A 56,834-nucleotide genomic window follows, 5' to 3' on the forward strand; every position below is an offset into this window, starting at 1 on the left:
CTCTCTCACACGATCATGGGACCTAGACACTCACATGATCAACAAGAGCCGTGCCCGCCCTGCAACCAACCCCAAAAGACTTTGCCGGAACCCTGCCAAGGGAGGGAGGGGGATGTCCGGGGAGCAGTGTGGCCACGGCAAACCCGGGATGAGTCTACTGTGGAGGGTGGTGGTCGGCGGGGACGGTCAGGGGCACCCGGGGTGTGAGACCCGCCTTGGCGTGCCGGGGTACGGGGGTCGGCGCCCACGCGCGCATCAACTCGGCGTAGCGCGGGGAGCGGGTCAGCAGTTCCTCGTGCGAGCCCAGCGCGGTTTCGCGGCCGTCCATCACCAGGACGCGTTCCGCCCGCATGGCCGAGGAAAGCCGGTGCGCGATCACGACCAGGATCCCGCCCCGCGCGGCGAAGGCGCGTTCCGCCCGCGCCTCCGCGACCGGGTCGAGATGGGAAGTCGCCTCGTCCAGCACGACGATCCTCGCCGGGCTCGCGTAGACGCGCGCCAGCGCGATCAGCTGTGCCTGGCCCGCGGAGATCTCGCCGTGCCCGAGTTCGCCGTCCAGCCCGCCGAGCCGTCGCACCAGTTCCCCTGCCCCGACGGCGTCCGCCGAGGCGAGCAGCTGCGCGTCCGTGGCCGACGCGCTGAACAGGCCGAGGTTGTCCCGCACCGTCCCGGCGAAGACGTATGCCTCCTGCGGGATCAGCGCCACCAGCTGGTGCCGCAGCTCCGCGGGGACCTCGCGCACCGGGACGCCGCCCAGCAGCACCTGACCCGCCTGCGGTTCGAGCAACCCCGTCAGCAGCCCGGACAATGTCGACTTGCCGATACCGCTCGGGCCGACCACCGCCAGATGCGCGCCGAGCCCGAGATCGAGGTCCAGGTCCCGCACGACCGGTTCCGCCGCCGCGCCCCATCCGAACGTCAGGTCCCGCACGTGCACGTCGAGCCCCCGCGGCCGCGCGTGCCCGTCGACCGGTTCGGGCACCTCCGCGGTCTCCGCGAGGCGGCGCAACGCGACCATCAGCCGCAGCACGACCGTGGTCGCCGTCGACGCCAGGCCACGCAGCGCCGGCTCCATCGTGGTCGCCAGGTACACCAGCGCGCCCAGCGCCGCGCCCGCGGTCAACGTTCCGCGCTGGACCAGGCCCGGCGCCAGCAGCAACGCCAGCACCAGCGGCAGGAACGCGCCCAGCCCGATCACCGCGGCCCGGAGCGCCCCGGCCTGCGCGACTCGCGTTGCCGCGCGGGCCTGCGCGTCGACCGCTTCGTCGATCGTCAGCGCGGCAAGGGGTTCCGCACCACACGCGACGACGTCCCGCATGCCCGAAAGCACCGCGCCGACCGTCGCGGCCGCGTGCTCGTCCGCCAGCGCCAGCGCCCGCTGCCGCCGCGCCAGCGACGGCAGCAGACAGGCGAACACCGTCACCGCCACCAGCACCGGCGCCGCGACCGGGAGCATCAGCGCCCCCGCCACGGTGACCAGGCCGGCGAGCGCGGCGACCGTGGTCACCACCATCCCGCGCGCCTGCACCAGCAACCCGCCGGTCGCGTCGCGCACGACCTCGACGTGCTGGGTGATCCGCGCGACGCCACTCGCGTCGGCGCTGTTGCGCGGCGGCGACGGATCGTGCAGAACGCCCCGGACGACAGCCCGCACCAGCGCGTCCCGCAACGGCTCGACGACCTTACCCAGCTGCCGCCACACCAGCCGCGAGCCGAACGCGCCGAGCAGCGCCACCACCCCGAACAGCCCGAGCCACAGCAGCCCTATCCCGGCCCTGCCCACTCCGAACCCGCGGTCCACCGCAAGCTCGACCAGCCTGCCGGAGAAGAACGCCGGCACCCCTTCCAGCACCGAACAGCCCAGCAGCACGACACCGCCGCGCCATTGCTCCCGCAGCACGGACCGGTACAGCCGCCGGATACTCACGAGCCGACCCGCGCTTCGCCGGGCACCTGGTGGGCAACGCGAACGAAGCCTCGCAATGGTGCGTTCACGGTGCCGCCTCCACAACCCGCGGGACACCCGCACCCGATCGGATGGTCACGTTGCCTCTTCCATCTCCTCGGTGAAAACCCCTCGATAGCCCGGCTCCCGCCACAACGCGGTATGCGGTGCCACCGCGCGGATCCGGCCGTCCTCCAGCCACAGCACCAGATCCGCCCGCGAGGCCGTGCTCGCGCGGTGCGTCACGACGATCCGGGTCCGGCCCGGCAGCGCCGAGGCCATCGCGTCCTCGACCGCCAGCTCCGTCACGGTGTCCAGGCTCGCGGTCGCGTCGTCCAGGATCAGCACCCTCGGGTTGTGCACGATCGCCCTGGCCAGGCCGAGCCGCTGCCGCTCCCCACCGGACAACGGCGTCTCGTCGAGCGGTGTCCGATACCCCTGCGGCAGCCGGACCACGACGTCGTCGACCTGCGCGGTCCGGCACGCGGCACGGATCGCGCCCTCCCCCGCCCACGAGCCGTAGCCCACCGCGTCCGCCACCGTTTCGCCCAGCAGGGCCGGCCGTTCGAAGGCGTACCCGACGACCGCGCGCAGTTCCTCGGGCCGCAGCAGTGCCAGCGGGCGTCCGTCGAGCAGCACGGCGCCCTCGTCCGGTCGCACCAGCCCGCCGAGCACGCCGGTCAGCGCCGACTTGCCCGCGCCGGACCGGCCGACCACTGCCAGGAACGTCCCCGCCGCGACGGCAAGGTCGACCTCCTCCAGCGCGCCCCGCACGGTCACGTGCCGCAGCTCGATCCGGCCCTGCCCTGGCAGCAGCCCGAGCTTCCCGGATTCGGGCACCGGCTCGTCGAGCACCTCGGTCAGCCGCTCCGCGCTCGACCGGGCCCGGGAAAGCGTGGTGAGCATCGGGATCTGCGCGAGAATGCCCAGCCCGAGTGCGACATAGCCCAGCACGGCCAGCATGTCGCCCACGCTCAGCCGCTTCTCCATGACCCCGAACCCGGCCGCGGCGAGCACGACGATCTCCACCGCCGGCAGCAGCAACGCGGCCCGCCAGACCATCTTGGCCTGGGTCCGCCAGATACCGCGCCCGGCCAGGTTCAGCCGCGGCAACGGCCGCAGGACCCGTTCGGCCTCGCGATCGGCGATCCCGGCGGCGGCGATCGTCCGCAGCCCGGCGACCGCGTCGAGCATGCGCGCGCCGAGTTCACCGGACACCCGCTGGTAGGCGAGGACGTTCTCGGCGCTGTGTCGCAGGTGGACACGCGCGAGCAGCACCGCGAACGGGATACTGCCGAGGAAGACGAGGGCGAGCCGCCAGTCGAGCAGCGCGAGCAGTACCACCGCACCCGCGGAAAGCAGCGTCCCCGAACCGAACTGCACCACGACCGGCACGAGAGCGCCCGCGCTGGTGCAGTCCCCGGCGAGCCTGCTGACGGCGTCCCCGTCGGCGAACGGCGAGCGCGTGCCCAGTTCCAGGAGCCGATCGGCGAGGCGGCGGCGCAGCCACGCCGTCGCGGACGCCGTGATCCGGCCGACGAGCATCCCGCTCAGGACATCGGTGGTGAGCTGGGCGGCGCCGAGCAGGAGCAGCCAGGTGACCTCCGGCCAGCTGCGGTCGCCCGCGACGACGGCGTCGACAGCGGCCGCCAGCGCGCCCGGAAGGGCGAGCCCCGCGGCGGTACCGATCAGGGCCCCGCACACGACCAGGGCGAGCCTGGCGCGGTCACGATGAGCCAACGCGGCCAGCAACCGATCAGCCGATCGCGTCATCCCACCCCCTAAGACAGTGGCCGGAGTCCCCAAGAACGGGCGCAAACTGCAGAATGAAGGTGCGGGAGCGGCGCACTTGGCCTGTGCCGCTCCCGCACCTCACATCATTCGTGCTGCCATCGCGCCTTACTCCGAGGCGTCGACCTCGCAGGTCAGCAGGCTGAGCGCGCTGTGGCTGCAGTGGGTCAGCAGGCTCAGGTTGCTGCCGCCCCCACCGTGGCCTTCCATCGCCTCGGGAGCCTCGAGCGACTGCAGCTGAAGAACGAATTCCATGGTGTCCCTCTTCCTTTCGTTTTTTCCTGCTCCACCGGTCAGGCACGACCGGAGGTCTGAGGGGACGGCGTCCTGCCGAGGAACGGCAGGACGGGAGTGCCGTCCAGTACGGCCGACAGCGCGAGCAGAATCCCCGCACCGCCGGTGTTGACGTCCATCGAGAGCCGCAGCAGCTGGTTTCCGGGGAACGCCAGCCCGCCCTTGAACGGGATCGCGTGCCAGGCCAGCCGCGCCAGATGCCGGTCGACGGCGTCGCGGGTCCGCTGATCGGGTTCCGGGTCGCAGGCCAGTGCGGCGATCAGGCCACTCCGGCCGTAGCAAAGCCCCGGGTAGATGACGAACTCGCCGCGGCACGCCTCACGGAGACCGGGCAGGTTCTCGCAGGCGGCCGCGTCCGGCTCGTGCCGCGCGAGCTGCTCGGCGACCATCAGGATGCCGGCGCTGCCGATGCCGACGTAGGGCAGTGTCCTGGCCGTGCCGTCCCGGACCTGCAACGACCCGTCGAGGGTCGGTTCGCACTCTTCGAGGTCGCGGCGCAGTGCCTGGTCGGCGAACGACAGCCAGGCCCGCTCGCCGGTGCGCTCGAACAACCGGATGAACAGCAACGCCGGCCCCGACCAGCCGGACAGCAGGCCGGCCCTGGCGAACTTGCCCGGCGGATCGGCGGTCTCGAGCGCGTCGGCCAGCCGGACGGCGGTCTGCAGCGCCTGCCGTCCGAACTCGTTGTCCTTGCGTTCGAGCGCGAAGTGCAGCTGGGTGAGGCCGATCCCGGCGAGACCGCGCTCGATCCCGTGGTCGGCGGTCTGCTCGACCAGCGCGGCGGAGGCACGGAGCAGCTCGTCGGCCACCTCACGGTGTCCGAGGTTCTCCAGCACGTAGGCCACGCCGTACGAACCGTCGAAGAAACCGGGACGCGTCGGGCGGTCGCGACGAACCGCGTCGATCAGCCACTGCTCGTGTTCGGGATACCGGCCGGCACCCGCGACGTCGAGCGCGTGCAGCACGCCGGCCGCACCGACGCCGAAACACGCGCCGCCGCCGGGCCGGAACTGGTCGATGTCCCCGGGGAACAACCGGTCGGTACGGTCCGGGGTGGCGCTCGCCAGTATCGCTTCGGAGATCTGCTTGCGGACCAGCACCCAGTCGGGCTCCGGCTCGTCCAGCGCCGTGTGCGCGCTCACCGGCGTGCCCGGTTCCACCTCGCGGCGTCGCACGAGCGTGGCGTAGCACGCGTCGACGTACCCCTCGGGCAGCGGGAAGCGGCGCTGGATGAAGTCGAGGTAGCCCCGCAACTTCGACGGCGAGAGTGCCAGCAGCTGGACCAGCGGAAGGAAGAGCCACAGCTTGATCGCGGCCAGCGCGTACTCGTCGATCTCGGCGCCGACGCGGTCGGCGGGGGCGCGGAAGCCGGGGGCGCCCAGCGCCGTCCGCTTGGCGGTCGTCAGATCCGCGGCCAGCTCGAAGTCGATCAGCGCCGCGGTGTCGTCGTCCGAGACCAGGATGTTCAGCGCGTGCAGATCGCCGAAGAGGACCCCGCGCTCGTGCACGGCCTGCACCGTCCGCTCCACCTGGTCCAGCAGCCCGAGGGCGCGGGTGGTGTAGGCGGCGAAGTCGTCCTCGCCGGGGTCGCAGCGGGTGAGCGGGTAGTTGGCGGCCAGCCACTTGCCCAGCGAAACTCCCGGCATGTACTCCATCGCCAGGTAGTGGTGCTCCCAGACGGTGAACTTTTCGTGGACACGCGGGATGCCGGGAATGCCGGCGAGCCGGTCGAGGACGGCCTTCTCCCGCTCCAGCCGCGCGACCGCGTCGGCGCCCACCTCGTCGAGACCGGCGTGCGGCCTGGCCTCCTTGAGCACCACCTGCTCGCCATCGGCCTTGCGGTTGGCCAGGTAGACCCCGCCGCCATTGGAGAAATGCAAGGAGCTGGTCACCCGGTAGGGGAACTGGTCGGGATCCCCTTTCCCACGGTCAGCGGCGCTCTCGGCCAAACAGGGGGGAATCTTCACCCAATCAGGGACAGAGAAGGTGGGCGTGCGCTCATCCGGTATCAACGTCCCGTCGGGCTTGCGGATCGCGGGCACCCGCTTGCCGCCGTGCTCGACCCACTGTTCGGCGAATCCGCCATAGCGGACGTACAGCGGTCCCGCCCCATAACGGAGATCGCTGAGAATATAGGCACCCGTCTCACCGGCGAGTTCGGCCGACAGCTCATCGAGAACACGTTTCAGTTGGTTATCGCCGTCCGGGTAAATGGTGATCAACTTTCCACTGCCGGACCGCGGCGCGTATTTGGCATTCTGGGCGAGCAGGATCATCCGCGAGCGAAGATGCTTGTAGGAGATCCGGCGGCCGACACAGTACTCGTGCACCCGGGCCAGCACCCGGGTCGCATTGTCCAGACCAGCGGAAACGTGGATTTTCCAGCCCTGTGGGGGAAGTTTCAGACCATCCGGGTGCAGGATACGCCACACACCGTGCCGTCGCTCGCTCCAGCCGCCGGCCGGCAGCGGCAGCAGCCGCGCGAAATCGTCGTCGGATGATCCGGTTTCTCGTTGTTCGTCGAAGAACAGCGGATCGGCGAAGCAGAACGCTTCGTACCGGACATCCATGGAACAGCCCCTCCATACGTTCGCCCGACGCACCCCGCGACGCCGGGACTGGGATATTCCCCCATGCCGGACGCCTCTGGGCCAATCCTCCAACCCGGGGGTTCAACTGGGCTGATCAGGCTAGGCAAAAGTAACGCCTACCGCCGAGTACAGGAACCCAGCGTAATTCCACCGGCGCTTCCAACCACCCGTTTGTGGTGTAACGCGAAGGTTTTTTCAGCGTCCCCGCTGGTCCGATCGGGGACCTCAAGAATGCCACGTCGAATTGGCAGAATGCCATCAACTCCATTTTGTGATTTATTCACCCGATGCCCTCGTGCAGGGCGAACACGGCGCTTCTCACGAAATGCGAACACGTGGCGGGCGACACCCGCGCGCACCGGCGCGGCGGAACCGGCAATGCCGACGGGTACGTTGTAGCCCGATAGGCCGGAAGGAGGAAAGGGTGATCGTCGGATTCTCGGTGACGGTCGCGGTGTGCGCGCTGCTGACCGCGCTGGCCGCCTTCGTCCAGTCCGCGCGCAACCGGCTCCCGGACCGCCCGCTGCTCGGCGCGCTCGCGGTCGTCGAAGTCCTCCTGGTGGCCCAGCTGGTGATCGGCGTCGTGCAGCTGGCGAGTGGCGAACACCCCGGCAGCCTCGCCACCTACCTCGCCTACCTGATCGGCTGCCTGCTGGTGCTGCCGGTCGGCGCCGCGTGGGCGCTGGCCGAGCGCAGCCGGTCGAGCACGGTGGTGCTGGGCATCGCCAGCCTGGCCGTCCCGGTGATGGTGTTGCGACTGATCGAGGTGTGGCATGGCGCGAGTGCGTAGTACGGCCACCGGCCCCGGCCGGGTCCTGGTCGCGGTGTACGCGATCTTCGCGCTCGCCGCCACCTCGCGTGCCGGGGTGCAGATCGGCACCAAGTTCCACGAGGCGCCGCTGGCCTACACGCTGTCGGCGTTCGCGGCGGTGGTCTACGTGGTCGCCACGATCGCGCTGGCGAAGGGCGACCGCTGGCGGTGGGTGGCGACGGCCGCCTGCACCGTCGAACTGCTCGGCGTGCTGGTCATCGGGACGCTGAGCATCTTCGACCGCGCCGCGTTCCCCCAGGCCACCGTGTGGTCGGTGTACGGACAGGGTTACCTGTTCATCCCGTTGGTGCTGCCGGTGATCGGGCTGTACTGGCTGCGTCGTGCCGCGCCCGCCCGCGTCGGCAGTTGACCGTTAGCGCCGCACGCAGTCGAACAGGATTCCGGATCCCGCCGCGTCGGGTCCGATGCGCTGTGCCGGGACCGGGACGCAGGCCTTCGTGAGCCAGCCGATCCGCTGTCCGATCGCCGCCGTGCCGTTGTCCCCGGCACCGCCCGAGGACGGCTGCGCGCCTTTCATCCGCCGCCCGAGGTCGACGTAAGCCTGCGGCAGCAGAACGAATCGCAATTGTGCGCTGTCGACCCATTGCCGCAATTGCATAACCGTCGGCGCCGGATCGAAGCCGAGATATCCGCCGAGTGGCGCCACTCGCGCGTCCGTGTGCAGCAAGAACGGGTCCGCACCATAACTGCCGCCCTCGACGGCCATGGTGATCCGCGCCGCCGGCGCCTGGGCACGCGCGTAGTCCAGGATCTGCGCCTGTCCGGGGCCGAGCCGGGTGGCATCGTCGATGAACCGCAGGAACGCGGTCTCGATGTCCGAAGAATCCTTTGCGGGGACCAAGGTCCGCATACTGCCCAGTACGGCTGTCCCCGCGGGCCCCGCCGTCGGATCTCCCGCTTCCAGCACGGTGATCGGCCGCGCGGCGGTTTCCACGGCGTACGCGGCGGGACCGGCCACGATCGCCGGCAGTCCGGCGATCACCGCTACGACTCGTGCGCGGCGCTCACGGACGAGAGCACTGATCACCGCGAGCGCACCCAACGCGAGGACGGTGTAGCGCAGCCAGGGCAGCCACGTTGGTGTGCGGTCGAGAAGCACGTACGCGGTCAAGGCCGTCCCCGCGACAGCGGCTGGCAGGACGAACCGGGCGCGTCCGCCTTCGCGATGCCACCGCCAGGCCGTCGTCAGCCCGGCGGCCGCCAACGCGGCGATCGCGGGAGCGAGTTCGGCGGTGTAGTAGCCGTGGAAGATGCCGCCGGTGAAGGAGAACACCGCCGCGCCGACAAGGAGCCAGCCGCCCCAGAGAGTCCAGCCCGCGCGCACTCGCCGTGTCGCGCCACGCGCCCGGAACGCGGCGACCACGAGCGCGGCCAGCGCGAGCGGCAGCAGCCAGGCGATCTGCCCACCGAGTTCGGCGTTGACCAGGCGCAGCGGTCCCGGTGCCCCACCGAGGTCTGCACCGATCGCGCTGCCGTAGGCCCCGCTGATCCCGCCCCCGTCGCCGAAAAGCCGGGCGAGGCCGTTGTACCCGAAGACCAATTGCCAGACGGAGCCGTCGGTGGTGCTGCCGACGAACGGCTTCGCACCCGGCCACACGCCGACCAGCACCGGCCACGACAACGACACCGCGAGCGTCACGAGCCCGGCGAGCCCGATCTTGGCGAGACGCCTGCCGCGCGACTCTCCCGCGCCGACGAAGTACGCCACCGCGAACGCGGGCAGCACGATCCACGCCACGAGCATCTTCGTCAGGAAACCGAGCCCGGCGAACACCCCGGCGAGCACGAGCCAGCGCGTACTCGTCTCTTCGATCGCGCGAGTAAGGAAGTACGCGCCGATCACCAGGAGGAGCGTGAGCAGTGTGTCCGGCAGATTGTCCCTGCCCACCGCGGTCACGATCGGTGTCAACGCGTAGAGCGCGGCAGCGAGCAACGCGGTGTACGGACCTGCCCAACGGCGTACGACCCGGTTCAGGGCGAGCACCGCCCCGACCCCTTCCAGCGCTTGGACCCCGGCGATCACCCACGGGTGGAAGCCGAACGCCCAGACCCCGACCGTCTGGGTCCAGAACGCCAGCGGCGGCTTGTCGACCGTGACGACCCCGGCCGGGTCGAACCCGCCGAAGAAGAACGTCGACACGTTCTGGGACATCGAGTGCACGGCGGCGACGTAGTACGGCTGCAGCGTGTGGCCGGCCGGTGCCCATCCCCACAGCACCAGCGCGAGGAGCAGGATCACCCCCAGCACGATCCCTTCCCCGCGGACCACCTGCCGCACGTCCGCCGTCTCCACCACCGCCATGACCCGCCCCGTTTCTCCCCACCGACGAGGAGAAAGCTAAGGCCGGAGCGGGCGCGAGATCGTCAAGCCGGGGATGGATTCCGGCGCGGCGGGGGTCGAGAAGCGGCTCCACCCGAGGGTGGAGTTCAGGGCATGACGGCGAATTCGGTGAACCGCCCGCAGTCCTCGAAACTGAGCTTCCGGTAGACCGCTTCACCGTCCTCCGACGCCTGCAACACCGCGATGTCGAAACCGGCCGCGCGAGCGGTGTGCAGGGCGGCGAGCGTGATCGCGCCGCCGAAGCCCCGCCGCCGGTACGCGGCGAGCGTCGCGATGTTGTAGATCCCGGCGACGTCCGCGTGCAGCACCACCTCGGCGGCGCAGACCGGATTTCCTTGGTGGTACCCGATCAGCAGCCGTCCCGGACTGTCCGGCGCGAGCGCCCGGCCCGCGACGCCACGGTAGAACTCGACGACGCCCGGCGCGGGCGGTTCCCAGTTCGCCGCCAGGATCGCGGCGAACGCGGCGAGTTCGCCCGGCCGCGTCACCGGGCGGATGTCCAGCCCCTCGACGGGTTTTCCGACCGGGACTGCGGCCAGATCCGCCCACATCGCGGTCTCGGACTCCGACTCGGCCAGCCCCGCCGCCCGCAGCCGCTCCGACAGGTCATCCGGCGCCGACGTCGGCCCGACCCACCACGAGAAGGAGCGCCCGGTCGCGCGCAGCGCGGACACCGTCTCGGCGATGCGGGCGTCAGCCGTTTCGGGGGCGAAACGCGCGGCGGCGACGAGGTTGAAGGTGTCGTCGTCGATGCCGCTGTCGGCGATCAGCAGGTCTTCGGCCCGGGTGACACGGGCACCGGGCAGGGCCGGGTGCAGGTAGCAGGCGTGCTCGGCGAGGTTGCGTTCCATCCGGTCGAGCAGGGAAGTCGGGGCCATGTGCCCCAGCCGATCATGGATTGCCCGGCGCGGCCAACCGGTTTATGTCGCGTTGACTGTTTCCAGCCTGCGCCCGGTGGTGCGCGGGCCCAGCAGCGCGACGTTCAGCGCCACCAGCACCATCGCCGCCGCGACGACGGTGAACAACGTGCCCGCACCGGCGTCGTGCAGCAGCGGCAACAGGACGAACGGGAGCGCGCCGCTGGAGATCCGCGACAGCGAGTAGGTGCCGCTGGTGGCCGTGCCCCGCACCGCCGTCGGGAAGATTTCCGCCTGGTAGATGTGGAAAGCGTTCGAGAAGACGTTGCTCAGCACGGTGTAGCCGAAGCCGAAGACCAGGATCATCCAGGTCGCGGTGGCCAGCCCGAAGGCGAGGCCGAACGCCGCCATCGCGATCGCCGTCCCGATCACCAGGTACTTCCGCTCCACGCGCTCGACGATCGGCAGCGAAAGCGCCGCGCCGACCGGGTAGCCGAGGAAGGTCAGCGCGCTGAACAGCAGCGACTGGACGATCGGGAAACCCTTGGCCACCAACACGATCGGGGCCAGCGTGCCGAAGCCGTAGTAGCCGAAACTCTGCAGCAGGTGGAACACGGTCATCATCACCGTGCGGCGCCGGTAGGGCGGGACGAACAACGCGCCGACGCCCGCAGACTCGGCGGGCACCGCGGTTTCGGCGGCCGGTTCCGGAAGTTCCGCGTGCGCCGCGCGGGCGTCCGCCTCGAAGCGCGCGACCACCGCCTCGGCTTCTTCCTTGCGCCCCACCGATTCCAGCCACCTCGGGGACTCCGGCAGGCCGGATCGGAGCAGGAAGACGACGACCGCGCCGAGCGCGCCGAAGACGAACATCCAGCGCCAGCCCGCGATACCGAGCGGCGCGGCGGGGACCAGCCAGCGCGCGAGAAAACCGCAGAGCGGGACGGCGAGGAACGACAGCGTGTACGCCCACGCGGTGTACCGGCCGCGGTGTTTCGGCGGCAGGAGATCACCGAGGTAGGTGTCCGAAACAGGCGGTTCCGCCCCGATTCCGATGCCCGCGAGGAACCGCGTGATCACCAGCATCACCGGCCCGGTGCTGAACGCTCCGAGCAACGAGAACACCGAATAGACGCCGAGGCTGAGCATGAACGCGCGACGGCGCCCGAGCCGGTCGGCGAGCAGGCCCATGCCGATCGCGCCGAGGAACATGCCGAGGAAGGCCGAGGCGAGCAGCAGCGCGAGCGCGTCCTTGCCGAGCTGCATTTCCTTCTGCAGCACCGTTCCCAGCACTCCGGCCAGGAAGATCTCGTACATGTCGAAGAACAATCCGAGTCCGATCGCGACAGTCGCGAGCCGGTGCTGCCGGGTGATCGGCAGGCGATCCATCCGCGCCGCGATCGTCACCGTGCCTGCCCCGTCCGCCATCGCCTGCCCCTCCTGTCCACTTTCTGGGATAATCGTTGCACTATATGGGACGCTGGTTCTACCGTCGAGAGCATGACGACAGCGGATCGCGCTTACGGCCAGGGCCACGCGGAGAGCGTCGTACGGTCCCAGCACTGGCGAACGGTCACGAACTCGGCCGCGTACCTGGCCCCGGAGCTACGTCCCGGCCACACCCTGCTCGACATCGGCTGCGGCCCCGGCACGATCACCGTCGACTTCGCCCGGCTGGTCGCCCCTGGTCACGTCGTCGGCCTTGACATCTCCGAAGCGATCCTCGAACAGGCCCGCGCCAACGCCGATGGGGAGAACGTCGAATTCGTTCTGGGCGACATCAACCACCTCGACGCGGCCGACGACACGTTCGACGTCGTGCACGCGCACCAGGTTCTGTTGCACCTCACCGATCCCGTGGCCGCGTTGCGGGAAATGCTGCGCGTCGCCAAGCCCGGCGGCGTCGTCGCGGCCCGCGACACGGACTATTCGGGCGCGATGTGGTGGCCCGCCGATCCCCGGCTGGAGCGCTGGCGCGAGGTGTACCGCGCCGTCTCGTACGCCAACGGTGCGGAACCGGACGCCGGACGCCGCCTGCTGGCCTGGGCGCACGCCGCGGGCGCCACCGACGTCACGCCCGGCGCGTCCATCTGGTCGCATTCCACCCCGGCCGAGCGGGCGTGGTGGGGCGGCATGTGGGCGGACCGGATCCTCGATTCCCGCATCGCGGAACAAGCGGTCGAAGGCGGCCACGCCACCCGCGGCGAATTGGAGGACATTTCCGCCGCCTGGACGGAATGGGCCGCGCATCCGGACGGCTTCTTCGCCATCCCACACGGCGAGATCCTCTGCCGCGTCTGATTCGGGGCGGGGCGAGTGCCGAGGGACGCCCCGGGTGCGCTGGGTGCGACGAGGGCGTCCCTCGGTGCGTCGAGCGCACCGAGGGCGTCCCTCGGCACCCGTCGGCCAGCAGCTGACCCCGGCTGGGACCGCGGCACAAAAAAACGTGCTGGATCCCGATGTCGGGATCCAGCACGTTCCGGATGCTGCGGGTGGGTGCGGGTCAGCCGTGCAGGGCGCTGCCCGCCTGCCAGGCACTCCAGTCGATGGCCCAGTCGCCGTGCCCGTTGTTGATGTTCAGCTGCGGGCCGCCGGAGTTGGTCACCTCGACGACGTCACCGACGTTGAAGTTGTCGAAGAACCACTTGGCGTTCTCGGTGTTCATGTTCAGGCAGCCGTTGGAGACGTTCTGGCTGCCCTGCACGCTCACCGTCGCCAGGTTCTCGTGCAGGTACTCGCCGTCGCCGGAGATCTGCACGTCCCAGTTCTCGGGCGCCTTGTAGTAACCCGGCTGGCCCTCGCACACGCCGTAGGTGCACGAGTCCATGATCATGTGGGCCTGCTTGCCGAGCACGGTGTGTGTCCCGTTGAACGTCGGCGTCGGCCCACGCGGCGGCGTGTTGTCGGTCTTGCCCATGCTGATCGGCGCGGTCTTGACCAGCTCGCCGTTGTGGAAGGCCTGCATCTGGTGGGTGTTGCCGTCCGCCTTGGCGATCCAGGAGTCATGCACCTTGTACGTCGCCGAGATGTCCGGGCCGCCGTAGACGCCGCCGCTGATGTCCTGGCCGAACGTCGTGGACTCCAGCTTCACCGTGGAGCCGGCCTTCCAGTACGACTGCGGCCGGAAGTGCGCCTCGCGCTTGTTGACCCAGTACCAGCTACCGCCCTGCTCGGGCGAGGAGGTGACCTTGAGGGACTTCTCGACGGCGGCCTTGTCCGGGACGTCGCGGTCGAACTTGACGCCGATGACCAGCCCGACACCGAACGTGCCGTCGGACGCCGGCTGCAGGAGCGTGGGCGTCACGACCCCCTTCGGCGTGAGCGTGTGCACCTCGCTCCGCTGCTCGACAGGCTTGCCCTCCTTGTTCACCGCGGTGGCGACGACCTGGTACGTGGCCCCGTAGCGGAGCTGGTCGTCGCTGGTCCAGGTGATCTTGTCGGCGGAAAAGTCGCCCTTGACCGTATTGCCCGTCTGCGGGTTCGTGACCGTCACCGACTGCAGGGTGCCGTCGCTCGCCTTGATCACGATCGGCGAGCGCGGGCTCAGCTGATCGCTCCCTTGACTGACGACCGCGACCTTCGCCGCCGGCACCACGTTCGGCGCCGACTGCGCCACCCCGACCACCTCGGTCTGCCCGCCGCACGCCGTCAGCAGCAGCGCCAGCGCACCCAGACCCGCGATTCGCATCCTCTTCACGACAGTTCAGACGTCCCTGCCCCCGTTTGCGTTGTGCGATCGCCGGAAGTTTGTCGACCAGTTATCTTCACGGCCGGATTTCCACGCAGAGCGACCATGCCCCGCCGGTGGATCACGCACTGTGTCCACAGTAGACACGAACCCGGCGCGCCGGAGATGTCCAGAGGCGCAAGTGCACACTTCACCCTCCAAAGGGCACAGGCCCACGTGGACCTGCCTCAGGCCCGGGGAACCGCTGGCTCCGCGCCCGTGGAAATCCGTGTCTCCATCTCGGCGGCCACCGGCCGGGAATAGACCCGGAGGAAGGGGACGACGACGGTCAGCGCGAGCAGCGTGAACACGGCGAACGCGACCCTGACCCCCGCCCACTCCGCCAGCAACCCGGCACCGAAGCCGCCGAGCGGCACCGAACCCCACCCGAACAACCGGGCGACGGCGCTGTACCGGCCCATCATCGACTCGTCGACCAGCGTCTGGCTGACGGTCCGGGCGTTGACCACCCACAGCCCGCCGCCCAGCCCGCCGAGGAACGCACCGACCGCCACCACTCCGACGTTCGTGCTGATCGCGGGGAAGGCGACCATGGCACCGGTCAGGAAGATGTTGGCGAACATCACCCGCCGCCGTCCGAAGAACCGGTTGGCGGGGGCCACCAGCACCGCTCCGCAGGTTCCGCCGACACCCAGCGCGCCCACCAGCAGGCCGTACGCGGCAGTGCTCACGCCCATGGACGTGGTGGCGTACAACGGCATCAACGCCAGCCAGGCTCCCCACAACGCGTTGAGCACGGCGACCAGCAGGGTCATCACGCGCAGGACCCGTTGTTCCCACAGATACCGCAGGCCCTCGGCGATCTGCGCGTGGATCGCGGGCCGCGCCGCCTCGACGTCGCCGGGGCCGGTGGCCCTGGCCGCCCGGAACCGGCCGACCAGGAAGATCAGTGTGGCCGCGGTGATCGCGTAGGTGATCGCGGTGGCGCCCAGCACGATTCCGGTTCCCGCCGCCACCAGCAGACCGCCGAGGAACGGCCCGATGAATTCGTTGCAGACCGTTTCCGAACCGGTCAGCCAGGAGTTCGCTCGTTCCCGTTTCGGCCCGGACACCACCGAGGGCAGCAGCGCGGCCGCGGAGGTCAGCGCGATCACTTCGGCGACTCCGAGGATCACGCCGCCGGTGTAGATCATCACCAGGTTCAGCGCGCCCGCCGTCACCGCGACGAGGAAACCGCCCACCACCGCGACCCGGACGGCGTTGGCCAGCCACAACAGTTTCCGCCGGTCCCCGCGGTCGACCAGGACACCGACGTGCAACGCCGTGAACAACCACGGCAGCATCAGGGTGGTCAGCACCCCGGAGATCAACGCCGGTGAAGTGGTCAGCGAGGTGGCGATCAGCGGTAGCGCCACCTTGAGCACGCCGTCGGCGAGGTTGGTGGCCGCGGTGAAGACCACCAGCACGGCGGTGTTCCGCGTGCTGGGATCGGCGGAAGGGACGACCACCTCCGCTTGTGCCGGTTTCGTCATGACCGCTCCCTTCCCTCTTCAGCTGGTCCTTCGAGCGGCCCGGACCGGGACGCCGACGCTGGTGAACGCGGTGTGTGCCCGGCGGGTCAGGTCGTCGAGTGCTTGACGTTGCCGCCGACGGTCCGCGACCGCTTCCTCGAGCGTGCGGAGCCGGAACCGCAGCCGATGCCCCGGCCTCGCCTGGCCCAATGTGGACAGCCCCGCCCGGGTCACGACCGCGATCACCGCATAGCCCGCGGTGATCGGATGGGAGCGGCGCAACACCAGCAGTTCGTCCCCCGGCGGCAGTTCGACCGCGCCCGCGGGCACCCCTTTGGACAACAGATCGGTCCGGGCGACCCCGGACGGCGCCGGGCCGTCCAACCGGACGCCGACGTCGTCGCTTTCGGACTTGACCACATAGGTGGCCGTGGTCAGGGCCGCCGCCACCGACTCGTCCGCGTCCGGGCCCGCGGTGATGTCGATGGCGAGCGGGTCGGGAAATCGAGGCCGGTGGGCGCCGAGTACGAAGACGGGATGGCGGTCGGGGCGGTAGCCGTCGCGCACGTCGATCGTCGCGCCCGCGCGCAGCCAGGTGCGTACCCCGAGTTCCGGCGCGGCGGCGCAACTGCCGAGCGTCCGATCGACGCGCCAGTCGCCGTTGACCGCGACGTAGGCTCGCAGACCGCCGCTGAGTCCAGTCAGTTCCACCGGCTCGTCCGCGCCGACGCACAGGGGATCCCAGGTTCGGCGGACGGACCCGCCCGCGGTGACAGTCACCGGCGCTCCGGTCACCGCCAGAAACGCTGCCTGATCCGTGGTGAACGCGAAATCCGACGCCGTCACTTCGATCAGCGGCGCGTTTTCCGCGTTGCCCACCAGGATGTTGGCCACCGCCGCCGAGTACTGGTCGGCGGCGCCACCCGCCGGGATGCCCTGTCTGGCCAGGCCGGGCCTGCCCAGATCGGTGACGCCGGCGAGTCCGGCTCGCCGCACCCGGATCATCGCGGCCGGCCCGAGGCATCCGGCCAGCCCGCGGCGGGGATCGGCACGAAACGGAACCGGTCACCCGGCCGGTACGGCGTCATGGGGTCCCGAGCGGGATCCACGAGCCGCAGCGGTGTCCGGCCGATCAGCCGCCAGCCGCCTGGCGAAACCACCGGGTAGATCACCGCTTGCGTGCCGGAGACGGCCACCGACCCGGCGGGCACCGTCGTCCGTGGACGCGAGCGGCGGCTCACCCGGCCGGGAAACGGTGAGCCGTCGAGCATCGGCGCGCCCGCCGGGGCGCCGAGGAACCGCACCACCCACTCGGCACCGCTGTGCAGCCGCGCCACTTCGTCCTCGCTCAGCCCGAGTTCCCCGGCGACGTCCGCGAGATCGGGACCGTGCTCGCCGCCGTAGCCGACCGGGATCTCGAAGCGCTGGAAAACCCTTGGCACATCAGGGTTTTCCAGCGTGTCCGCAAGACAACGGATCCGGTTCGCCAGCTCGTGGTGCCCAGTACGCACGCAGTCGAACGCGACGAGCAGGCTGTCGTAGGTCGCGACCAGATCACACAGCCCGGTCACGCCGGAGGCGTCGAGGGCGTCGGCGAGACTCTGCACGGTGTGCCACGCCGATCCTTCGCCGGGCCGGACCAGCAGTGCCGAGTCACCGTAAGGCTTGATGTCGAGCTTCATCGCGCGCCCCGGTTCGTCAGCACGTCCGCGAGCGGGGCGATGCGTACTCCGGCCTGGTGCAGCGCGGCACGGACCCCGCGCGCGAGTTCGACCGCGCCCGGAGTGTCGCCGTGCACCAGCACGGTGTCGCACGTGATCGGGAGGTCCCGGCCGGTGACGGTGCGCACCACGCCGCCGGTGACCGCCCGCACCACTCTGGTGGCCACCTCGGCGGGATCGGTGATGACCGCGCCCGGTTCCCGGCGCGGCACCAGCGTGCCGTCGTCGCGGTAGGCGCGGTCGGCCAGCATGAGGATCGCGACCGCCAGCCCCGCCCGGCCCGCGGCTTCGGCGAGCACGCCGTCCTGGGTGACCACGGCCAGCGAACGGTCGTAGGCGGCCACCGCGTCGACAACGGCTTCCGCGTACGGCCGCTCGGTCATCGCCAGGTTGCCGAGCCTGCCGTGCGGGGTCACGTGTCGCAGCCGGATGCGGCACGCCCTGGCGAACGCACCCAGCGCGCCGAGCTGGTAGAGCACGTCGGTCCGCACCTCGCGCGGGGTGAGTTCCATGGCGCGCCTGCCGAAACCCGCCAGATCCGGGAACCCGGGATGCGCGCCGACCCCGATCCCCCGGCGGGCGCACGCGGCCACCGTCTCCTCCATCAGGCGCGGGTCGCCGGCGTGGAAGCCACAGGCGACGTTCGCGGAAGAGACGATGTCGAGCAATTCCGCGTCGTCGCCCATCCGGTAGGCGCCGAAACCTTCACCGAGGTCCGCGACCAGGTCGACCCGCACCGTCTTATCCGCCGGTGTTTTCGATGAGCCGGGCGATCGCGTCGATGCCGCGCCGGATCCGCTCGGGTGTTTCGGTGCCGACCGAGATGCGGATGTAGTGATCGCAGGATTCCCCGTACGCGATTCCGGGCACCACGCTGACCCCGGACTCCCGCAGCAGGCGCTCGGCGAAGGCGTCCGATCCCAGCGTCGAATTTCCCAGCGACGCGAACAGGTAGAACGTCGCCGAGCCGGGCAGCACCTCGATTCCCCGTTCGGCCAGCCAGCCCGCCACCTCGTTCCGCGTCGCGACGACGTCCTGGATCTGTGGCCTGGTGCGCTCGATGAGCGTGTCGAAGTGCTCGGCGAGGTAGCGCGTCAACGGCGTCGGCGCGCAGGTGATCAGGTGCTGGTTGACCTTCAGGATCTGCTCGATCAGGGTGCGGTGCGCGATGACGTAACCGACCCGCCACCCGGAAATGCCGTAGTTCTTGGACATCGAATTGATTGTCAGCGTGTGCTGCTTGTCAGGGTCGGCGGCACCACAGGTGACGAACCGGGTGCCGGGCGGCACGAATTCGTTGTACGCCTCGTCCACCACCAGCAGCAGACCGTGCCGTTCGGCCAGTTCGTGCAAAAAGCCCAGTTCGGCCGCCGTGTAGACGCGACCGCTCGGATTGTTCGGGTTGTTGACGATGATCGCCCGGGTCCGGCTGGTCACGTACCTGTCCAGCTCGAAGACGCCGACGTCGTGTGGCACCGAGACCGGCACACCGCCGCAGAGCCAGACCTGCGTGGGATAGCTCAGCCAGGACGGTTCGAGCACCACGACCTCGTCGCCGGGTTCCACGGTCGCCAGCAACGCCAGGTAGATCGCCACCTTGGAGCCCGCGGTGATCAGGATTTCGTGGTCGGGATCGACGGGAAGGCCGAACTCGTCCCCGTAGTACTTGGCCAGCCGCCTGCGCAGTTCCGGCAGGCCACGGGAATGCGAGTAGTGGTGCAGTTCTCCCGGCTCGAAATCGCCGAAATCCGGTGCGGGCACGTCGAAGAACGACTCGCCGAGCGACAGCGTGATGATGTCGTGGCCGGTCGCTTCGAGGTCGTAGACCAGGTTGTTGTACTTGATGGAGATCGCCTGGTCGACCGTCTCCACCAACGCGCTGGGCCGCAGCGGGCTCATGCCGTCCATCAGGCCACCTTCCTCGTCTGTCCGGTTCCCCAGACCACGTTCTTCGCGGTCGTCAGCGCGGTCAGGCCCATCGGGCCCCGCGAGTGCAGTTTCTGTGTGGAGACCCCGATTTCGACGCCGTAGCCGAACTCGCCGCCGTCGGAATAGCGGGGCGAGGCGTTGACGAACACGCTGCCGGAATCGACCTCGCGGGCGAACCGGTTCGCCACCGCGATGTCCTGGGCGACAATGCCTTCCGCGTTCCCGGTGCCGTACTCCCGGATGTGCGCGATCGCTCCGTCCACATCGGACACCACCCGGACCGCGAGCACGAGGTCCAGGTACTCGGTCGCCCAGTCCTCGGCAGTGGCGGCCACCGCCTTCGGCCACGCCTCGCACACCTTGGCGCAGCCGCGGATCTCGACGCCGGCCGCGGCCAGCTCGTCCAGTGCCCGGGGCAGCCAGTCCGCCACCAGATCCTCGTGCACCAGCAGGGTTTCGATCGCGTTGCACACGCTCGGCCGGGACGTCTTCGCGTTGACCGTCACCTCGGTGGCCATCTCCCGCCGCGCGGAGGCGTCGACGTAGAGGTGGCAGTTGCCCGCGCCGTCGATCACCGTCGGCACGGTCGCGTTCCGTTCCACCGAGGCGATGAGGTCCGGGCCGCCCCTCGGCACCAGCAGGTCGACGTAACCCTTGGCGCGCATCAGTTCCAGCGCGGCTTCCCGCGAAGGGTCGTCGATCAGCTGCACGGCCGCGGCCGGGACGCCGGGGTGCGCGGCGATCGCGACGTCCAGCGCCGCCATGATGGCGCGGTTGGTGTGCATCGCCGTCGAAGATCCGCGCAGCACGGCGCAGTTCCCCGATTTCAGGCACAGCGCGGCCACCTCGGCCGTGACGTTCGGGCGGGCCTCGTAGATCACCGCGACGACGCCCAGCGGTTCCAGCACCCGTTCGATGCGCAGGCCGTTCGGCCGGGTCCAGCCCTCCACCACCCGGCCCGACGGATCGGGCAGGTCGATGATCGTCCGGATGGCGGCGGTCAGCCCGGCCGCCCGCCGCTCGGTCAGGGTCAGCCGGTCCACCAGCGTGGCCGAGGTGCCCGCCGCTTTCGCCGCGGCGACGTCCTCGGCGTTGGCCTCGATGATCGTGCCCAGCCGCGTTTCGATGGCCGTCACCATGTCCCGCAGCAGCGCGTTCTTCTTCTCCGTGGTCAGCTGCGTGATCACGGCCGAGGCCGCGACCGCGTCCCGGCACTGATCCAGCACGGTCATTTCAGTCCTCTCCGATGCGTACGTAGTCGGAACCGGCGAGCAGTGCGGTGCCCGGCGCACAGCCGAACTCGACGGTGTCCGCGGCGAACCGGATGCCGCCGCGGGCGAGCAGGCGCTGGTCCGGACCCCTCAGGTCCACGACGTCGCCCGCGCGGAACCGGCCGCGCGCGGTGGTGATCTGCACCCGCCGCAACGGTTGCCGGTGTTCGATGGCCAGCTGCCCGGCCGGGCCGCAGGTGATCGCGCCCCTCGGCGGAGTCCGGAAAGCACGCCACAACCGGCCGGCCGACGGCGGAGTGCCGCGGATCGGGCGCGGCGCGAAGTCCGTGCCCACCGCGACACCGCGGTGAGCGTCGATGAGGACGGCGGGATCGGCGGTGTCGGCGATGACGGTGCGAACCCCCGCGTAGGTGGCGATCCAGCACGCGGCCAGCTTCATCCGCATGCCGCCGGTGCCCCCGTCGCCCAGCGAATCCCCTGCCAGGGCTTCGAGTTCCGGAGTCAGCGAGGGCACGTGGCCGATCCGGCGCGCGGTCGCGCCCAGCATCGGGTTGCCGTCGTAGAGACCGGGCACGTTGGTCAGCAGCAGGAGGAGCTCCGCGCGGAGGAACCCCGCGAGCAGCGCGGCGAGGACGTCGTTGTTGCGAACGCCGAGCGCGTCGTTCTCGTTGACGACCGGCAGGAAACCGTGCCCGTGCATCTCGTCGAGCAGCGCCCGCACCCGCGCGCCCCGGCCCGGCTCGATCAGGTCGTGCGGGGTGAGCAGCACCTGGCCCGTCGTCAGGCCACTGGCGGCGAAACGCTCGCGCAACGCCGGGTAGAGCACGCCCTGCCCCAGTGCGGCGGCCACCTGCTGGGCGACGTCCTCGACGGAGGACGCCACTTCGGGATACGCGGTGCGGCCGACGGCGATCGCGCCCGAGGCCACCAGCACCGGCGCCAGACCGGCTGCGATGCCACGCTGGATCGCCGTGCAAAGCCGGTCGACGCGCTGGGGATCCACGCGACCGTCGGTGATCAGGGAACTGGTGCCGATCTTCAGCACGACCCGGCTGCCGGTGTTCACGCCGCGTCCCGCAGGCCGAATCCGGCGATCGCCACGGCCACTTCCCACGCGGCCGCGTCCCGCAGCACTCCATGGTGGTCGGTGTCGACCGTCAGCACGCTCGGCCCGCGGAACCGGCCCGCCCATTCCTCGCACTCGCTCGCCCGCAGGTCCGCGCCGACGATCAGTGCCGCGACCGGCAGCTCCGCCGCGCTGGCGTAGGCCTCGCCCATCCGGGCGTGCCTGGTGTAGGCGCGCCATCGCTCTTCCAGCGCGTCGGCGGGGATCGGCTGTCCGATCGCCGCCAGCCAGGCGGCGAGCACCCGGACGCGGAACGCGGGCTCGCCTGCCACTACCGGCAGGCCCGTGGTGAACGCCGCCGCGAAGGTGTCGAACAGCTCGTCCTCCGCGGTGGGCGGATACCCCCCAGGTGGCGGAGAATCCAGCAGCACCAACGGTTTCGGCGCCTCGCGAGCCATCTCGTAGGCCACCAGCCCGCCCATCGACCAGCCGCCGAGCAGGTCCGGCTCGATTCCCTCCGCTGCCAGGTCCGCCGCGAAACGTCGCGCCATGTCCCGCACGCTCGTCGCGGGTTCCTGCTCCCGGGAAGCCGTCACCCGCCACTGCGCGGGGAGCGCCTCGACGATCGCCCGGAAGTCGCTCGGGCTGCCGCCCGCCCCGGGCACCAGGTGCAGGTGCGGGCCGGTGCCCTCGCGCAGCACGACCGTGGTCGTGGTGGTGCCGTCGCCCGGCTCGTCCTCGTTCCCCGCCAAGAGGGACACCAACGCGCGCGGGGTCGGCTCAGCGAGCCATTCCACCGCGTCGACGACCACCCCGGTGGCCGCCTCCAGCGCGGCGCTGAGCCTCAGCAGGAGCAGCGAATTCCCACCCGCGGCGAAGAAGTCCACATCGGACCCCTCGGGCGGCGCGCCGAGCAGGTCCGACCACACCGCGTCCACGTGCCGCCAGGCGGCCGACTCGGGGTGCCCCGCGGGGGCGGCGGTCTCGGGCGCGTGACCGGTCCGTGCCGGGGTGGCGCGGGTACGCACCTGGACGCTGCCCACCAGCTGGTCCGGGTCGGCCGCCAGCACGGCGTCCAGATCGGTGAGCAGTGCCTCGGCGGTCGCCTGGTCGTAGCGGCCCGTGTTGTACTCGACTTCCGCGTGGTACGTGCCGTCGGCTTCCCAGGTGGAGATCGAAAAATCCGCTCTGGCCGCCCGGTTCGGGCTGGGCAGCAGGGTCAGCCCGACGTCGCCGAGCCCGAGCCCGGTGCCGATCGGCCCGAGATGGCTCAGCCCCACCGGGCAGTCGTCGGTCAGCGTGCGCCGGGTTTCCCCGGGCAGCGCGCCGAACACGAACGGATAGGGCGCGGACTGGTGCGTGAGCATCGCCCAGGCGTCGTCACGGGCGGCGGTCACGACGTCGAGCACGCGGTCGGTGTCGGCCACGTGCGCCCGGGAAAGGCACAGATTGGCGAGATAACCGACGAGCCCCTGCTCGCGCGGCGTCATCCGGTTGGCCATTTCGGTGCCGATCGTGACGTCCGGCCCGGCGCCCCCTCGGGCGAGCACGATGTGCATCGCGGCCTGGAAAACCGCGAAGGGGGTGGCGAACGTGCTTGTCGTGAGCGCCGCGATCCCTGCCGTGGCCGCTTCGCTGAAGGTGTGGCGGAACACCACGCCGGGCGCGCCGGGCACGAACTCGGCGTCGGTGGTGGCGGCCACGGTGGTGGCGGACGCGCCCGCCAGCCTGTCCCGCCAGTACTCGACGTCGTCCGCCCACCGCGTGCTCGTGGCCGTCTCCCGCTGGCCGGTCGCGTAGTGGTGGAACGGCTCCGGTTCGGTGGCGAACTCCGGCTCCCGGCCGGCGACCGCGGCGGCGTAGGCGGTCGACAGATCTTCCATCACCAGTTGCAGTCCCCAGCCGTCGAGGATCAGGTGGTGGACCGTAAGCACCAGTTCGTGCCGGTCAGCGACGCGGACGGCGGCGAGCCTCGCCAGCGGCGCGTGTTCGAGCGCCATCGGTTGTTGCTGCGCCTCCTCCGCGATCAGCCGCAGCAGTACGTCCTTGTCCACGTCGCCGGGATCGTCCACTTCGACCCGGCGCACCGGGGCAGGCAACGCGGGCCGGACCCGCAGCAGGACGTCGTCGCCCGGCCTCGACAGCGAAGTTCGCAACACGTCGTGCCGGTCGACCACGCACTGCCAGGCGGTCGCCAGCGCGGCCGGATCGATCGCGCTGCCGGCGGCCAGCCGCCAGGTGATGTGGTAGACCGACTTGTTCTTCGCCCGCTGGTGCAACCACCACATCGCCTCTTGCGTCGGCGTGGCCGCGGCGGTGACGGTCCCCCGTTCCACGTCGGTGTGCACGATTGGCCCCTTCCTCGCAGGTAACCGGATTCCGGCTCAGCGGCCGGGGAACCCGTCGACGAGACGACGGCGGTCGACCTTGCCGTTGTCGGTGATCGGGAACTGTTCGCGGTGGTGGAACCCCCGCGGCCGCATGTACCGCGGCAGGTCGGCGACCAGCCCGTTCAGCTCCTCCTCGGCGAGCGGCTCCCCGAGGTAGAAGGCGTGCAGGTCGACTTCCCCGTCCGCGGCGGGAATCGTGACGACCACGGCCTCGGAAATCGCGCTGTGCCTGCGCAGAGCACTCTCGATCTCGCCGAGTTCCACCCGGTTGCCGAGCACCTTGACCTGGTGGTCGACGCGGCCCTGGTGCACGAGTTCGCCGTTCTCCCGGCGGATCCGGTCCCCGGTGCGGTACCAGTGCGCGGGGGTGAGCGGGGTGCTCCCGTCGTAGACCGTCACCTCATCGTCCACAATGGACACGAAGCGGCCGATGTTGTCGGCGGGGTCGAGGTAGCCGGGGAACCGCTGATCGCCGCGCACGCAGAGTTCCCCGTCGTCCGAGGGACGCAGATCCTCGTCGAGCAGCACGTATTCCAGGCGGGGGAAGACATCCCCTATCGGCAGCGAGCCGTTCGAGGTCTCGATCCGCTCGGCCGGGTCGGCAGGCACCTCGTAGGCGGTGACGATGCAGGCGCACTCGCTCGGCCCGTAGCAGTTGATCACCGCGGTGTTCGTCGCGGCCGCGGTCCACGCCTCGACGTGCTCCACGGTGAGCGCCTCGCCACCGAACGAACTCAGCTCCAGCGTCGGCATGCTGCCGGGGCCCAGCGCGCGCAACCGCTTGGCGAACCAGATCAGCGAGGGCACGGACATCCAGTGCGTGAGGCGCCGGGTGTTGATGAACTTCACCGGCGCGAGCACGTCCGTGCGCTGCGCGACGACCACCGCGCCACCGCCGCCCCACGTCCCGAACATGGCCAGCGCGTGCCCGTCGAAGCTCAGCTCGAACGTCTGCGCGCCACGGGAGGCAGGCCCGAACCGGTAGCGCTTCGCCACCTCGGACAGGAACCCGGAGACGTTGGCGTTCGTGATCGGCACGCCCTTCGGGCGGCCGGTGGTGCCACTGGTGCAGATCAGGTACGCGGGCTCGTCCGGATCGGGCTCCACGACCGCAGGGACCACCAGCGCGGGATCCGGTTCCAGATAACGCTTCCAGCCGTCCCCGGTCAGGTCGAGGATGTCGACACCGGCGTTGGCCCGGTACTCCGCCGCGCCGTCGCCGGCGCTGTCGTCGACCATGGTGAGGTCCAGCCCCACCTCGGCGGTGATGCCCAGATTGCGGGCGGCCGGGTTGGCCGGGTTCATCGGCACCACGGTCGCGCCGAGCCGCAGCGCCGCCAGATAGGCGATGTAGCCGGGGGTGCTGCGCGCGGTCAGCAGCCCGATCCGCTTGAGCGTGCCGTCGTGCGCGGCCCGCATCGCTCCCGAAACCTGCTCCACCGCGCCCAGCAGCTCGCGGTAGGTGTAGGTCTCGGCGCCGACCTCCAGCGCCACATTGTCCGGGTATGCCTTCGCCGAGGCGTGGAACCAGTCGAAGAGGGAACGGGTTGTCATAACGGCAGGCTCCTGGGGTTCAGTGGGCGAGGAAGGCGGCCAGCGGGTCGCTCAGCGCCGCGAAGTTCTCCGGCTTGGCCACGGAGTAGTGATCGACGTCCACCGTGTGTTCACGCAGGTCCGGGGCCAGCCTCCGCCAGGCAGCCAGGTTCTGCTCCCGCGCGTCCGCCGGCTCGGCGCAGGTCACCAGCAGCACCCGTCCCGCGTACGGGCGGTCGACGTTGTTCTCGGCGAGCGCGTTCAACTGGCCCAGCAGCACGCCCTTCAGCCGCGCCGCGCTCCCCTCGTCGGGGCTGGGGCCGAGCTGACCGCCGATCTTGCCGAGCAGCCAGTCGGTGAACTCGGCGTCGCCCACGAAGGGGAACGGTGACGAGTCCAGCAGCACCAGCGCGGGCTGGACGCCACGCTCGGCCAGCCGCTGGCACACCTCCCAGCCGATCACGCCGCCCATCGACCAGCCGACGATCAGCGACGGCTCGATCCCCGCGTCGTCCAGCGTCCGCAACGCCGAGTCCGCCATGTCGGAGAGCCGGTTCTCGGGTTCTTCGCCTGCCACCAAGCCTGACGCCCGGATGCCGTACACATTGCCGGTCTTCCCGAGGAATCCCGCCATCCGCAGGTAGTAAGCGAGACCGCCACCTGCGCCGGGGAGCAGCACGTACGAGGGCCGAGACCCCTTACGTACCAACGGGATCAGCCGGTCGCTCGCCGTCACTTTCAGCATTCTTCCTCCTGTGCCGAGTGGATCAGCGCGGCCAGCGTGGCGATCGTGGGCGACGCGAAGAACTCGCCCATCGCCAGCGTGACCCCGTAGGCCTGCTGGATCTCCGCGAAGGTGGTGAAGATGTTCAGCGAATGCGCGCCGTACTCCAGCACCGGCCGGTCGCGGACGATGCCGTCGACCTTGAGCACGCGTGACCACAAGGCCGCAAGTTCGCGTTCGAGGTCACTCTCGTACTCGACGGACACCTGGGTGTCGTCCTGCCGCTGGGCGGCGAGCAGTTCGCCGACCATCCGGCCGAGTGCCGCGCGGTCGGTCTTCCCGGTGCCCGTCGCCGGGATCTCGGGCACCGTGAATATCCACAGTGGACGCATGTACTCGGGCAGTGTCGCCGCGAGATGGGTACGCACCCGCTCCGGATCGGGCGTCGCACCAGGATGCGGGACCAGCAGCAGCGCGAGTTCCTTGGCGGCGCCTTCGCCCTGCACCACCGCGACGGCCTGGCGTACCCCGAGCACCCGGGTCGCCACCGCCTCGATCTCGGACAGCTCGACCCGGTTGCCCCGGATCTTCACCTGGGTGTCGAGCCTGCCGAGGTAGATCAGCTCGCCGCGGTGGTCACGGACCACCAGGTCCCCGGTGCGGTACATCAGGCCGGATCCGGCGAAGGTGTCCGGCACGAACCGTTCCCCGGTCAGCACCGGATCATTGCGGTAGCCATCGGAGAGGCAGTTCCCGCCGAGATACAGCTCGCCGGAGACGCCCACGGGCGCCAGGTGCCCGGTCGCGTCAACCACGTACGCGGCCACGCCGGGCAATGGCGTCCCGATCGGCACGTGCACCGGCCACACCGCGTCCTCCGCGGACAGCCGACGCGTGGTGACGGCCTGGGTTTCGGTGGGGCCGTAGTGGTTCACCAGCTCGCAGTGCGGATGCTGGACGAAGAACTCCCGCAGTTGCTCGTCCACCAGCAACTGCTCACCCGAGACGCAGAGATGACGCAACGCGGGCAGCCGCGTTCCCCGGTCCAGCGCGTGCAACGCCAGCGGGCGCAGCGCCGCCACCGGCAGGTAAACGTGCGTGGCTTCGACTTCGGCGATCCGCCGCAGCACCGCGGCGAAGTCACGCCGATCGGCCGCTCCGCGCGAAACCACCGTGCCGCCGCTGAGCAGGGTCGGCAGGATTTCCTGGAAGCACACATCGAAACCGAGCGGCGCGTACTGGAGGAACCGGGTTTCGCGGTCCATGCGCAGCGCGTCGGCCTGCCAGGCGGCCAGATGAGTCAGCCACCGCTGTCCCATTTGGACACCCTTGGGCGCTCCGGTCGAGCCCGAGGTGAACATGACGTAGACCGGCGCGTCCGGATCATGCGCGGCCTCGACGGGGTCGGCCTCCGCCAGTTCCTTGACGGCCACCGCAGGTACGCCCCGGACGACTTCATTCCCGGCGACCAGACGGCATTCCGCCTTGTCCGCCATGTAGGCCAGGCGTTCGGCCGGGAGATTTTCGTCGAGGGGAAGGAAACCCGCGCCACGACGGAGGATCGCCAGTATCGCGGTCACGGCGTCACCGAGGTTGTCGGCAGCCAGTCCGACCAGGTCGCCCCTCCCGATGCCCTGTTCGGCGAGTCCGCCGGAAGCCCGCTCCACCGCGTCGACGAGTTCCGCGTAGGTCAGTCGGCGTCCGGGTTCCTCGATGGCGATCGCGTCCGGGCTCTGCCGCGCCGTCGCTTCGACGCCCTCGACCAGCGTCGGATACCGCGGCCGCGAACTCCAGCCGTCGGATCGGGTACTGGCCGCCGCCGACGCGTCGGTGAACAGCTCGGCCAGCGTCCGGGAGCTGTCGTCCCACGCCCGCCGCAACGCGGTGCGCAGGGAGGTGAGCAGGCCGTCGGCCACGACCGGGGCGATCAGTTCCTTGTCGTACTCCAGTTCCAGCAGCCAGCTGCCGTCCACCGGCGTCGCGCCGAGCCACAGGTCGAACTTGGCCGTGTCGTTGCCCGGTTCGCTGACCCGGCGCACCGGGCCGTCCGGCCCGGCCGCGAAGGTGTCCTGCATCGCCAGCATCGCCGAGAACAGCGGATTGCGGTTCGTCGTCCGGTCCGGCCGCACGTCCGCGACGAGCTGGGTGAAACTGATATCGGTGTTGGCCCGGCAGAAATCGATCGCCCCACTGACCACTGTGGACAGATGTTCGGCGACCGTGCGATGCCAGTCGACCGACACGTTCACCGGCAGGGTGTTGACGAAGAACCCGCACAGGTCGAAGGCACCGATGGTGCGTCTGGCCAGGAACGGGCAGCCGACGAGCACCTCCGGCACGTTGCCGTGCCGGGCCAGCACCGCGCCGTAGATTCCGGTGAACAGCACGAACGGCGAGACGTCGAGCCGTTGACAGAGGCTGTGGAGGGCACCCGCCTCCGCGTCGTCGAGCCGCCACCGCACCCGTCCCCCGGTGAACGAGGTCTGAGTGGGCCGTCCCGGCCGTGGTGCCAGCTCCAGCGGCGGCACCGTGCGCAGCCGCTCCGCCCACGCCGCGGACCGCTCGAGCGCATCCGCGGACGTCGAAGCCCGTTGCTGTGCCAGCACTTCCTTGAGGTAGGCACGTTCGCGCAGGCTGACCTTCGCGTCGATCTCCGCCGAGGTGAGCGGTGCGGTCAGCATGCGCTCCAGGTCGCCGACCATCGGGCCGACCGATATCCCGTCGAGAATGATGTGATGGTCTGCCAGCAGGATCACCGAGGCACTGTCGTCGCTCGCGCGCACCGTGGCGAACCGGTACGCCGGGCCGTTCTCCAGATCGAACTCGGGCCTGCCGATCCTGTGGGCGGTGGTCGCGACCGCCGCCTCGAACTCGGCTGGCGCCACGACCACCCGTTCGCACGGGAGAGTGGGGGCCGCCGGGGTGAGCCGGGCGTGCATCTCGGGCAGCACGCCGAAGGTCTGACGGAGCGCGGGCTGCATGGCGACCATCGCGGCGAGCGCGGCCTCGACCTGGGCGGCGTCATACCGTGGATCGAGGTCGAACCGGACCAGCATGTTGTAGACCGGCTGGCCGGAGGCCCGGTTGTGCACCACGAGAAGCCCCTGCTGGGAGCCGGTGAGGGGGAAGCGCGGCCCCGTCTCGGTCAGCATGCGGTGGCCGCCAACCGCGTCAGCCAGGCCTTGAGATCCCCGATCGTACGCACGTCGACGAGGTCGGCGAGGTCGATCTCCGCGTCCTCGTCGGAAACGACCTCGACCGCCAGCCGGAGCAGCGCCAGCGACTCGATTCCCGCCTCCAGCAACGGCGTCGCGTCGGTGAAGCGTCCAGTGGCGTACTTCTCGATTGTTCGATCGAGATCCGAAGTCACGGGCATACCCCGTCCCCTCTCGCAATAGTTCGTCCTGGGCACTTCCGGTTTTCGACCGCGTTCACCCCACCACGCGATTGCGAAATATCTCGCACATCACCGGACGCACACTGGCTATCCCGAACGCGAAGTTTTCTTGGCGCTTCGAACAATCTACCCGCTGTGCGACGCCGACGTGACGCTCAATCCTGCCCTTGAGGGCAATCGAGCAAACCAGGAGAGAGCGCAATACACCTACCGTAACCCTCCCGCACCAAACGAAGCGATCTTCTATTTCTCACACCATTTCCCATGCACGAATACCTTGGATTCCATGACGAACGCATGCTTTTCCCAGGAAGAAGTCACACCCCGGCACCGACGGCCACCAGAACACGACGATGATCGGCCCGGGGCGGCACCGCGCACGACTCGCCGCCGTTCTAGTGAGCCACTGGGGCTCGCCCCCCGATCTACGGAGCTGAGACCCCCACTCCAGTCCTAAGTGGACTTCTTGCCAAAAGGCGCCCCTGCCCAGGTGCCTCGCTCCGACCATGCCCCGGAGAAGCCTGGGCGCGCTACCAGGTTTCGATGACGGTACGTGCAGCGGCGTCGGAGTCACCGCTGGTCAGGTGCGCGGTGACGACGGCGTGCAGGACAGTGGCGGCTTGGGCGAAGATCTGTTCGGAGGAGTTGACGAGGTCGAACGCCGCTCGGTCGAGTGTGAGGGTTCCGGCAGGCAAGACCGGCGTCAGGGCGCCAAGCGTGTCCAGCACGGTGGGGCCGAACTCCGGAGGCAGCCCAGCGGTGAAGGGCTGGTTCCACAGCCGACTGGGGCAGATCGGCTTGTCATCGGCGTCGAAGAGGCTGTAGCCGGCGACCCCGACAGCGAGGTGCGTTTCCCGAGTGGTGCTGGGAGTGAACTCCCCACCGATGAGCGCGCGGGGTGTGATGCCACCCAACCGACGCAGAACCTCGACCACGATGCGAACGGGGCGAGATGCCTGCCCGGGACCAGCGGGGCGGGTGGTACGTAGCCAGTCGGCGACGGGATAGGCCGCGTCGCCGATGTCACCGCTGATCGCGACAGCCCCGTGTGGTGCTAGGTCGATGGTGCTCACCGTGGTCCCAATCCATTCATTTTTCGCCACCAGGGACCGAACAACGGTTCCTGGTCATCTGTCGATACCAGTCCTCACCTGCAGGGGCGTCCGTTACAAACGACCATGGCCGGTCGCTGGTTCTCGTCGTTCTGCATCGTTTCCCGGGAGGAACCGGGGAGATGTTCATGCTCCGACGTGAGCAGAGGTACCGCTCACCCGCCGGATAACCAGTTGAGGGCGTAAACCGGCGAGCCGATCTTGACCGGTAGCGACCAGTCGGCCGCTGACCAGGGAGTTTGAGTGGGCCGCCTGGGGCTCGAACCCAGAACCTACGGATTAAAAGTCCGCAGCTCTACCAATTGAGCTAACGGCCCGCGCGGCCAAGTCTAGCGGGGCCTCGGCCGCGGCCGCCGGTCGCCCTGGAGTGCCGGTCAGGCGATGTCCCGGCGGCGCAGTAGCCAGCCGCTGACGACGCCGAAAACCAGCAGATAGCCGGCAACCACCGCGGTCGCCTGTCCGCCGCCGACGATCTGTCCGACACCGGGAGTACCCGCGTTGGCACCGAGTGCGGCAGCCAGCGCTCCGGCGTTCGGCCCTGGCAGTGCCTTCTGCAGCTGAGCGACCCAGTCGAGCAGAGGTGCGGCGATGGAGGCGAGCAGGTTCTGCACTGCCAGCAACCACACAAGACCGAGGCCGATCGGCAGCGCCACCGACCGCAAGCCGACGGCGAGCAGGATGCCCAATGTCCCCCACATGGTCGTGACGAGCCAGCCCGCGCCGACACCGAGCAGCAGGTCGGCCACGCCAGGCCAGTGCATCGGCTGGTTCTCGACCGAGGCGACGACGACGCTCGCGGCGGAGGTCGACACGAACAGCGCCAGGACGCCCAGCAGCGTCCCCGTCGCCAGTGTCACCAGCTTGGCAGCGTGCACCGTCGCACGCGACGGCTGCTGCGCGAGCACGGTCTTCCAGGTCCCGAAGCCGTATTCGCTCCCGGCGACCAGCACGCCGAAGACCAACGCGAGCGCGCCGACGAAGACCGGCAGCCCGCCCAGCGTGCTGCCCACGATCGCCTCCGGCAGCATCGTCGCCAGGCCGCGGCCGCTGCCCGGCGCCCTCGACGACCCGTTCAGCCCGGCGAACGGAATCACATATCCGAAAGTCAAGGTCAGGACGACGGCGATGGCCAGCAGCAGCCAGGCCGCGGGCCTACGGGACTGCTTCGCCAGCTCGGCGCGAACGTTAGTCAGCATGAGGAACACCTCCGGTCAGGGCGAGGAAGGTCTGCTCGAGGTCGGGTTCCTGCCAGCCGAGCTCGCTGACCGAAATCCCGGCGCTGACGAGTTCGGCGTTGATCCGCGCGGCTTGGCCGGCATCGACGTCGAGTTCGATGACGTCTCCTTCGCCACGTACCAGCGTTGCTCCGAACAGTGCGCGAAGCCGGTCACGAGCTTGGTCCGCGGGACTGGCGACAATGCGTAGCGCGCCACCTGTGCGGAGATCGTCGACAGTCGTCTCGGCGATGAGTTTGCCGTGGTCGATCACGCCGACGCGGTCGCAGATCTGCTCGACCTCCGCCAGGAGGTGACTCGACAGCAGCACGGTGCAGCCGTCGGCGGCCAGCTTGCGAATGGTGACCCGCATGTCGGCCATCCCGGCGGGATCCAGTCCGTTGGTCGGTTCGTCGAGAATGAGCAGTTCGGGCTCCTTGAGCAGGGCGGCCGCGAGTCCGAGCCGCTGTTTCATCCCCAGTGAGTAGGTCGCGTAGCGGTCCTGGGCCCGGTCGGTCAGGCTCACGGTGCCGAGCACGGCGTCCACGCGCGCCCGGCCGACGCCGGCGTGGTCGGCGAGGATCCGCAGGTTCGTTCTCGCGGAAAGGTAGGGGTAGAACGCGGGGCCCTCGATGAGCGCTCCGACCCGCTCCAGGCTGCGAGGGCCCGGCTCCCTGCCGAGCAGGCGCAGCGTTCCCGCCGTCGGCCGGATCAGCCCGAGCAGCATCCGCAACGTCGTCGTCTTGCCCGCGCCGTTCGGGCCGAGGAAGCCGTAAACCTCGCCTGCGCGAACGGAGATGTCGAGACCATCGACGGCGGTCGCGGCGCCGTAACGCTTGGTCAGCCCGTGGGTTTCGACTGGCGTGTTCATGGCTGTCAGGCTCCGCTCTTCGAGGTGACCGCGCGTCCGTCGTGAAGCGGCTTCTCCACTACGTCGGACGCGGTAGCCCGGCGCGCGCGACGGATCCGCCCCCACGGTTTGAACGTCGAAAGCACGAAGGCGAACAGCAGCAGACCGGGCGCGACGATGACCGGATAGAGCAGTCCGCTCGGCGACCCGAGGCTCGTGTCGCCCGCCGCAAGACGCTGCGCATTGGCAGCGACGTCGTTCAGCCCTGGCCGGAGAACGAACAGGATCAGCAGTGACATCACCACGTTCACCACGAGCTTGGCGAACACCCACCAGTACCTGAACAGACCGTATTTGCTGCCGACGGCGAGCACGATCCCGCTGGCCAGGCAGAGGAGGCTCGCGACCAGCATCGGCCAGCCCGCGAAAAGCTGGAGCACCCGATAGCTCCCGGCGGTGACCTCGGGATCGCTGGTCAGCAACGCGGTGCAGACCAGGATCCCGAGCGCGATGTCCATACCTATCCACGCGCCGGCCGAGACGATGTGCGTGACCAGGAAAGCCTTACGCCTACGGGGTCCCAGCCTGCGCGGCCGGGCCGATGAGCTGGTCGTCATGGTCTGCCTCCCGGAGACGGATTCGTCGTGGTCGTCCCTATCGTCGAGTTCCTGGCGGCTCCGGTCGTCAGCTCGGACGCGGCACTTCCGGCTACGAGTTCACGCGTACGGCTCACTCGCGCGCCGGAAATTGTCGGTGGTGGATGGGACGCTCTCGGCATGACCACCGGACCGATTCCCGAGGCCAGTCGACCCGCTCGCGTAGGGGGCGAGCGGGTCGATCCGTCCTGCGTGGCGGACGAACGGAGGTCACTCACCGAATATCTGGAATGGCACCGCCGGACCTTCGAGCTGAAATGCGCGGGGCTCGGCCAGGCGCAGCTCTCCGAGCTGTCGGTGCCACCGTCGGGCATGTCGCTGCACGGGCTCCTGCGTCATCTCACCGGCGTCGAGCGGTGGTGGTTCCGGCAGCAGTTCGCCGGTGAGGATCTGCCGATCCTCTACTACTCCGACGACGACCCGAACCAGGACTTCGAGAGGCTGGACGGTGATGTCGAGGAAGCCTTCGCGCTGTGGCGGGCGGAGTGTGAGCGCTCGCGGGAAATCGCGATGGCTGCGGAGTCGATGGAGCAGCAGGGCACCAGGCTGGGCACCGGGGAACCCTTCACGCTGCGCTGGCTCATGCTGCGGATGATCACGGAGTACGCGCGGCACCTCGGGCACGCGGACCTGCTGCGTGAACGGATCGACGGGGAGGTGGGCGAATAACCGTGTGACAACTTCATAGGCGAGCCAGCGGCGGGGCGGAGGCGATCGCGTCGTCCGGCGGGCGTGCGATGCTGGGCGCATGACCGCCGATCCTGATTCCGGGCTGCTTTCCCCGGTCCGCGCAGGCACTCCGGCCGAGTCGACTACAGGCGATCTGGCCTGGCTTCAAGCCATGCTCGACGCCGAGGCGGCGCTCGCCAGGGCGCAGGCCAGAGTGGGCACGGTGCCGCACACGGCCGCCGAGGCGATCACCGAAGCCGCCAAGGCCGCGGAGATCGACGTCGTGGCGCTGGCCAGGGACGCGCGCGCGACGGCGAACCCGGTGGTCGGACTGGTGAAGGCGTTGACCACGGCTGTCACCGCGATCGCACCGGACGCGGCTGACTACGTGCACCGTGGTTCGACCAGCCAGGACATCTTCGACACGGCGATGATGCTGGTCGCCGAGCGCACGCTACGGCCGCTCGCGACGGAGCTCGACGCGACCGCCGAAGCACTCGGCGAGCTCGCTCGCACCCATCGGGACACCCCGATGGCGGGCCGGACGCTGACGGCGCACGCCGTGCCCACGACGTTCGGGCTCAAGGCCGCGGGCTGGCGGCAGTTGGTCCTGGACGCGGCGCGCCGCGTCCGCCAGGTCCTCGAAGACGGGCTCCCGGTCTCGCTTGGCGGCGCCGCGGGCACGTTGGCGGCGTACCTGGAATACGCCCGTACCGACGGTGTCGACCTCGACGACTACGCCGAGCGGCTGACGACAGCGTTCGCCGAAGAAACGGGCCTGGCGGCGCGCGTTCTGCCCTGGCACGGACTGCGGACACCGGTCGCCGACATCGCCGGCGCGCTGGCATTCACCGCGGCGGCGCTGGGCAAGCTCGCGGTCGACGTCGAAACGTTGACCAGGACCGAGATCGGTGAGGTCACCGAGCCGGCCGCCACGGGCCGGGGCGGTTCGTCGGCGATGCCACACAAGCGCAATCCGGTGCTGGCCACGCTGATCCGGTCGGCCGCGCTGCAGGTTCCGGTGCTGGCCGCGGGGGTGACGCAGTCGATGCCCGCCGAGGACGAACGGTCCGCCGGGGTGTGGCACGCCGAATGGCAGCTGCTGCGCGAATGCCTGCGGTTGACCGGGGGTGCCGCGCACACCGCGGCCGAACTGGCCAAGGGGCTGACCGTGCACGCCGACCGGATGCGCGAGAACCTGGACGCGACCCATGGGCTGATCGTGTCCGAGCGCCTTTCGACGACGCTCGCGCCGCTCCTCGGCAAGGCGAGGGCCAAGGACGTCCTCGGCGAAGCGTCCCGGCGGGCTGTGCTCGAAAACCGGTCGCTCAGTGACGTGCTCGCCGAGTTCCCGGAGATCACCTCGGCTCTCGATTCCGCCACGATCGCCGGTCTGCTCGATCCGGCCCGCTACACCGGCGCGGCCGGATCGCTGGTCGACCGCGCTCTTCGCGAGGACGGCGGCGAAAACGCCTGAGGCCGACCTCGGTCCGGCGGTGAACGGGCCCTCGGCAGATTGTCACGCGCGGTCGGCGGCCCGTCCGAAAATTCTTTGAACCACCCCCGCGAAGCGTCCGTGTATCGGGGTACATGCAGCCGCGCCGAGCTGCGGAACCCCAACGGACACAAGGAGAATCTCCATGCTTCGCACGCGCATCGCCGTCGCCGCCGCTTCCGTGGCCGCGGGAATGGCCGTGCTCACCGCCTGTTCCGGCGCGACCGCACAGCCGGTCATCGCTCCGGCCGCCGGCACCGGTGGCGGCCAGGTGGGCAACGCCGCCCCCGGTTCTGGCCAGACCCAGCTGGTCGTCGCCACCGTCGCGAACATCGGCCAGGTCATCACCGACAAAGACGGTTTCACCCTCTATCGCTACGAAAAGGACACCGCCAAACCACCGAAGTCCAATTGCGACGGTGACTGCGCCAAGGCGTGGCCACCGGTGATGGCACAGGGCGACGTGCAGGTTCAGGGCGTCGACAAGGGCATGGTCGGCACCGTGAAACGCGGTGACGGCACCGAACAGATCACCGTCGGCGGCTGGCCGCTCTACCGCTACGCCAAGGACGCGAAGGCAGGCGAAGCCAAGGGCCAGGGCGTGGGCAACGTCTGGTTCGGGGTCAGCCCGACCGGCGGCAAGGCGGGCCAGGCCACCGGCGAGGGTCAGCAGCAGGGCACGGGAACGCAGCAGCAGGCCGCCGGCGTGAAGCTGAGTGCGGGCCAGGTCTCCGGGATCGGCCCGGCGATCGTGGACCAGGAAGGCTTCACTCTCTACCTGTTCACCAAGGACACCAAGAAGCCCTCGAAGTCGAACTGCAACGGCGACTGCGCGAAGACCTGGCCTCCCGTGCTTTCCAACGGTGGCAAGGTGGAGTTGCAGGGCATCGACGAGAAGCTGCTGGGCACGGTGAAACGCGCCGACGGCACCGAGCAGGTCACCGTCGGCGGCTGGCCGGTCTATCGGTTCGCGAAGGACGCGAAGGCGGGCGACGCGAACGGCCAGGGCGTGAACGGCAGCTGGTTCGTGATCGAGCCCAACGGCTGCAAGTCCGGTGGAACCGCGGCCAGCAACAGCGCCTCGGCCCCCAGCCAGCAGGCCCCCGCCAGTGAGCCGGCCCCTGCGAGCGGCAGCGGCTCCGGCAGCGTCGGCTACTGACCCCAGCTCCCTTATCAGAGGCCTGGTAGGCGCTTCCCGCAGCGCCTACCAGGCCTCTCCTTCACGGCAGACACAGCGGCAACCACGCGGCGAAGCGACAACCAGCTCTACTCGGCCATGTCGACCAGCGCACCGCGCGCGCCGGTGCGAGGCAGCGGCCACGGCTTGACCCCGCCGGAGGTGTCCGTATGACGCACCACCGCGCTGGGTGCGACCGTCCGCGCACCGATCCACGCGAGCAGGTCGGGGATCTGCGATTTGAAGGTGTTCATGTTGTGCCCGGCGTCCGGGATCTTCCACGAGAAGAACCCGATGGGCGGCTGCGCGGCGGTCTTGATCTGGTCGATGGCGAAGCTCTCGTAGCTCTCCTTTTCCCCCGCGATGGCCAGGATCTCCACCGGCGAGGGATGCAGCCGGACATTGACCCGCACGTTGTTCGCGTCGTCGATGTCCTTGCGGCCCTTGAACAGGTTCTTGGTCTCGGCGTCGACCTGCGCCTTGTCGTAACCGCTCACGCTGGCCGCCTGCCCGTACCACTGCGGATGCCGGGTGACCAGGTTCATCGCGCAGTAGCCACCGGACGACCAGCCCGCGATCGACCACGCGCGACGCTCGGGATTGAGCCCCAGCTTCTGGATACCCCACTCCCGCAGATCCGCGGTGAGGAAAGTGTCGTTCGCGGTCCCGTCGACCTCGTCGACGCACTCGGTGTCCCGTCCGACCCTCGGCGTCCCCGAGGGGTCCGGGATGATCACCACCGTCGGTGGCAGCGCACGTTTCGCGATCGCGGCGTCGAGCTGGTCGGGCAGCTGGTACGGACCCACCACCACCTCGGGCCCCGACGGGTAGTTCGGGATCCACTCGATGACGGGGAACTTCAGGCCTTTGTAGGTTCCGTCGAAGTACTGCGGCGGGAGATACACCGTGACGTCGCGGGTGACCCCGGTCCGGCGGCCGGTGACCTTCATGTGGACGACCGTGCCCTTGCCTTCACGCGCGCGTGTCGCGCCGGTGTCCCTCAGCTTCTCCAGGTCTTCGCCGTTGTGCGCCGCCTCGGCGTTGGTGCCCTGCGCGGAGTAGACGCCCGTGCCGGTCAGCGCGCCGACCGTCGGGAAGAACCCGCCGATCATGTTGCCGCCCATGGCGGTACTCAGCACGACGAGAACCACCGCGAGCAGGATGGTCGCGCTCCTGCCGAGTCGCTTGCGGCGCCACCGGTCCCAGAACCACGGCACCGCGATGATCGCGAGCACCGTCAGGACGATCACCACGATCAGATTGACCGGTGAGTCCAGTCTGATGCTGCTCAAGTGCATCGAACGCGTGTCCTTCCGGCGAGCCTCCTGCGCGCCCGGATGGCACAGGCCACGCCTCTATACCACGCCCAAGTGACCATTTTCGTTGCGATATCGTGTCCCGGGTCACACGGATGGCCTAGCGTGCGATCCCCCGACTCGTCGTATCAGTGGTCGCTAACATGGGTGAACACGCGGCAGCGAGGGGTTCATCCATGATCGATCACGACGACGCTCTCCGTGCCGTCGAGGGCAGCTTGGACCGGCCGTCCGCGGCCAGGGTGTACGACTACTTCATCGGTGGGGACACCCACTACGCGATCGACCGGGTCTTCGCCGAGAAGGTGCGGGAGCGGGTCCCCCTGATCGGTGACTACTGTCTCACCAGCCGCCAGTTTCTCGGCCGCGCGATCCGCGTCTGCGCCGAGGCGGGGATCCAGCAGTTCGTCGACATCGGTTCGGGCCTGCCGACAGCGGGCAACGTGCACGAAGTGGCCGACGAAGCTCGGCCCGAACGCGACACCCGGGTGCTCTACATCGACAACGAGCCGATCGCGCTCGCCCACTCGACCCTGCTGCTGGCGGACACCGCCGACCCGGAGCGCCACCACGCGATCGCCGCGGACTTCTTCCAGCCGGAGGACCTGTGGGAGCGGGTCAATGCCTCCGACATCATCGACGTGCGCCAGCCGGTCGCGCTGGTGATCAACGCCGTCATGCATTTCGTCAAGGACGAACAGGATCCGGACGCCCTGCTCGCGTTCTACCGCGACCAGCTGGCCCCTGGTTCGCTCCTGGTCCTCTCGCAGATGACCAACGAGAACCCCGCGAACGAGGACGAACGGCAAGCGCTGATCGATCTGCTGGAGTACTACGAGACGACGACCAACCCCGGTTTCCTGCGCACGATGACCGAGTTCGAGCGCTTCTTCGGCGGCTGGCCGATGCTGGACCCCGGCCTCGTCTACGCCCCGGCGTTCCACCCCGACAAGAAGACCGTGTTCGCGCACGCGCCGTCGGAGTCCCGCGTGATCGGCGGCATCGCGCGCAAACCCGCTCTCTGAGACCACCTCGCGGCCGGCACATCCACCCGGGCTCAATCCCGGGGTGGACGCCCTGGTCGTCGCGGACGGGCACCGTAGTGATCGACAGACGCTGCGAAAGGGAAGCCCGTGGACACCACGACCAACATCGTGATCGGCCTGATCGTGCTGGCCTGGCTACTGTCGCGCCAGGTACAGAAGCGCCTGGTCCGCGAGGACCGCAAACCGATCGTCCTGCTGATCCTGCTCGTGCTCGGCCTGGTCCAGCTGGGCGTGTTCCTCAAGGTCGGCGCGGCACCCTCGACCGGGGTCGTGCTGCTGCTGGTCGTCAGCTTCCTGGTCGCGGCAGCCTTCGGGGTGATCCGCGCTTACACCGTCCGGCTCTGGCGGAGTGAAGGCCAGCTATGGCGGCAGGGGACCTGGCTGACCGTGGTGCTCTGGCTCGCCGCGATCGGCGTCCACATCGGCCTGGACTTCGTCATCGACGGCGCGGCGACCGCGAAGGGCTTGGGCAGTGCGACGCTGCTGCTGTACGTGGCGATGTCGCTCGGCGCACAACGGCTGGTCGTGCAGTCGCGCGCCAACCGCGTGGTCCGCTCCTGAGCTTCACGACGCCTCGCGCAGCCCCTCCAGCACCGTGTGCACCGCGTCCCGCCCCAGCTCGACTGCGCGGCGCAACACCGCCGGATCGCGCTCCAGCGCGACCACGTCCGGCGAGCCGACCGGCGGCCGCACGGTGAGCAGGCGCTCGTCGGTGGCCAGCATCCGCTCGTCCTCCAGATCCCGGCGGTACTGATCGCGCCACGCGTCGATCGCCCCCGGCGCGTGGCGTCGCAAGAACCGCGGCACGACGACATCCTGAACCCGTGGTGGCGGCAGCGGTGGCTCGTCGGCACGCCGCGTCCGCAGTACGAGAACGTCGGTTGCCCCCTGCGCGAGCGCCGTGCGAAAGGGCAGCGGCTCCGCCACGCCCGCGTCGACGAACCTGCGCCCACCCAGCGCGATGGGTGGACCGGCCAGCACCGGCATCGCTGACGAAGCGGCCAGCGCGATCTTCACCGCGTCGACGTCGGTGAGAAACGGGTGCAGATCGGTGGACTCGCCGGTGTCCGCGTCGGTCGCGAGCGGGTGGAAGGTGACCGGGTTGGCCAGGATCGCTGGGAAGTCCATCGGCTCCAGCACCGAGTAGACCTGGTGCACGAGGTATTCGAGATCGATCACGGACCGCCCGCGCAACGTGTGCAGCGGATTGATGATGCGGCGCATCACCTCGGGGTTCCACCAGGTCCGCACCCCCGTCGCGGACCGGCCACAGAGCAGCCAGGCGCCGTTGAGCGCGCCGGCCGAGGAGCCGTAGACGGCATCGAACGCGGGCGCCAGGCCCAACTCGTCCAGGGCGAGCACCATCCCGCTCGAATAGGTACCCCGGCTGCTGCCGCCCTCGATCGCGACGGCGAGCCGCCGCGAATCCGCCCGTTTCCCCGGAACGCTACCCGTCGCCATCCGTTCGGCGATCAGCTCCAGTACAGGGTGCATCCCTCCATCCTGGTCAACCGCCGCGTCCCGTCGACCCGTTTTGTCTTCGATCGCTCGACCAGGGCGATCAGGGAGAGTGATGTGCGTCCCGTTGCACTGCAACCAGTTGCATATCATGCTGGGGCGATGGCGCTGGAGCACGCGATCCTGGTCTCCCTGTCCGAGCGTTCGGGCTCGGGCTACGAGCTCGCGCGCCGTTTCGAGCGCTCGATCGGGTTGTTCTGGAACGCCACCCACCAGCAGATCTACCGCGTGCTCAAACGCATGGAAGAAGCGGGCTGGGTCGCTGTCGACCTGGTCGAGCAGTCCGGGCGGCCGGACAAGAAGGTGTACACGGTCAGCGCCGCCGGACACGCCGAGCTGGGCCGTTGGCTGGCCGAACCCGACCCGGCGGCAGGCACCCAGGAGCTCGCGGTCAAGATCCGCGGCGCCTCGTTCGGCGACCCCGGCGCGGTCGCGGCCGAGCTGACCCGCCACCGCGACACCCACGCCGAGCGGCTCGACGTCTACCGCCAGATCGAGAAACGCGACTTCCCCGACCCCGCCGCGCTGCACGGCAGGTCCCTGCACCAGTACCTCGTACTGCGCGGCGGGATCCGTGTGGAAGAAGGCCAGGTCGAGTGGTTCACCGAGGTCCTCCAAGCCCTGCACCGCGACGCCGGCCACCACACGAAGGGCGCATCATGAGCCAGTACCCGAACCTGCTCGCCCCGCTCGATCTCGGCTTCACCACCCTGCGGAACCGGGTGATCATGGGGTCGATGCACACCGGCCTCGAAGACCGGGCCGCGCACTTCCCCCAGCTCGCGGAGTACTACGCCGAGCGGGCCCGCGGCGGCGTCGGCCTGATCGTGACCGGTGGCTTCGCGCCCAACCGCACCGGCTGGTTGCTGCCGTTCGCCTCGAAGCTGTCCACCCCGGCCGAAGCCAAGGCCCACCGGCAGCTGACCGCGCCGGTGCACGAGGCGGGCGGCAAGATCGCGCTGCAGATCCTGCACGCGGGCCGCTACTCCTACAACCCGTTGAGCGTGTCCGCGTCGAGCATCAAGGCACCGATCAACCCGTTCCGGCCTCGTGCGCTGACCGGGTACGGCGTGCTCCGCCAGATCCGCGCCTTCGCCGACTGCGCCGCCCTTGCTCGCGAAGCTGGCTACGACGGCGTCGAGATCATGGGCTCCGAGGGCTATCTGATCAACCAGTTCCTCGCCGAACGGACCAACAAGCGCACCGACAAGTGGGGCGGCAGCGCCGAGAACCGACGCCGCTTCGCGGTCGAGATCGTGCGCCGCACCCGGGAAAAGGTCGGGCCGGACTTCGTCATCATCTACCGGCTCTCGATGCTCGACCTGGTCGAGGGCGGGCAGCGCTGGGAGGATGTCGTCGCGCTCGCGAAGGAGGTCGAGGCCGCGGGCGCGACGATCATCAACACCGGCATCGGCTGGCACGAAGCCAGGGTGCCGACGATCGTGACGTCGGTGCCGCGCGCCGCGTTCACCTGGGTCAGCGGCAAACTGAAACCACATGTCGGCATCCCGGTCGTGACCTCTAACCGGATCAACATGCCGCAGGTCGCAGAGGAGGCACTCGAGAACGGCGACGCCGACCTGGTATCGATGGCCCGGCCCTTCCTCGCCGACCCCGAATGGATCCGCAAGGCCGAAAGCGGCCGAGAGGACGAGATCAACACCTGCATCGCCTGCAACCAGGCCTGCCTGGACCACGCCTTCAAGCGCAAGCTCGTGTCCTGCATGGTCAACCCGCGCGCCGGGCACGAGACGACGCTGCAGCTGCTGCCCACTCGCAAGACCAAGCACGTCGCGGTCGTCGGCGCCGGTCCCGCCGGGCTCGCCGCCGCGACCGCACTGGGCGAGCGGGGGCACACGGTCGAGCTGTTCGAGGCCGACGACGCCATCGGCGGTCAGTTCGCGATCGCGCGGAAGATCCCCGGCAAGGAAGAGTTCGCCGAGACGATCCGGTACTACGCGCGGCGGCTGGAAGTCACCGGGGTGAAGGTGCACCTCGGCACCCGGGCCACCGCGGCGGACCTGCGGGACGGCGGATTCGACGAGGTGGTCCTGGCCACCGGCGTTGCTCCCCGGGTGCCGTCGCTCCCCGGCATCGATCACCCGAAAGTGCTGTCCTATGTGGACGTCGTCAAACACGGCAAGCCGGTCGGCGACCGGGTCGCGGTGATCGGGGCGGGCGGGATCGGCGTGGACGTCAGCGAGTTCCTCACCCATACGGACTCCCCGGCACTCGACCTCGACACCTGGATGGCCGAATGGGGCGTCACGGATCCGGAGCAGGCCGCGGGCGGCCTCGCCAAACCCCGGCCGGAGCCCGCACCGCGCCAGGTCTACCTGCTGCAACGAAAGCAGACCGCGATCGGCGCGGGCCTCGGCAAGACGTCGGGCTGGGTGCACCGGGCCGCGCTGCGTGCCAAGCGCGTCGAGCAGCTCTCGGGCGTCACCTACGAGCGCATCGACGACACCGGCCTGCACATCACCGTCGATGGGAAACCACGCACGCTGGAGGTCGACACCGTCGTGGTGTGCGCGGGCCAGGAGCCGGTGCGGGATCTGGCGGACGACCTCCGCGCGGCCGGCCTGGCGGTACACCTGATCGGCGGCGCCGACGTCGCGGCGGAACTCGACGCGAAACGCGCGATCGACCAGGGCACCCGGCTCGCCGCGAAGCTCTAGTCGTGTACCACCGTCGTGACGTTGCGTTCATGTGCTGTCACGTGTGTTGCGCGCACTGGCAGGATTGAACGCGTGCGAGACGTATGCGTGATCGGGCTCGGGCTGATCGGTGGGTCGCTGCTCCGCGCGGCGGCCAGGACCGGACGGACTTCGTGGGGAGCGGCGGTGTCCGAAGTGGACGCCGACGCCGCGAGCAGAGCCGGCTACGACGTCACGACCGACATCGAGGCAGCACTGCACCGCGCGGCCGAGCGAGACGCGCTGGTCGTCCTCGCCGTGCCACTGACCGCGATCGAGGACACGCTCCGCCAGGTCGCCCAGCACGCCGCGCACTGCCTGCTCACCGACGTGGTCAGCGTCAAGGCGCCGGTTCTCGACGCCGTACGCCGCAGGACGCCCTACACCCGCTACGTCGGCGGGCATCCGATGGCTGGCACAGCGGAGTCGGGCTGGCTGGCAGGCAACGCGACGCTGTTCGAGGGCGCGGCGTGGGTGGTCGGTGTCGAAGAGGACACCGACCTGGAGGCCTGGGCCGAGGTGACGCAGCTGGTGCTGGATCTCGGCGCGCACGTGGTGCCGCTGCACGCCGAGTCGCACGACGAGGCGGTCGCCCGGATCTCGCACCTGCCGCATCTGTTCGCCGCGATCCTGGCCACCATCGGCGCCCAGGGCGGCCCATTGGCGATGTCGCTGGCGGCGGGTTCGTACACCGACGGCACCCGCGTCGCCGGGTCGAGCCCGGCCCTGGTCAAGGCGATGACCGAAGGGAACCGCGAAGCGCTGCTCCCGATCGTGGACGAGGCGCTCGGCAGGCTCGGCGCCGCCCGTGGCTCCCTGGCGTCGACCGGCGGACTCGCGGTGACGATCAACGCCGGGTACGAGGGGGCGCAAGCGCTTGCGGCCAGCCGCGACGTCGAACGCGCCGGTGTCCGGATCAGCCTCACCGCACCCGACGCCCGTGACGGCCTGGTGGCACTCGGCGAGCGCGGCGGGCGCATCACCGGCATCGACGACGGCTTCGCACTCGGTGAGGTGAGCTAGCGAGCGCTTCGCCGCCGAGCCACGCCGGCCCGGGGCGAAGCGCGGGAAAACTACTGACCCGCGGGCGGCTGCTGCCCGCCGGGCGGCTGCTCGTCCGGCTTGTCACCACCGAACTTGCCGAGGAAGTCCTTGGCCTTCTCGACCCCGCCGTCGATCTTGTCGGCCTGCCCGGAGAACTTGGACTTCGCGAACTCGCCCGCCTTGTCCAAACCCTGTTCGATCTTGTCGCCGTGCTCCTTGAGCGCGTCCTGCGCCTTGTTCTTCAGTTCGTCGAAGTTGACCATCGAAGGCTCCCTTCCAATCCGTCCGCGACGGTCCGGGATTTCCAGGCACTTCCATCCAACAACACTTCGCTTACGTCCGCCTGTGGTAGGGCAGGAACCTGCGGACCAGGCGCAGCGGGGTCCGCTCCACGAGATCCGGCCCACGCACCGCGTCGAAGGCCGAGCCGAGCTGATCCACAACCCCGGACAGCTGGGCGCCGTCAGGCAGCGGCACCGACTCCGGCTCACGCTGTTCCCGCACCGCCGCCGCCAGCTCCGCGAGCGCGGCGGTGATCAGGTCGACATCGCTCTGATCAGGCTCTGGCGCACCCCTCCCGATGGTCACACCGACCTCGGTCACCGCGTCGGCGACCCGCTCGAGCGCGGCGATCACCGGCCACCACGCCAGCGCCTGCCGTCCGTTCGCCGACGGCTCCACGATGGCTTGCTGGAACGCCGTGCGCACGTCCGCCAGCGCCCGGTAGGCGCTGCGCCGGGCGCGCGAACGAGCCAGCCGCGCTTCACCCGAGGGGGTGAGCGCCAGCGCGGGCCCGACGTAGGTCGCCACGGTGTCGAGCGCGGTCGCGAGCCGTCCGCCGACCTGAGGCCGCCGGCTGCCCGGCCAGAGCAGATAGCCGAAGACCAGGACGATGACGCACCCGAGCACAGTGTCCAGGAGGCGAGTGAACGCCACCGACCAGTCGCCCTTGTTCGCCAGATCCATCTGCAGAATGATCAGCGGGGTGACGAAGGCGCTCTGGATCCCGTAGTTGCGGACCTTGCCGACCGCGACCCCACCCGCGAACGCCGCGATCAACACCACCAGCACCCAACCGTGCGCCCCCAGCGCCAGCACCACGGCGCCGATGCCGACGCCGGCCACCGTGCCGATGCCGCGCAGTACGGCACGTCCGAAGACGGAACCGAAGTCGGGCTTGAGCACGATGCCCACCGTTAGCGGAATCCAGTACGCCCGCTCGAACGGGACGAGCAGCGCGACGATTTCGGCGACCGCGACGCACAAGGTCAGCCGTAACGCCGCGATCCAGGTCAGCGGCCCCGCCGTGAGCGACCCCATCCATTCCCGCGCCCGCCGGTGCCATGGCACGGGTTCGCGCCGCGTCCGGTCGTCCCCCTTGCCGATGCGCTCCAGCCCGGCATACAAGGCCCCGAGGACCGCGTCGACATCCTCGTCATCCGGTGGCGTCGGCGGCGTGGGCAGCGGCTGCACGGCCAGCACCGAAGCCGCCGCGACGGTGAAGTAGTCGACAACCTCCCTCGGCGCACGCTGCCCGGCGTTGACCATCGCGACCGATGCTTCTACCGCGGGCGTGCTCGCGGAGAGCAGATTAAGCAGTTTCCGGTAGGTGGCGTCGCGGCCGGACAACCAGGACCGGGCCGTGAGCAGCCGGTCATAGGCGGTGCTCATCGCGGTGGTGAGCTGGTGTCGCGCCATCCTCGACGTCGCTTCGTCGGCCGCCGACAACATCGCGGCCAGTTCGATGTAGACCTGCGCGACGGCATTGCGTTCCGAGCTGGTCGCACGAAACGTCCAGCTGGCCAGCGCGACGACAAGGCTCCACGCCGCACCCGCGCAGAAGTAGCCGAGGTCCAAGCCGATCTGCGCCCCCGTCGCCTGCTGGCCGGTGCCGAGCACGCAGAACACGAACATCATCAGACCGGCGACGGAAGCGTTGCTCCCAGCCGTGCTGATCAGCGCGGAGACCGCCGCGACCAGGATCACCGCGGGAATCGCCAGCCCGGGATTCGCCCCGGTCACCAGCCCGACCAGGTGCCCCGCGATCGCCGCCAGCGTCGCACCGCCGAGACGTCGCGCGCGGTACCGATACGGACCGGCCGATTCGGACAACACCGCGGGCAGCGCGCCGGACGAAAGATAGGCGCCGACAGCGATGTCGCCCACCGCGTAGCCCACACCGATCGGCACGGCCAGCGCGATCACGGCACGGGCGACCATGTTCCACGGCACCGGGACACTCGAGCTGCGCAGGAGCTGAACCAGCCAGTGCGGTGCGGCGAAATCCCGGCGCGGTGTGGTCACGCCCTCATCTTGACCTACTGGGCACCGGCCGGATCCCGTGTTGTGATGTCCGCGAAACCCACCACGGGAGGTCACCATGGCAGCTCGGACGTTTTCCTTCGAGGTCAACCGGACGAGCACCGCTCCGCCGTCCACTTTGTTCAAGCTGGAAACCGACGGCTCCCTGTGGTCGCAGTGGGCGCGGCCGCTGGTCCCCCAATCACGCTGGGCTCGTCGTGGCGATCCCGAGCCGGACGGGGTCGGCGCAGTGCGGGAACTCGGCTTGTGGCCGGTGCTGGTCCGGGAAGAAACACTCGAGTACGAACCCGACCGCCGGCACGTCTACACCTTCGCCGGCATGGCGCCGGTCAAGGACTACCGCGCCGAGGTCTTCTTCACCCCGAGCGGAGACGGCGGCACGCACCTACGTTGGACGGGCTCGTTCACCGAGCCGCTCCCGGGCACTGGCCCGGCGCTGCTGGCCGCGGTGCGCGGCGTGATCCGGTTGCTTTCCGCCCAACTGGTCAAGGCAGCCGAAAACCGGCACTGAGCTGGGTGCCACCCGACACATTCACTAACCAACTGCAACGTTTGCCCCCTCGCGGGCGTCCTCCTTCCGGGGATACGGATCGCAGATCCGGGAGCTATACCGGAAGATTGGGGACAGACAGTGAGATTTGCGGCGCGCTTGGGGGCGCACTGGCGAGTGGCGGCTGCTGTGGCCACCGTCGTGCTGACTCTGACCGCTTGCTCGACCCCATCGCCGGCTCCGGCGCCCGAACCGCAGCCGAGCGAGCACAACCAAGCTCCCGCCGCCGCACCCGCTCCCGCCTTCACCGCGCCCTACCCGTTCGGCACCGTTCAGCAGAAGGCTCCCCCGGTGGCGAACGGCGCCGTCCCGGTGGTTCGCCGCATCACCACCGACAAGCCCTACGTGTTCATCACCATGGATGACGGTGCGGTCAAGGATCCCGACGCGCAACGGCTCATCCAGAGTTCGGGCACCCACCCGGTGCTGTTCCTGAACCAGAAGTACGTCAAGGGGCATGAGGCGTACTTCAAGGGCATCCTCGACGCCTCGGGCGCGACTCTGGGCGATCACACGGTCGACCACCCGAACCTGCGGGGTAAGCCGTTCGAGTTCCAGCGCAAGGAGATCTGCGACAACGCCGACGACTTCCAGAAGGGCCTCGGCGTTCGGCCGTCACTGTTCCGGCCGCCGTTCGGAAACTACGACGACAACACGTTGCGTGCGGCCGCGACCTGCGGCATGCGCGCCGCGGTCCTGTGGTCGGCGTCGGTCAACGACGGACACGTCCAGTTCCAGGCGGGCACCAAGCTCAAGCCCGGCGACATCGTGCTGATGCACTTCCGCAAAACGTTCAAAGAGGACTACAACGCCTTCCTCGAACAGGCCAAAAAGGACGGTCTCACACCCGTCCCGCTCGCCGACTTCCTCGGCTGAGCTCCTCGCTCAGCCCGCGCCGAGGCACAGGAACGGACGGCGCAGCGGGTCCACCGCCGTGGCCTCGGCGAGCGCCAGGGCGGGTGAGGTTCCGGAGGCCAGCCGCCGGTGCAGGTCGGCCATCGCGTCCGCGGCCGCCCGGTCACCGACCCTCGCGACCGCGCCGATCACCGTACGGCTGCCACTGGCCAGGAGCGTCCCCGCGAACCCCAGCGCCTCCTCACCGGGCCGGATATGGCTCATCGCAAGTTCACAAGCGGCCAGCACGACACGCTCCGGCGGGCGCGCCAACCGGGTCGTCTCGTGGGCGAAGAGCGGGCCGTCGACGAGCTCGAGCCTGGAGAACAACGCGTTCGCCGGCTCGTGCGCGCCGTGCGCGACCAGATGGGCCATCCCCGTTCCCTCGAGCGCGGCGAGCACGGTCTCACTGGTCGCGTTCGCGCCGTCCACCAATCGCGCGGCCGGATAGACGTCCCGGAGCTTGCGCACCTCACCCACCGAACCCGGCACGCCGGGACCGCCGGCCAGCAGCACCGGCCCCTGGGTCGACCGCTTGCTCGCACTCACCCACGCCGTGGCCGAGGGCGCGATCGTGACGGGATGCCCGCGCAGGGACGGCAAGGCGCCCCACGGCAGCGCGTACAGCTGGCCGATCGGGACGATCACGAGCTCACGATCACCCAGGGTCTTCGCGAGCGACGCGGAAATCAAGCCGTCCAGCTTTTCCGCGCGACGCCGTGCAGACGCCGCGACGGTCTCCGCCAACGGTGTGGGCAGGTGATCGGGCGCCAGCGCGTCCAGGTCGGCGTGCAACTGCTTCGCCGTCTCGATGATCTCGGCAAGCGGCCCGAGCTTCAGCAGGCGGAAGGTGCCGCGGTCGACGACCAGCGAATACAGCTGTCCGTTGTAGCCGACGAGACTGACCAGCACTCGCTCGCCCAGCTGCTCGACCACTTCGTCCGGCGTGCACACCGGACGAGGTTTGCCCCACTGGCTCGTGTACCAGCCGAGCCTGCTCGCTTCCTGCTGCAACGTCGCGTACCGCTGTTCGAGGGCCTTGACCGGCTCGCCCTCCAACCGGTTGCGCTGGATCGTGCGCTGCACATGCCGCATCTCGGTGATGTGTTTGGCCAGCACCGGGTCCTCGATCACCGGCAGCGGCTCGTAGCGGTAGACCTGGGCCCGCGTGCGTTCCAACCAGGCGAACATCCGCTTGGCTCCCGGAGCGTTGCGACGCGCCCGTCGCAACACGAGCTGCAGGGCGAGCTTGCCCAGCTCCTGACCGTGCACGGCGGTACCGCAGACCAGGTCGAGTCCGCCCATTCGGTCCCTGATCGCCCCCAGCTCACGCAGCCCGGCACGAGCCTGTGCGAGTGCCGAGCGAGGGCGTTCGGTCGCCACCGCCAGCTCGGCGCGGCACAACCGCAGCAGCATCCGGTGGTCGATCGGCGTGGTCTCCCGCGGCTTCGGGACCTGCGCCAGCAGCCGCTCGGCGACGTCGACCTGGTTACGCCTCAAGTAGAGCCGGACAGCGAGCAACCTCGCAGCTGCCGCCTCGTCGCGCATGCCCAGCTCGTTCAGCCGCTCCGCGAGCCCGGCGAACTCGGCTGGTAGCCGCGTCCCTGGCTTCGACCGTTCCGACGCCAGAATCTCCGAAGCGTCCGCGCGCAGCCGGGTCAGCGCGGCGATCTCGGCCCACCGCGCGTTGCCACGGCGCAGAAACCTCCGACGCGCAGCTGACGCGAACTTCCGGGCCAGCGAGTAGTCGTGCTCCAGAATCGCCGCGGCCGCCCTGGCGACCTCGGCCTCAGCGACCTGCTGGATCGAACCCGCGCTACGCAACTGAGGCAGTGCTTCGTCGAGGTGACGGGCAGCCTCTTCGCTCAACCCAGCAGTCAGCAGTGCCCGAGCCTGATCGAGTCGGATGAACGGAAGTGAACCCGGCCCGGCCGCGGCGAAGATCCGCGCCGCCTGCTCGTAGTGATGCAGAGCCTGTGGCACGTCGCCTGCCAGCTGCGCGGAGTCGCCCAACCCCTGTCTCACCTTGGCTTCCAACAGAGTATGACGGTTTTCGACGGCAAGCTTGAGCGCACGTCGCAGGTCGGCGAAAGCGGCCTCGGGATTGTTCATCTGGACGTGGACCATGGACCTGTTGAGCAGATTGCGAGTCAGCAGAAACCCATTGTCGTCGACTTCGGCTTCCAGCGAGGGGAAGATCGCTGCGAAAAGAGCAAGCGACTCTTCCCACCGTCCGGCGCGCATGAGGACGAGCGCACGCTGCAGCTTCACCGTCAGTCGTAAGACACTGCGCGGTTGTCCCGGCGGCAACCGCGACCGCACCTGCTCGGCTGTCTCAAGATGAGCTAGCCCGGCCTCGGTCGAAATGACCTCGGCATCGGCAGACGCCAGGCTGATCAGGATCCGAGCCTGGAGCTCGAGGTGCTCAGGACCAGCCCGGTCGACTCGCACCAACTGGGACAATGCCTTGTTCAGGAGCCGTGCCGCTGGTCCAGGACGCATGTCGGAGGCGACCGCCATCGCGCGACGATGGAGATCAGCCGCTGCTACGACGGCCTTTTCGGCGGAAAGAAGCGACACTGACACGCGCCCAATGGGAGCACACCCCAACCAGAGGCGTAACGCCCGTCCGGGTTTTAGAGAACTACCGTCGGCGTTACGACCGTTCGGCGGCATGACACGTCGCCCAAATGCACCAGGATCTGTGTCGTGCCTTGTGGTACGTCTTCCAGGACGAACCGGCCACCCTCGTCCGCGGTCGTCGACGTGGTTCCGTGTTCGGCGACTCTGACCTCGACCGCGTATTGCCCGGCCGGCACCAGCCACCCGTCGATTCGGTGTCGCTTGCCGATCTTGGTGAGATTGATCATCACGGTCAGATCACTGACGGTGAACGTGATCGTCCCGGTACCGCTGCCGCGCACTCCGGCATGGGCATCCATCCGCTCCCAGCGGGCAACCTCGACATCGAGATCTTCCAGGGCGAGCGCGAACTGGACCCGCTGCACCAGATCGTCCGGTGGCGGGTCCAGTTCATCCAGGAAACGGTCGATGTCGGCGAGCAACATCTCGTCATCCGGAAAGGCCTTCCCCTCCGCCGCACCGATGTCGTTCATCGGCTTCCCCCTTCACTGGCGAGCAGATCGCGCATCGAGTCGAGGCAACGTCCCCTGGTCGGTCCAACACTGCCGCGTGGCATTCGCATCGCCTCCGCGACCAGCTGGTACTCGGCTCGCCCGGCCAGCACTGTCAGCCGGAGCAGCTCCTGGCAACGGTGCGGCAACCGGACGAAGGCGCGCCAAACCCGCCGATCGCGGTCGGCTCGAACAGCTTCGTCCTCGGGTGCCGGCTGAGTACTGGGCATGGATTCGGCCAGCTCGTCGCTCAGCGGCACGGGCTGAGCACGGCGGCCGTACGGATGGGTCGCCTCGCGCCGGGTCGTGGTGATCAGCCACGCCGCCAGCGCCCTGGGGTCGCGCAGCTTGTCCAACTGGCTGAACAGCGCGAGCCACACCGTCTGGACGACATCTTCGGCAACTACCCGGTCCAGCCCGTTCGCCCGGGCAACGTGCCAAACGAGCGGGGTCAGCTCTTCGACCAGCTTGTTCATCGCCTGGCGGTCCCCAGCGCGCGCCGCGTGCATACACGCCGCGTGCAGCTCAGCGCCGGTCAAACCTTCCCATGGCGGGTCTACTTCTGCTGTTCGCACGTCCGTCACCGTAGCTGCCCCACTTCGGAAGTGTCTTCGGGTCGGCGCTGGCCGTATGTCGTGTCCTTCTGGGGGAAGGAGCGTGCTGCTGGCTCTGGGATACATCGATCGCTTACTTATCCGTCTTTCGGCCCAACGCCGGTTGCTGCGAGGCACCGACCGGCGCGGGTGGTGTGGTCCCGCGCCGGTCGATACTTCCTCCTCGGATCCACTCCCCCGCAGATCCCGCCGGGCGTCCCCTCCCCCGAAGGCACACCCGGCCAGGCGTGTCCGGCAGCCCCCTCGGCTACCGGACGACGCCGGTCTTGTTCAGTTCAGTGGTACCTCAGTTGCTCGGCGGCGTGTGCGGGTCGTACGTGCCGTTGGTCTGCGATCCGCCCCCGCCTCCGCCGGTCTTCGGGTCGGTCGAGACGGGCGGCACGGTCACCGGGACCGGGTTCTCTTCGGAGTTCTTGTCGGTGGGCATTGGGCCCCTCCTTCCCTCACGCCCATTAGGACGCAACGAAGGGCCCGCTAGATACACGCAGCGGAGACTTTTTTGAAGAAAACCCGAAATCTGCGTCAGGTGGGTGACACGGTCAGCCTCGTACCGCCCAGTCCGTCACCCCAAGAACACGCGCTGTCACCGCCCCGAGGTGCTCAGCCCACCGACGATAACCAGTCGGACCGGGGTGAAACCGGTCGTCGGCGAAAGCCGCGGCCTCGAGAAGATCCGGCGACATCGGCGCGTACTCGACCGCAGGCAAAACGGCCAGCTCGGCGGCAGCGGCATCCAGGGCGCCGGAGCGTCTGGCGAGGACACTCCGCAACGGCCTGGGCAGTACGGGAAAGCACCCCATCGGCGGTACACCGGCCAGCACAATCGGAATGGCCCCCAGCCTCCGACGAAGCGAGACAACCACTTCCAGCAGATCTCGCCGGTAGCGAGCAGCCGAGTGCAGCTCGATCGTGTCGTTGACCCCAAGCGCGACCACTACCACGTCGGCCGGCTGGACCAACGGCACCAGCTCGTCGCGGACGACGCGGGCGTTCGCGCCCGTCCTGCCCACCGCCTGCCACGCCACGGGACGGCCACCGTCTGCGAGCACGCGAGCAAGCTGCCCCGTCAACGCTTCTTCGTGACTGCCTGCGCCCACACCATCGACGGTCGATTCCCCGACAACGGCGAGCCTGATCGGAACACCCGAACCTGGTACGAACCCACGAGCCGGTCCCGCCGCCCCAGGAAGCCGAGGCGTCGAACGTCGAACCCGGACAGCCTGCGCGACCAGTACCGGTGCGAGCGCGACCGTGGAAAGAATTCGGACAGCGGACATGATCCGACTTTAGACACCCGACCGCGAACGAGCCGGTGACCTGGGCCTCTCCCTGCCACCAGTCCGCGCGTCCGTGTCGGCTAGCTCGGCCCGGCACCTCGCTCTCGGTGCCAGCGGTCGAACATCTCGGTGAGCTCTCTGGTGATGAACGTCAGGAAATCGCGCATCTCGACCAGGCGTTTCCCTGCCGGCGTGTCCGCACCGAGCGCGTCGATCCCCTCCTCCGCGGCGTCCCGCCACATCAGGATCAACCGGTCTCGTTTGAGGAACGTGGCGTACCAGAGGTCGTCGTAGAGGCGATAGTGGTCGCGGCGCTCGCCCGGCTCCCGTTCTTTCCCCACGAGACCGACCTGCTCCAGATAACGGACCGCGCCCGAGATGGCGGCCGGGCTCACGGACAATCGCTCAGCGAGGTCGGCCGCGGTCAGCCTGCCCTCGTCAGTCGTCATCAGGGCAGCGAAGACCCGAGCAGGCATGCGCTGCATACCGATCTGCGCGAGCGTCAAACCCATCTTCTCGACGTAGCGGCGGACGGCGTCCTCGTCTCGCTTGGTGTCAGGCGTCGTCATCGCCCCATCCTCTCTTACCCTCCCCCGCAGATCACCTGATCTAGACATTTTCTTAACTTCACAACTTCATGAATTGAGTGTAGCTTCTGGACCATGGGAAACGCCATATCGATCTCCGGCCTGCACAAGTCGTTCGGCCGGACGAAGGCCCTCGACGGTCTCGATCTGCAGGTACCCGCCGGGGAGGTGCACGGCTTCCTCGGTCCGAACGGTGCCGGGAAGTCGACCACTGTCCGGGTCCTGCTCGGCCTGCTCCACGCAGACTCCGGCGACGTCCGGCTGCTTGACGGCGACCCGTGGAAGGACGCCGCCGCACTGCACCGGCGACTCGCCTACGTCCCTGGAGACGTCAACCTCTGGCCCAACCTCTCCGGGGGCGAGGTCATCGATCTCCTGGGTCGCCTCCGCGGCGGCCTCGACCAGAAACGCCGCGAAGAACTCATTGAACGCTTCGACCTGGATCCCAAGAAGAAGGGGCGCACCTATTCGAAGGGCAATCGGCAGAAGGTCGCGATCGTGGCCGCCCTGGCGTCACGAGTCGACCTGCTGATTCTCGACGAGCCGACCTCAGGCCTCGATCCGCTGATGGAGGCCACCTTCCAATACGCGATCCAGGAGGAGCGCGAGCAAGGACGCACGGTCCTGCTGTCCAGTCACATCCTGGCCGAGGTCGAGGCGCTTTGCGACAAGGTGAGCATCATCCGCAATGGCCGCACCGTCGAGTCCGGCACACTCGCCGACCTCCGGCATCTGACCCGTACGTCCATCACCGCGGAACTCGCCGGGCCACCGAACGGGCTGGCGAACCTGGAGAACGTGCACGACCTCAAGGTCGAAGGCAACCGGGTCCGTTTCGACGTGGAGACCCGCTCTCTCGATGACGCGCTCCGGCACCTCACGCAGGTCGGCGTACGCAGTCTCGTGAGCCAGCCGCCCACGCTCGAAGAGTTGTTCCTGCGTCACTACACGGCGGAAACGAGCGCGAAATGACCGCCACGTTGGATCGCCCCGCCCACTCGGATGCCGTACCAGCCCACGCACTGGCCGGTACCTGGCAGCTCACACGCCTCGCACTGCGACGAGATCGCATCGTCCTGCCGATCTGGATCGTTCTGCTGAGCATCGTGCCTGCCAGCACTGTCAGTACCTACGAGCAGTTCTATCCGACTGCGGCATCGCGAGCCGCTTTGTCAGCGAGCGCCAGCACCAATCCATCGTTCGCCCTCCTCTATGGACCGGCTTTCGACCTGTCCACCGCAGGTGGGTTCATCACCTGGCGCATGGCAGGTTTTCTGTCCGTGCTCATCGGGCTCATGGCCGTTTTCACGGTCACCCGCCACACCCGCGCGGAGGAAGACAGCGGCCGGGCGGAACTCCTCGCGTCAGCTGTCGTCGGCCGCTATGCGGCACTCACGGCGGCGGCTCTCGTTTCGGGTGGCGCGAGCATCTTGATCGGGTTTGTCCAGGCCATCAGCATGGCAGGTGCGAAGCTCCCGGCAGGCGGCTCCATCGCGTTCGGTGCCGCGACCGCGTTAGCGGGTCTGGTGTTCACAGCCGTGACTTCGATTGCCGTCCAACTGGCGGAGTACTCACGGACGGCGAACGGCATCGGCACGGCCTCGGTGGGCATCGCGTTTCTGCTGCGCGCCGCGGGCGATTCGACCACGGACGCCCGCTGGCTGTCCTGGCTATCTCCGATCGGCTGGGCACAGCAATTGCGCCCGTTCGCCGGCGAACGTTGGTGGGTACTGACGTTGCCTATCGCCACCACCTTGCTGGCGGGCACGCTGGGATATCTTCTGTTGCCCCGGCGCGACTTGGGGGTTGGGATACTTCCGCCACGCCCCGGGCCGGCGACAGCAGCAGCCTCCCTGCGCACACCTCTGGCTCTCGCCTGGCGACTGCAGCGAGGGCCGTTGTTCGGCTGGGCAATCGGTACGGCCGTCGGCGGTGCTGTCTTCGGCTCGATCGCCAGCGGAATTGGTGACCTTGTCGGCCAAACCGAACAGACTCGCGCGATCTTCGAACGGTTAGGCGGCTCCTCGGCTCTCGTAAACGCATTCCTCGCTGCTATGGCCGGTATTTTCGGGATGATCGTGTCGCTGTATGGGGTGCAGGCAGCTCTCAGGATGCGGAGCGAGGAGATCTTGAACCGAGTGGAACCACTCCTCGCCACAAAGGTCAGCAGATTACGTTGGGCTGCAAGCCATCTGATCTTCGCATTCTTGGGAACCGCGTCACTGCTCCTCGTTGCCGGCCTGATGCTCGGTCTGTCGAACGGCTTCCGCAGTGGGGACGTCGGCGGGTCGGTCAGCGACATGATGCTCGCGGTTCTCGTGCAGATTCCCGCCACGTGGGTCATCGCCGCACTGACGGTGTCGATCTTCGGACTGCTTCCGAAGTTCTCCACCGCCGCATGGGCTGTCGGCGGCATAGCACTGCTGATCAGCCTGCTGGGGCCGGTCGTGAACCTGCCACAGGTGCTGCTTGACATCTCTCCCTTCCAGCATCCGCCGAAACTGCCCGGTCAGGCCTTCACCGTCGCGCCGCTGTTGTGGCTGCTGGTGATAGCTGTGGTCGCGCTCGGCGCCGGACTTACGGGCTGGCGCCGCCGCGACGTCGGCTGACAGAAAGGTTGCCGCCGGAGAGGCACCCTGCCCTGCGGACGCGTCTCCGGCAACGACCTTGCCTCACCTTCAGAAGTAGCAGCTTTTCACCGATGACTACAAACTTGACAAATCGCGAGCGGAAGAAATTGGTCACCCTGTTCGCCGACATCCCCAGCTCAGCGCACATGGTCTTGAATTTTTCGCGCCGCCTCACCCGATCGTGTAATCGCTCC

The 56,834-nt window shown here is 69.2% G+C and carries 50 protein-coding genes and 1 tRNA gene; 16 read left to right on the forward strand and 35 right to left on the reverse strand.

What is annotated here, in order from left to right; translation table 11 throughout:
- Window positions 1–154 precede the first annotated feature (154 nt).
- From ACFW0G_RS22770 to lanKC, 4 genes are all read right to left on the reverse strand, one after another.
- Window positions 155–1,927, reverse strand: a complete 1,773-nt coding sequence (locus tag ACFW0G_RS22770) for an ATP-binding cassette domain-containing protein (protein ID WP_378327372.1) — start codon at window positions 1,925–1,927, stop codon at window positions 155–157.
- Between the two features lie 114 nt (window positions 1,928–2,041).
- Entirely contained in the window at window positions 2,042–3,718 is a 1,677-nt protein-coding gene (locus tag ACFW0G_RS22775) for an ABC transporter ATP-binding protein (protein ID WP_378327373.1), read from the reverse strand.
- A gap of 126 nt (window positions 3,719–3,844) precedes the next feature.
- Entirely contained in the window at window positions 3,845–3,991 is a 147-nt protein-coding gene (locus ACFW0G_RS22780) for a SapB/AmfS family lanthipeptide (RefSeq protein ID WP_378327374.1), read from the reverse strand.
- A gap of 38 nt (window positions 3,992–4,029) precedes the next feature.
- Window positions 4,030–6,600, reverse strand: coding sequence for a class III lanthionine synthetase LanKC (gene lanKC, locus ACFW0G_RS22785; RefSeq protein WP_378327375.1), 2,571 nt, complete (start codon window positions 6,598–6,600; stop codon window positions 4,030–4,032).
- Between the two features lie 445 nt (window positions 6,601–7,045).
- On the opposite strand from lanKC, the gene ACFW0G_RS22790 reads away from it, so the two are divergent.
- Both ACFW0G_RS22790 and ACFW0G_RS22795 read left to right on the forward strand, forming a co-directional pair.
- Entirely contained in the window at window positions 7,046–7,411 is a 366-nt protein-coding gene (locus ACFW0G_RS22790; protein ID WP_378327376.1) for a hypothetical protein, read from the forward strand.
- Complete coding sequence (locus ACFW0G_RS22795; protein WP_378327377.1) at window positions 7,395–7,802, forward strand: hypothetical protein; 408 nt, start codon at window positions 7,395–7,397, stop codon at window positions 7,800–7,802. The genes ACFW0G_RS22790 and ACFW0G_RS22795 overlap by 17 nt, the downstream gene beginning before the upstream one ends.
- A gap of 3 nt (window positions 7,803–7,805) precedes the next feature.
- Here the strand turns inward: ACFW0G_RS22795 and ACFW0G_RS22800 are convergent, their stop codons facing one another.
- The 3 genes from ACFW0G_RS22800 to ACFW0G_RS22810 form a co-directional block, all read right to left on the reverse strand.
- On the reverse strand, window positions 7,806–9,755 hold the full coding sequence (locus ACFW0G_RS22800) for an ArnT family glycosyltransferase (protein ID WP_378327378.1): 1,950 nt from the start codon (window positions 9,753–9,755) through the stop codon (window positions 7,806–7,808).
- 125 nt (window positions 9,756–9,880) lie between these two features.
- The gene (locus ACFW0G_RS22805; protein ID WP_378327379.1) at window positions 9,881–10,672 is read right to left on the reverse strand and encodes a GNAT family N-acetyltransferase; all 792 of its coding nucleotides are present in this window, start codon (window positions 10,670–10,672) and stop codon (window positions 9,881–9,883) included.
- A 42-nt stretch (window positions 10,673–10,714) separates the two neighbouring features.
- Window positions 10,715–12,076 carry an MFS transporter gene (locus tag ACFW0G_RS22810; RefSeq protein ID WP_378327380.1) on the reverse strand — a complete coding sequence of 454 codons (1,362 nt, stop codon included), beginning with the start codon at window positions 12,074–12,076 and terminating at the stop codon, window positions 10,715–10,717.
- A gap of 72 nt (window positions 12,077–12,148) precedes the next feature.
- Between ACFW0G_RS22810 and ACFW0G_RS22815 the strand changes: the two genes are divergently transcribed.
- Window positions 12,149–12,949, forward strand: coding sequence for a methyltransferase domain-containing protein (locus ACFW0G_RS22815; protein WP_378327381.1), 801 nt, complete (start codon window positions 12,149–12,151; stop codon window positions 12,947–12,949).
- A gap of 202 nt (window positions 12,950–13,151) precedes the next feature.
- Here the strand turns inward: ACFW0G_RS22815 and ACFW0G_RS22820 are convergent, their stop codons facing one another.
- From ACFW0G_RS22820 to ACFW0G_RS22905, 18 genes are all read right to left on the reverse strand, one after another.
- Window positions 13,152–14,336, reverse strand: coding sequence for an Ig-like domain-containing protein (locus ACFW0G_RS22820; protein ID WP_378327382.1), 1,185 nt, complete (start codon window positions 14,334–14,336; stop codon window positions 13,152–13,154).
- A 227-nt stretch (window positions 14,337–14,563) separates the two neighbouring features.
- A complete protein-coding gene (locus ACFW0G_RS22825) occupies window positions 14,564–15,868 on the reverse strand; it encodes an MFS transporter (protein WP_378327383.1) in 1,305 nt (434 codons plus the stop codon).
- 18 nt (window positions 15,869–15,886) lie between these two features.
- Window positions 15,887–16,852, reverse strand: a complete 966-nt coding sequence (locus ACFW0G_RS22830; RefSeq protein ID WP_378327384.1) for a biotin-dependent carboxyltransferase family protein — start codon at window positions 16,850–16,852, stop codon at window positions 15,887–15,889.
- On the reverse strand, window positions 16,849–17,529 hold the full coding sequence (locus tag ACFW0G_RS22835; protein WP_378327385.1) for an allophanate hydrolase subunit 1: 681 nt from the start codon (window positions 17,527–17,529) through the stop codon (window positions 16,849–16,851). The genes ACFW0G_RS22830 and ACFW0G_RS22835 overlap by 4 nt, the downstream gene beginning before the upstream one ends.
- Window positions 17,526–18,305 carry a LamB/YcsF family protein gene (locus ACFW0G_RS22840; protein WP_378327386.1) on the reverse strand — a complete coding sequence of 260 codons (780 nt, stop codon included), beginning with the start codon at window positions 18,303–18,305 and terminating at the stop codon, window positions 17,526–17,528. The genes ACFW0G_RS22835 and ACFW0G_RS22840 overlap by 4 nt, the downstream gene beginning before the upstream one ends.
- Before the next feature lie 4 nt (window positions 18,306–18,309).
- Window positions 18,310–19,476 (reverse strand): pyridoxal phosphate-dependent aminotransferase, encoded by a 1,167-nt coding sequence (locus ACFW0G_RS22845; RefSeq protein ID WP_378327387.1) that lies wholly within the window; start codon window positions 19,474–19,476, stop codon window positions 18,310–18,312.
- A complete protein-coding gene (locus tag ACFW0G_RS22850) occupies window positions 19,476–20,729 on the reverse strand; it encodes a glutamate-5-semialdehyde dehydrogenase (protein ID WP_378327388.1) in 1,254 nt (417 codons plus the stop codon). The genes ACFW0G_RS22845 and ACFW0G_RS22850 overlap by 1 nt, the downstream gene beginning before the upstream one ends.
- A 1-nt stretch (window position 20,730) precedes the next feature.
- Window positions 20,731–21,795 (reverse strand): glutamate 5-kinase, encoded by a 1,065-nt coding sequence (gene proB / locus ACFW0G_RS22855; RefSeq protein WP_378327389.1) that lies wholly within the window; start codon window positions 21,793–21,795, stop codon window positions 20,731–20,733.
- Window positions 21,792–24,143, reverse strand: a complete 2,352-nt coding sequence (locus ACFW0G_RS22860; RefSeq protein WP_378327390.1) for a condensation domain-containing protein — start codon at window positions 24,141–24,143, stop codon at window positions 21,792–21,794. The genes proB and ACFW0G_RS22860 overlap by 4 nt, the downstream gene beginning before the upstream one ends.
- 36 nt (window positions 24,144–24,179) lie before the next feature.
- A complete protein-coding gene (locus tag ACFW0G_RS22865) occupies window positions 24,180–25,739 on the reverse strand; it encodes an AMP-binding protein (protein ID WP_378327391.1) in 1,560 nt (519 codons plus the stop codon).
- Between the two features lie 19 nt (window positions 25,740–25,758).
- Window positions 25,759–26,463 (reverse strand): alpha/beta fold hydrolase, encoded by a 705-nt coding sequence (locus tag ACFW0G_RS22870; RefSeq protein ID WP_378327392.1) that lies wholly within the window; start codon window positions 26,461–26,463, stop codon window positions 25,759–25,761.
- Window positions 26,457–29,594, reverse strand: a complete 3,138-nt coding sequence (locus ACFW0G_RS22875; RefSeq protein ID WP_378327393.1) for an amino acid adenylation domain-containing protein — start codon at window positions 29,592–29,594, stop codon at window positions 26,457–26,459. Before ACFW0G_RS22875 ends, ACFW0G_RS22870 begins: the two co-directional genes overlap by 7 nt.
- Window positions 29,588–29,818, reverse strand: a complete 231-nt coding sequence (locus ACFW0G_RS22880) for an acyl carrier protein (RefSeq protein ID WP_378327394.1) — start codon at window positions 29,816–29,818, stop codon at window positions 29,588–29,590. Before ACFW0G_RS22880 ends, ACFW0G_RS22875 begins: the two co-directional genes overlap by 7 nt.
- Window positions 29,819–30,369: 551 nt before the next feature.
- Window positions 30,370–30,912: a hypothetical protein gene (locus tag ACFW0G_RS22885; protein ID WP_378327395.1), complete on the reverse strand. Its 543-nt coding sequence runs from the start codon at window positions 30,910–30,912 to the stop codon at window positions 30,370–30,372.
- A 283-nt stretch (window positions 30,913–31,195) separates the two neighbouring features.
- A tRNA-Lys gene (locus ACFW0G_RS22890) sits at window positions 31,196–31,268 on the reverse strand.
- A 57-nt stretch (window positions 31,269–31,325) separates the two neighbouring features.
- Window positions 31,326–32,147: an ABC transporter permease gene (locus tag ACFW0G_RS22895; RefSeq protein ID WP_378327396.1), complete on the reverse strand. Its 822-nt coding sequence runs from the start codon at window positions 32,145–32,147 to the stop codon at window positions 31,326–31,328.
- Window positions 32,137–33,036, reverse strand: a complete 900-nt coding sequence (locus ACFW0G_RS22900; protein WP_378327397.1) for an ABC transporter ATP-binding protein — start codon at window positions 33,034–33,036, stop codon at window positions 32,137–32,139. The genes ACFW0G_RS22895 and ACFW0G_RS22900 overlap by 11 nt, the downstream gene beginning before the upstream one ends.
- A 5-nt stretch (window positions 33,037–33,041) precedes the next feature.
- Entirely contained in the window at window positions 33,042–33,632 is a 591-nt protein-coding gene (locus ACFW0G_RS22905) for a hypothetical protein (RefSeq protein WP_378327398.1), read from the reverse strand.
- Between the two features lie 159 nt (window positions 33,633–33,791).
- On the opposite strand from ACFW0G_RS22905, the gene ACFW0G_RS22910 reads away from it, so the two are divergent.
- The 3 genes from ACFW0G_RS22910 (at window position 33,792) to ACFW0G_RS22920 (ending at window position 36,994) form a co-directional block, all read left to right on the forward strand.
- Window positions 33,792–34,340, forward strand: a complete 549-nt coding sequence (locus tag ACFW0G_RS22910) for a DinB family protein (RefSeq protein ID WP_378327399.1) — start codon at window positions 33,792–33,794, stop codon at window positions 34,338–34,340.
- Window positions 34,341–34,419: 79 nt separating this feature from the next.
- On the forward strand, window positions 34,420–35,817 hold the full coding sequence (gene pcaB, locus ACFW0G_RS22915) for a 3-carboxy-cis,cis-muconate cycloisomerase (RefSeq protein WP_378327400.1): 1,398 nt from the start codon (window positions 34,420–34,422) through the stop codon (window positions 35,815–35,817).
- Between the two features lie 163 nt (window positions 35,818–35,980).
- Window positions 35,981–36,994 (forward strand): hypothetical protein, encoded by a 1,014-nt coding sequence (locus ACFW0G_RS22920; RefSeq protein WP_378327401.1) that lies wholly within the window; start codon window positions 35,981–35,983, stop codon window positions 36,992–36,994.
- 107 nt (window positions 36,995–37,101) lie between these two features.
- Here the strand turns inward: ACFW0G_RS22920 and ACFW0G_RS22925 are convergent, their stop codons facing one another.
- Window positions 37,102–38,310 carry an alpha/beta hydrolase gene (locus tag ACFW0G_RS22925; protein WP_378327402.1) on the reverse strand — a complete coding sequence of 403 codons (1,209 nt, stop codon included), beginning with the start codon at window positions 38,308–38,310 and terminating at the stop codon, window positions 37,102–37,104.
- 194 nt (window positions 38,311–38,504) lie between these two features.
- On the opposite strand from ACFW0G_RS22925, the gene ACFW0G_RS22930 reads away from it, so the two are divergent.
- Both ACFW0G_RS22930 and ACFW0G_RS22935 read left to right on the forward strand, forming a co-directional pair.
- Window positions 38,505–39,353 carry an SAM-dependent methyltransferase gene (locus ACFW0G_RS22930; protein WP_378327403.1) on the forward strand — a complete coding sequence of 283 codons (849 nt, stop codon included), beginning with the start codon at window positions 38,505–38,507 and terminating at the stop codon, window positions 39,351–39,353.
- A gap of 108 nt (window positions 39,354–39,461) precedes the next feature.
- A complete protein-coding gene (locus ACFW0G_RS22935; protein WP_378327404.1) occupies window positions 39,462–39,935 on the forward strand; it encodes a hypothetical protein in 474 nt (157 codons plus the stop codon).
- 3 nt (window positions 39,936–39,938) lie between these two features.
- On the opposite strand, the gene ACFW0G_RS22940 is transcribed toward ACFW0G_RS22935, so the two are convergent.
- Window positions 39,939–40,868: a patatin family protein gene (locus tag ACFW0G_RS22940; protein ID WP_378327405.1), complete on the reverse strand. Its 930-nt coding sequence runs from the start codon at window positions 40,866–40,868 to the stop codon at window positions 39,939–39,941.
- Between the two features lie 126 nt (window positions 40,869–40,994).
- Between ACFW0G_RS22940 and ACFW0G_RS22945 the strand changes: the two genes are divergently transcribed.
- The 3 genes from ACFW0G_RS22945 (at window position 40,995) to ACFW0G_RS22955 (ending at window position 44,611) form a co-directional block, all read left to right on the forward strand.
- The gene (locus ACFW0G_RS22945; protein ID WP_378327406.1) at window positions 40,995–41,555 is read left to right on the forward strand and encodes a PadR family transcriptional regulator; all 561 of its coding nucleotides are present in this window, start codon (window positions 40,995–40,997) and stop codon (window positions 41,553–41,555) included.
- Window positions 41,552–43,570 (forward strand): FAD-dependent oxidoreductase, encoded by a 2,019-nt coding sequence (locus tag ACFW0G_RS22950; protein WP_378327407.1) that lies wholly within the window; start codon window positions 41,552–41,554, stop codon window positions 43,568–43,570. Before ACFW0G_RS22945 ends, ACFW0G_RS22950 begins: the two co-directional genes overlap by 4 nt.
- Before the next feature lie 72 nt (window positions 43,571–43,642).
- Complete coding sequence (locus ACFW0G_RS22955) at window positions 43,643–44,611, forward strand: prephenate dehydrogenase (protein WP_378327408.1); 969 nt, start codon at window positions 43,643–43,645, stop codon at window positions 44,609–44,611.
- A gap of 50 nt (window positions 44,612–44,661) precedes the next feature.
- Here ACFW0G_RS22955 and ACFW0G_RS22960 read toward each other — a convergent pair whose 3' ends face one another.
- Window positions 44,662–44,895, reverse strand: coding sequence for an antitoxin (locus tag ACFW0G_RS22960; RefSeq protein WP_378327409.1), 234 nt, complete (start codon window positions 44,893–44,895; stop codon window positions 44,662–44,664).
- Between the two features lie 70 nt (window positions 44,896–44,965).
- Window positions 44,966–46,936 carry an FUSC family protein gene (locus ACFW0G_RS22965; RefSeq protein WP_378327410.1) on the reverse strand — a complete coding sequence of 657 codons (1,971 nt, stop codon included), beginning with the start codon at window positions 46,934–46,936 and terminating at the stop codon, window positions 44,966–44,968.
- Window positions 46,937–47,012: 76 nt separating this feature from the next.
- On the opposite strand from ACFW0G_RS22965, the gene ACFW0G_RS22970 reads away from it, so the two are divergent.
- Together ACFW0G_RS22970 and ACFW0G_RS22975 are read left to right on the forward strand one after the other, a co-directional pair.
- The gene (locus ACFW0G_RS22970; protein ID WP_378327411.1) at window positions 47,013–47,465 is read left to right on the forward strand and encodes an SRPBCC family protein; all 453 of its coding nucleotides are present in this window, start codon (window positions 47,013–47,015) and stop codon (window positions 47,463–47,465) included.
- 168 nt (window positions 47,466–47,633) lie between these two features.
- The gene (locus ACFW0G_RS22975) at window positions 47,634–48,380 is read left to right on the forward strand and encodes a polysaccharide deacetylase family protein (RefSeq protein ID WP_378327412.1); all 747 of its coding nucleotides are present in this window, start codon (window positions 47,634–47,636) and stop codon (window positions 48,378–48,380) included.
- A gap of 9 nt (window positions 48,381–48,389) precedes the next feature.
- Here ACFW0G_RS22975 and ACFW0G_RS22980 read toward each other — a convergent pair whose 3' ends face one another.
- Window positions 48,390–50,423 (reverse strand): CHAT domain-containing protein, encoded by a 2,034-nt coding sequence (locus ACFW0G_RS22980; protein ID WP_378327413.1) that lies wholly within the window; start codon window positions 50,421–50,423, stop codon window positions 48,390–48,392.
- A gap of 18 nt (window positions 50,424–50,441) precedes the next feature.
- On the opposite strand from ACFW0G_RS22980, the gene ACFW0G_RS22985 reads away from it, so the two are divergent.
- Complete coding sequence (locus ACFW0G_RS22985) at window positions 50,442–50,681, forward strand: hypothetical protein (protein WP_378327414.1); 240 nt, start codon at window positions 50,442–50,444, stop codon at window positions 50,679–50,681.
- 353 nt (window positions 50,682–51,034) lie between these two features.
- Here the strand turns inward: ACFW0G_RS22985 and ACFW0G_RS22990 are convergent, their stop codons facing one another.
- The 5 genes from ACFW0G_RS22990 to ACFW0G_RS23010 all read right to left on the reverse strand — a co-directional run bounded on the left by ACFW0G_RS22990 (window position 51,035) and on the right by ACFW0G_RS23010 (window position 53,992).
- A complete protein-coding gene (locus ACFW0G_RS22990) occupies window positions 51,035–51,514 on the reverse strand; it encodes a carboxypeptidase regulatory-like domain-containing protein (protein WP_378327415.1) in 480 nt (159 codons plus the stop codon).
- Window positions 51,511–52,116, reverse strand: a complete 606-nt coding sequence (locus ACFW0G_RS22995) for an RNA polymerase sigma factor (RefSeq protein WP_378327416.1) — start codon at window positions 52,114–52,116, stop codon at window positions 51,511–51,513. Before ACFW0G_RS22995 ends, ACFW0G_RS22990 begins: the two co-directional genes overlap by 4 nt.
- A 316-nt stretch (window positions 52,117–52,432) precedes the next feature.
- Entirely contained in the window at window positions 52,433–52,573 is a 141-nt protein-coding gene (locus tag ACFW0G_RS23000; protein WP_378327417.1) for a hypothetical protein, read from the reverse strand.
- A gap of 112 nt (window positions 52,574–52,685) precedes the next feature.
- On the reverse strand, window positions 52,686–53,423 hold the full coding sequence (locus ACFW0G_RS23005; RefSeq protein ID WP_378327418.1) for an SGNH/GDSL hydrolase family protein: 738 nt from the start codon (window positions 53,421–53,423) through the stop codon (window positions 52,686–52,688).
- 80 nt (window positions 53,424–53,503) lie between these two features.
- On the reverse strand, window positions 53,504–53,992 hold the full coding sequence (locus ACFW0G_RS23010) for a GbsR/MarR family transcriptional regulator (protein ID WP_378327419.1): 489 nt from the start codon (window positions 53,990–53,992) through the stop codon (window positions 53,504–53,506).
- A 93-nt stretch (window positions 53,993–54,085) separates the two neighbouring features.
- Here ACFW0G_RS23010 and ACFW0G_RS23015 point away from each other — a divergent pair, with 93 nt between their 5' ends.
- Entirely contained in the window at window positions 54,086–54,982 is an 897-nt protein-coding gene (locus ACFW0G_RS23015; protein ID WP_378327420.1) for an ATP-binding cassette domain-containing protein, read from the forward strand.
- Complete coding sequence (locus ACFW0G_RS23020; RefSeq protein ID WP_378327421.1) at window positions 54,979–56,619, forward strand: ABC transporter permease; 1,641 nt, start codon at window positions 54,979–54,981, stop codon at window positions 56,617–56,619. The genes ACFW0G_RS23015 and ACFW0G_RS23020 overlap by 4 nt, the downstream gene beginning before the upstream one ends.
- Window positions 56,620–56,834: the final 215 nt, after the last annotated feature.

The sequence above is a fragment of the Amycolatopsis sp. NPDC058986 genome (assembly GCF_042741125.1).
In the GTDB taxonomy this organism is placed as follows: Bacteria; Actinomycetota; Actinomycetes; order Mycobacteriales; family Pseudonocardiaceae; genus Amycolatopsis.

What these genes read in the sequence shown, in the direction of transcription:
- ACFW0G_RS22830 (WP_378327384.1), bottom strand. Translation starts at nt 16,852, where the DNA reads ATGATCCGGGTGCGGCGAGCCGGACTCGCCGGCGTCACCGATCTGGGC.
- ACFW0G_RS22940 (WP_378327405.1), bottom strand. Translation starts at nt 40,868, where the DNA reads ATGCACCCTGTACTGGAGCTGATCGCCGAACGGATGGCGACGGGTAGC.
- pcaB (WP_378327400.1), top strand. Translation starts at nt 34,420, where the DNA reads ATGACCGCCGATCCTGATTCCGGGCTGCTTTCCCCGGTCCGCGCAGGC.
- ACFW0G_RS22875 (WP_378327393.1), bottom strand. Translation starts at nt 29,594, where the DNA reads ATGCTGACCGAGACGGGGCCGCGCTTCCCCCTCACCGGCTCCCAGCAG.
- ACFW0G_RS22825 (WP_378327383.1), bottom strand. Translation starts at nt 15,868, where the DNA reads ATGACGAAACCGGCACAAGCGGAGGTGGTCGTCCCTTCCGCCGATCCC.
- ACFW0G_RS22960 (WP_378327409.1), bottom strand. Translation starts at nt 44,895, where the DNA reads ATGGTCAACTTCGACGAACTGAAGAACAAGGCGCAGGACGCGCTCAAG.
- ACFW0G_RS22930 (WP_378327403.1), top strand. Translation starts at nt 38,505, where the DNA reads ATGATCGATCACGACGACGCTCTCCGTGCCGTCGAGGGCAGCTTGGAC.
- ACFW0G_RS23020 (WP_378327421.1), top strand. Translation starts at nt 54,979, where the DNA reads ATGACCGCCACGTTGGATCGCCCCGCCCACTCGGATGCCGTACCAGCC.
- ACFW0G_RS22870 (WP_378327392.1), bottom strand. Translation starts at nt 26,463, where the DNA reads ATGCTGAAAGTGACGGCGAGCGACCGGCTGATCCCGTTGGTACGTAAG.
- ACFW0G_RS23005 (WP_378327418.1), bottom strand. Translation starts at nt 53,423, where the DNA reads ATGTCCGCTGTCCGAATTCTTTCCACGGTCGCGCTCGCACCGGTACTG.
- ACFW0G_RS22835 (WP_378327385.1), bottom strand. Translation starts at nt 17,529, where the DNA reads ATGAAGCTCGACATCAAGCCTTACGGTGACTCGGCACTGCTGGTCCGG.
- ACFW0G_RS22845 (WP_378327387.1), bottom strand. Translation starts at nt 19,476, where the DNA reads ATGGACGGCATGAGCCCGCTGCGGCCCAGCGCGTTGGTGGAGACGGTC.
- ACFW0G_RS22910 (WP_378327399.1), top strand. Translation starts at nt 33,792, where the DNA reads ATGACCACCGGACCGATTCCCGAGGCCAGTCGACCCGCTCGCGTAGGG.
- ACFW0G_RS22895 (WP_378327396.1), bottom strand. Translation starts at nt 32,147, where the DNA reads ATGCTGACTAACGTTCGCGCCGAGCTGGCGAAGCAGTCCCGTAGGCCC.
- ACFW0G_RS22805 (WP_378327379.1), bottom strand. Translation starts at nt 10,672, where the DNA reads ATGGCCCCGACTTCCCTGCTCGACCGGATGGAACGCAACCTCGCCGAG.
- ACFW0G_RS22950 (WP_378327407.1), top strand. Translation starts at nt 41,552, where the DNA reads ATGAGCCAGTACCCGAACCTGCTCGCCCCGCTCGATCTCGGCTTCACC.
- ACFW0G_RS22810 (WP_378327380.1), bottom strand. Translation starts at nt 12,076, where the DNA reads ATGGCGGACGGGGCAGGCACGGTGACGATCGCGGCGCGGATGGATCGC.
- ACFW0G_RS22800 (WP_378327378.1), bottom strand. Translation starts at nt 9,755, where the DNA reads ATGGCGGTGGTGGAGACGGCGGACGTGCGGCAGGTGGTCCGCGGGGAA.
- ACFW0G_RS22820 (WP_378327382.1), bottom strand. Translation starts at nt 14,336, where the DNA reads ATGCGAATCGCGGGTCTGGGTGCGCTGGCGCTGCTGCTGACGGCGTGC.
- ACFW0G_RS22920 (WP_378327401.1), top strand. Translation starts at nt 35,981, where the DNA reads ATGCTTCGCACGCGCATCGCCGTCGCCGCCGCTTCCGTGGCCGCGGGA.
- ACFW0G_RS22905 (WP_378327398.1), bottom strand. Translation starts at nt 33,632, where the DNA reads ATGACGACCAGCTCATCGGCCCGGCCGCGCAGGCTGGGACCCCGTAGG.
- ACFW0G_RS22900 (WP_378327397.1), bottom strand. Translation starts at nt 33,036, where the DNA reads ATGAACACGCCAGTCGAAACCCACGGGCTGACCAAGCGTTACGGCGCC.
- ACFW0G_RS22990 (WP_378327415.1), bottom strand. Translation starts at nt 51,514, where the DNA reads ATGAACGACATCGGTGCGGCGGAGGGGAAGGCCTTTCCGGATGACGAG.
- ACFW0G_RS23015 (WP_378327420.1), top strand. Translation starts at nt 54,086, where the DNA reads ATGGGAAACGCCATATCGATCTCCGGCCTGCACAAGTCGTTCGGCCGG.
- ACFW0G_RS22970 (WP_378327411.1), top strand. Translation starts at nt 47,013, where the DNA reads ATGGCAGCTCGGACGTTTTCCTTCGAGGTCAACCGGACGAGCACCGCT.
- ACFW0G_RS22880 (WP_378327394.1), bottom strand. Translation starts at nt 29,818, where the DNA reads ATGCCCGTGACTTCGGATCTCGATCGAACAATCGAGAAGTACGCCACT.
- ACFW0G_RS23010 (WP_378327419.1), bottom strand. Translation starts at nt 53,992, where the DNA reads ATGACGACGCCTGACACCAAGCGAGACGAGGACGCCGTCCGCCGCTAC.
- ACFW0G_RS22780 (WP_378327374.1), bottom strand. Translation starts at nt 3,991, where the DNA reads ATGGAATTCGTTCTTCAGCTGCAGTCGCTCGAGGCTCCCGAGGCGATG.
- ACFW0G_RS22775 (WP_378327373.1), bottom strand. Translation starts at nt 3,718, where the DNA reads ATGACGCGATCGGCTGATCGGTTGCTGGCCGCGTTGGCTCATCGTGAC.
- ACFW0G_RS22985 (WP_378327414.1), top strand. Translation starts at nt 50,442, where the DNA reads ATGACGGTTTTCGACGGCAAGCTTGAGCGCACGTCGCAGGTCGGCGAA.
- ACFW0G_RS22850 (WP_378327388.1), bottom strand. Translation starts at nt 20,729, where the DNA reads ATGACCGTGCTGGATCAGTGCCGGGACGCGGTCGCGGCCTCGGCCGTG.
- lanKC (WP_378327375.1), bottom strand. Translation starts at nt 6,600, where the DNA reads ATGGATGTCCGGTACGAAGCGTTCTGCTTCGCCGATCCGCTGTTCTTC.
- ACFW0G_RS22815 (WP_378327381.1), top strand. Translation starts at nt 12,149, where the DNA reads ATGACGACAGCGGATCGCGCTTACGGCCAGGGCCACGCGGAGAGCGTC.
- ACFW0G_RS22865 (WP_378327391.1), bottom strand. Translation starts at nt 25,739, where the DNA reads ATGACAACCCGTTCCCTCTTCGACTGGTTCCACGCCTCGGCGAAGGCA.
- ACFW0G_RS22795 (WP_378327377.1), top strand. Translation starts at nt 7,395, where the DNA reads ATGGCGCGAGTGCGTAGTACGGCCACCGGCCCCGGCCGGGTCCTGGTC.
- ACFW0G_RS22925 (WP_378327402.1), bottom strand. Translation starts at nt 38,310, where the DNA reads ATGCACTTGAGCAGCATCAGACTGGACTCACCGGTCAATCTGATCGTG.
- ACFW0G_RS22945 (WP_378327406.1), top strand. Translation starts at nt 40,995, where the DNA reads ATGGCGCTGGAGCACGCGATCCTGGTCTCCCTGTCCGAGCGTTCGGGC.
- ACFW0G_RS23000 (WP_378327417.1), bottom strand. Translation starts at nt 52,573, where the DNA reads ATGCCCACCGACAAGAACTCCGAAGAGAACCCGGTCCCGGTGACCGTG.